This is a genomic window from Vibrio sp. R11-SG3-ISO3-SZ, assembly GCF_059834345.1.
The window spans coordinates 1-51,283 of sequence record NZ_JCBDGX010000010.1 but is presented as its reverse complement, the minus strand read 5'-3'; the positions used below and the strand labels follow the sequence as shown (position 1 = coordinate 51,283).

48 protein-coding genes are annotated in these 51,283 nt (G+C 49.2%); 29 read left to right on the top strand and 19 right to left on the bottom strand.

Going from position 1 to position 51,283, the window contains the following annotated elements:
- The 4 genes from AC6R1O_RS01520 to AC6R1O_RS01505 form a co-directional block, all read left to right on the top strand.
- On the top strand, positions 1–363 hold a 363-nt coding region (locus tag AC6R1O_RS01520; RefSeq protein ID WP_500656384.1), incomplete at its 5' end, for a YHS domain-containing (seleno)protein.
- Between the two features lie 49 nt (positions 364–412).
- Positions 413–2,170, top strand: coding sequence for a bifunctional lysophospholipid acyltransferase family protein/GNAT family N-acetyltransferase (locus tag AC6R1O_RS01515; RefSeq protein WP_500656383.1), 1,758 nt, complete (start codon positions 413–415; stop codon positions 2,168–2,170).
- A gap of 120 nt (positions 2,171–2,290) precedes the next feature.
- Complete coding sequence (locus AC6R1O_RS01510) at positions 2,291–3,145, top strand: DMT family transporter (protein WP_500633403.1); 855 nt, start codon at positions 2,291–2,293, stop codon at positions 3,143–3,145.
- Between the two features lie 165 nt (positions 3,146–3,310).
- Positions 3,311–3,649: a cytosolic protein gene (locus tag AC6R1O_RS01505; protein WP_500633404.1), complete on the top strand. Its 339-nt coding sequence runs from the start codon at positions 3,311–3,313 to the stop codon at positions 3,647–3,649.
- Positions 3,650–3,831: 182 nt separating this feature from the next.
- Here AC6R1O_RS01505 and AC6R1O_RS01500 read toward each other — a convergent pair whose 3' ends face one another.
- The 3 genes from AC6R1O_RS01500 to AC6R1O_RS01490 form a co-directional block, all read right to left on the bottom strand.
- A complete protein-coding gene (locus AC6R1O_RS01500) occupies positions 3,832–4,134 on the bottom strand; it encodes a type II toxin-antitoxin system RelE/ParE family toxin (protein WP_086495638.1) in 303 nt (100 codons plus the stop codon).
- Positions 4,122–4,379 carry a type II toxin-antitoxin system Phd/YefM family antitoxin gene (locus AC6R1O_RS01495; RefSeq protein ID WP_005448240.1) on the bottom strand — a complete coding sequence of 86 codons (258 nt, stop codon included), beginning with the start codon at positions 4,377–4,379 and terminating at the stop codon, positions 4,122–4,124. The genes AC6R1O_RS01500 and AC6R1O_RS01495 overlap by 13 nt, the downstream gene beginning before the upstream one ends.
- Positions 4,380–4,775: 396 nt before the next feature.
- Positions 4,776–5,114, bottom strand: coding sequence for a hypothetical protein (locus AC6R1O_RS01490; protein ID WP_500656382.1), 339 nt, complete (start codon positions 5,112–5,114; stop codon positions 4,776–4,778).
- A gap of 650 nt (positions 5,115–5,764) precedes the next feature.
- Between AC6R1O_RS01490 and AC6R1O_RS01485 the strand changes: the two genes are divergently transcribed.
- From AC6R1O_RS01485 to AC6R1O_RS01475, 3 genes are all read left to right on the top strand, one after another.
- On the top strand, positions 5,765–6,349 hold the full coding sequence (locus AC6R1O_RS01485; protein WP_500656381.1) for an NAD(P)H-dependent oxidoreductase: 585 nt from the start codon (positions 5,765–5,767) through the stop codon (positions 6,347–6,349).
- 41 nt (positions 6,350–6,390) lie between these two features.
- A complete protein-coding gene (locus AC6R1O_RS01480) occupies positions 6,391–7,047 on the top strand; it encodes a DsbA family oxidoreductase (protein ID WP_500633407.1) in 657 nt (218 codons plus the stop codon).
- A gap of 87 nt (positions 7,048–7,134) precedes the next feature.
- Complete coding sequence (locus AC6R1O_RS01475; protein ID WP_500637216.1) at positions 7,135–7,674, top strand: peroxiredoxin family protein; 540 nt, start codon at positions 7,135–7,137, stop codon at positions 7,672–7,674.
- Between the two features lie 102 nt (positions 7,675–7,776).
- Here the strand turns inward: AC6R1O_RS01475 and AC6R1O_RS01470 are convergent, their stop codons facing one another.
- Entirely contained in the window at positions 7,777–8,142 is a 366-nt protein-coding gene (locus tag AC6R1O_RS01470; protein ID WP_334553241.1) for a winged helix-turn-helix transcriptional regulator, read from the bottom strand.
- A gap of 214 nt (positions 8,143–8,356) precedes the next feature.
- Positions 8,357–9,283 carry a LysR family transcriptional regulator gene (locus tag AC6R1O_RS01465; RefSeq protein ID WP_500630904.1) on the bottom strand — a complete coding sequence of 309 codons (927 nt, stop codon included), beginning with the start codon at positions 9,281–9,283 and terminating at the stop codon, positions 8,357–8,359.
- Positions 9,284–9,384: 101 nt separating this feature from the next.
- Here AC6R1O_RS01465 and AC6R1O_RS01460 point away from each other — a divergent pair, with 101 nt between their 5' ends.
- The 4 genes from AC6R1O_RS01460 to AC6R1O_RS01445 all read left to right on the top strand — a co-directional run bounded on the left by AC6R1O_RS01460 (position 9,385) and on the right by AC6R1O_RS01445 (position 14,186).
- Positions 9,385–10,731, top strand: coding sequence for a purine-cytosine permease family protein (locus AC6R1O_RS01460; protein ID WP_500630903.1), 1,347 nt, complete (start codon positions 9,385–9,387; stop codon positions 10,729–10,731).
- A 29-nt stretch (positions 10,732–10,760) separates the two neighbouring features.
- Positions 10,761–11,888: an S-methyl thiohydantoin desulfurase family protein gene (locus AC6R1O_RS01455; RefSeq protein WP_500656380.1), complete on the top strand. Its 1,128-nt coding sequence runs from the start codon at positions 10,761–10,763 to the stop codon at positions 11,886–11,888.
- Between the two features lie 4 nt (positions 11,889–11,892).
- Entirely contained in the window at positions 11,893–13,473 is a 1,581-nt protein-coding gene (locus AC6R1O_RS01450; protein WP_500656379.1) for a hydantoinase/oxoprolinase N-terminal domain-containing protein, read from the top strand.
- Between the two features lie 221 nt (positions 13,474–13,694).
- Entirely contained in the window at positions 13,695–14,186 is a 492-nt protein-coding gene (locus tag AC6R1O_RS01445; protein ID WP_334553242.1) for a VOC family protein, read from the top strand.
- A 102-nt stretch (positions 14,187–14,288) separates the two neighbouring features.
- Here the strand turns inward: AC6R1O_RS01445 and AC6R1O_RS01440 are convergent, their stop codons facing one another.
- Both AC6R1O_RS01440 and AC6R1O_RS01435 read right to left on the bottom strand, forming a co-directional pair.
- Positions 14,289–14,540, bottom strand: coding sequence for a TIGR03643 family protein (locus AC6R1O_RS01440; protein ID WP_500630900.1), 252 nt, complete (start codon positions 14,538–14,540; stop codon positions 14,289–14,291).
- A gap of 75 nt (positions 14,541–14,615) precedes the next feature.
- A complete protein-coding gene (locus AC6R1O_RS01435; protein ID WP_487902768.1) occupies positions 14,616–15,335 on the bottom strand; it encodes a GntR family transcriptional regulator in 720 nt (239 codons plus the stop codon).
- Positions 15,336–15,598: 263 nt separating this feature from the next.
- Here AC6R1O_RS01435 and mngA point away from each other — a divergent pair, with 263 nt between their 5' ends.
- The 3 genes from mngA to manA all read left to right on the top strand — a co-directional run bounded on the left by mngA (position 15,599) and on the right by manA (position 21,551).
- A complete protein-coding gene (mngA, locus tag AC6R1O_RS01430; protein ID WP_500637213.1) occupies positions 15,599–17,527 on the top strand; it encodes a PTS 2-O-a-mannosyl-D-glycerate transporter subunit IIABC in 1,929 nt (642 codons plus the stop codon).
- 125 nt (positions 17,528–17,652) lie between these two features.
- Positions 17,653–20,298 carry a mannosylglycerate hydrolase gene (gene mngB, locus AC6R1O_RS01425; RefSeq protein ID WP_500656378.1) on the top strand — a complete coding sequence of 882 codons (2,646 nt, stop codon included), beginning with the start codon at positions 17,653–17,655 and terminating at the stop codon, positions 20,296–20,298.
- A gap of 65 nt (positions 20,299–20,363) precedes the next feature.
- Positions 20,364–21,551: a mannose-6-phosphate isomerase, class I gene (gene manA, locus AC6R1O_RS01420; protein WP_500656377.1), complete on the top strand. Its 1,188-nt coding sequence runs from the start codon at positions 20,364–20,366 to the stop codon at positions 21,549–21,551.
- A gap of 167 nt (positions 21,552–21,718) precedes the next feature.
- Here the strand turns inward: manA and AC6R1O_RS01415 are convergent, their stop codons facing one another.
- The gene (locus tag AC6R1O_RS01415; RefSeq protein WP_500633414.1) at positions 21,719–22,780 is read right to left on the bottom strand and encodes a LacI family DNA-binding transcriptional regulator; all 1,062 of its coding nucleotides are present in this window, start codon (positions 22,778–22,780) and stop codon (positions 21,719–21,721) included.
- Positions 22,781–22,980: 200 nt separating this feature from the next.
- On the opposite strand from AC6R1O_RS01415, the gene AC6R1O_RS01410 reads away from it, so the two are divergent.
- Both AC6R1O_RS01410 and AC6R1O_RS01405 read left to right on the top strand, forming a co-directional pair.
- Positions 22,981–25,086 (top strand): alpha-galactosidase, encoded by a 2,106-nt coding sequence (locus AC6R1O_RS01410; RefSeq protein ID WP_500656376.1) that lies wholly within the window; start codon positions 22,981–22,983, stop codon positions 25,084–25,086.
- Between the two features lie 141 nt (positions 25,087–25,227).
- Complete coding sequence (locus tag AC6R1O_RS01405; RefSeq protein ID WP_500656375.1) at positions 25,228–26,934, top strand: solute:sodium symporter family transporter; 1,707 nt, start codon at positions 25,228–25,230, stop codon at positions 26,932–26,934.
- A 98-nt stretch (positions 26,935–27,032) separates the two neighbouring features.
- Here the strand turns inward: AC6R1O_RS01405 and AC6R1O_RS01400 are convergent, their stop codons facing one another.
- Positions 27,033–27,329, bottom strand: coding sequence for a putative quinol monooxygenase (locus AC6R1O_RS01400; RefSeq protein WP_500656374.1), 297 nt, complete (start codon positions 27,327–27,329; stop codon positions 27,033–27,035).
- A 9-nt stretch (positions 27,330–27,338) separates the two neighbouring features.
- Entirely contained in the window at positions 27,339–27,995 is a 657-nt protein-coding gene (locus AC6R1O_RS01395) for a nitroreductase family protein (RefSeq protein WP_500628203.1), read from the bottom strand.
- Between the two features lie 233 nt (positions 27,996–28,228).
- On the opposite strand from AC6R1O_RS01395, the gene gloA2 reads away from it, so the two are divergent.
- On the top strand, positions 28,229–28,615 hold the full coding sequence (gene gloA2 / locus AC6R1O_RS01390; RefSeq protein ID WP_487902759.1) for an SMU1112c/YaeR family gloxylase I-like metalloprotein: 387 nt from the start codon (positions 28,229–28,231) through the stop codon (positions 28,613–28,615).
- Here the strand turns inward: gloA2 and AC6R1O_RS01385 are convergent.
- A complete protein-coding gene (locus AC6R1O_RS01385) occupies positions 28,612–29,433 on the bottom strand; it encodes a tetratricopeptide repeat protein (RefSeq protein WP_420378219.1) in 822 nt (273 codons plus the stop codon). The two genes, gloA2 and AC6R1O_RS01385, sit on opposite strands and share 4 nt — an antisense overlap.
- A 272-nt stretch (positions 29,434–29,705) precedes the next feature.
- Between AC6R1O_RS01385 and ectA the strand changes: the two genes are divergently transcribed.
- From ectA to AC6R1O_RS01340, 9 genes are all read left to right on the top strand, one after another.
- The gene (gene ectA / locus AC6R1O_RS01380; protein WP_487902758.1) at positions 29,706–30,263 is read left to right on the top strand and encodes a diaminobutyrate acetyltransferase; all 558 of its coding nucleotides are present in this window, start codon (positions 29,706–29,708) and stop codon (positions 30,261–30,263) included.
- Between the two features lie 28 nt (positions 30,264–30,291).
- Positions 30,292–31,557, top strand: a complete 1,266-nt coding sequence (ectB, locus tag AC6R1O_RS01375; RefSeq protein WP_487902757.1) for a diaminobutyrate--2-oxoglutarate transaminase — start codon at positions 30,292–30,294, stop codon at positions 31,555–31,557.
- Positions 31,558–31,622: 65 nt separating this feature from the next.
- Positions 31,623–32,009 carry an ectoine synthase gene (locus tag AC6R1O_RS01370; protein ID WP_334553271.1) on the top strand — a complete coding sequence of 129 codons (387 nt, stop codon included), beginning with the start codon at positions 31,623–31,625 and terminating at the stop codon, positions 32,007–32,009.
- Between the two features lie 61 nt (positions 32,010–32,070).
- Positions 32,071–33,507, top strand: a complete 1,437-nt coding sequence (locus AC6R1O_RS01365; RefSeq protein WP_334553273.1) for an aspartate kinase — start codon at positions 32,071–32,073, stop codon at positions 33,505–33,507.
- Between the two features lie 116 nt (positions 33,508–33,623).
- Complete coding sequence (locus AC6R1O_RS01360) at positions 33,624–34,997, top strand: TolC family protein (RefSeq protein WP_500656373.1); 1,374 nt, start codon at positions 33,624–33,626, stop codon at positions 34,995–34,997.
- Positions 34,997–36,193 carry an efflux RND transporter periplasmic adaptor subunit gene (locus tag AC6R1O_RS01355; protein WP_500656372.1) on the top strand — a complete coding sequence of 399 codons (1,197 nt, stop codon included), beginning with the start codon at positions 34,997–34,999 and terminating at the stop codon, positions 36,191–36,193. The genes AC6R1O_RS01360 and AC6R1O_RS01355 overlap by 1 nt, the downstream gene beginning before the upstream one ends.
- Positions 36,190–39,339, top strand: a complete 3,150-nt coding sequence (locus AC6R1O_RS01350) for an efflux RND transporter permease subunit (RefSeq protein ID WP_500656371.1) — start codon at positions 36,190–36,192, stop codon at positions 39,337–39,339. The genes AC6R1O_RS01355 and AC6R1O_RS01350 overlap by 4 nt, the downstream gene beginning before the upstream one ends.
- Before the next feature lie 64 nt (positions 39,340–39,403).
- Positions 39,404–40,099 carry a response regulator transcription factor gene (locus AC6R1O_RS01345; protein ID WP_500633418.1) on the top strand — a complete coding sequence of 232 codons (696 nt, stop codon included), beginning with the start codon at positions 39,404–39,406 and terminating at the stop codon, positions 40,097–40,099.
- The gene (locus AC6R1O_RS01340) at positions 40,090–41,349 is read left to right on the top strand and encodes a sensor histidine kinase (RefSeq protein WP_500633419.1); all 1,260 of its coding nucleotides are present in this window, start codon (positions 40,090–40,092) and stop codon (positions 41,347–41,349) included. Before AC6R1O_RS01345 ends, AC6R1O_RS01340 begins: the two co-directional genes overlap by 10 nt.
- Here AC6R1O_RS01340 and AC6R1O_RS01335 read toward each other — a convergent pair.
- From AC6R1O_RS01335 to AC6R1O_RS01305, 7 genes are all read right to left on the bottom strand, one after another.
- A complete protein-coding gene (locus tag AC6R1O_RS01335; RefSeq protein WP_500633420.1) occupies positions 41,346–42,164 on the bottom strand; it encodes a ferredoxin reductase family protein in 819 nt (272 codons plus the stop codon). The two genes, AC6R1O_RS01340 and AC6R1O_RS01335, sit on opposite strands and share 4 nt — an antisense overlap.
- 92 nt (positions 42,165–42,256) lie before the next feature.
- Complete coding sequence (locus AC6R1O_RS01330) at positions 42,257–42,679, bottom strand: ferric reductase-like transmembrane domain-containing protein (RefSeq protein WP_500656370.1); 423 nt, start codon at positions 42,677–42,679, stop codon at positions 42,257–42,259.
- 133 nt (positions 42,680–42,812) lie between these two features.
- The gene (locus tag AC6R1O_RS01325) at positions 42,813–43,613 is read right to left on the bottom strand and encodes a Cof-type HAD-IIB family hydrolase (RefSeq protein WP_500656369.1); all 801 of its coding nucleotides are present in this window, start codon (positions 43,611–43,613) and stop codon (positions 42,813–42,815) included.
- 65 nt (positions 43,614–43,678) lie between these two features.
- A complete protein-coding gene (locus tag AC6R1O_RS01320) occupies positions 43,679–44,776 on the bottom strand; it encodes a GGDEF domain-containing protein (RefSeq protein WP_500656368.1) in 1,098 nt (365 codons plus the stop codon).
- Positions 44,757–45,239: a putative pterin-binding protein gene (locus AC6R1O_RS01315; protein ID WP_500656367.1), complete on the bottom strand. Its 483-nt coding sequence runs from the start codon at positions 45,237–45,239 to the stop codon at positions 44,757–44,759. Before AC6R1O_RS01315 ends, AC6R1O_RS01320 begins: the two co-directional genes overlap by 20 nt.
- Before the next feature lie 194 nt (positions 45,240–45,433).
- On the bottom strand, positions 45,434–46,804 hold the full coding sequence (locus tag AC6R1O_RS01310) for a YjiH family protein (RefSeq protein ID WP_500628552.1): 1,371 nt from the start codon (positions 46,802–46,804) through the stop codon (positions 45,434–45,436).
- A gap of 235 nt (positions 46,805–47,039) precedes the next feature.
- Positions 47,040–47,699 (bottom strand): YoaK family protein, encoded by a 660-nt coding sequence (locus AC6R1O_RS01305; RefSeq protein WP_500625480.1) that lies wholly within the window; start codon positions 47,697–47,699, stop codon positions 47,040–47,042.
- 249 nt (positions 47,700–47,948) lie between these two features.
- On the opposite strand from AC6R1O_RS01305, the gene AC6R1O_RS01300 reads away from it, so the two are divergent.
- The 3 genes from AC6R1O_RS01300 to shyA all read left to right on the top strand — a co-directional run bounded on the left by AC6R1O_RS01300 (position 47,949) and on the right by shyA (position 50,408).
- On the top strand, positions 47,949–48,560 hold the full coding sequence (locus AC6R1O_RS01300; RefSeq protein ID WP_500656366.1) for a hypothetical protein: 612 nt from the start codon (positions 47,949–47,951) through the stop codon (positions 48,558–48,560).
- A 101-nt stretch (positions 48,561–48,661) separates the two neighbouring features.
- Positions 48,662–48,961, top strand: coding sequence for an isoamylase early set domain-containing protein (locus AC6R1O_RS01295; RefSeq protein ID WP_334553297.1), 300 nt, complete (start codon positions 48,662–48,664; stop codon positions 48,959–48,961).
- A gap of 142 nt (positions 48,962–49,103) precedes the next feature.
- Entirely contained in the window at positions 49,104–50,408 is a 1,305-nt protein-coding gene (gene shyA / locus AC6R1O_RS01290; RefSeq protein WP_487902743.1) for a peptidoglycan DD-endopeptidase ShyA, read from the top strand.
- A gap of 62 nt (positions 50,409–50,470) precedes the next feature.
- Here shyA and AC6R1O_RS01285 read toward each other — a convergent pair whose 3' ends face one another.
- Complete coding sequence (locus AC6R1O_RS01285; RefSeq protein WP_420378220.1) at positions 50,471–51,139, bottom strand: YiaD family glycine zipper/OmpA-like lipoprotein; 669 nt, start codon at positions 51,137–51,139, stop codon at positions 50,471–50,473.
- Between the last annotated feature and the right edge of the window lie 144 nt (positions 51,140–51,283).

Below are 51,283 nucleotides of genomic sequence, written 5' to 3'. Positions count from 1 at the left end.
TTTAGTAATAAGGCGGTCAGCGGTTACGATACCGTGGCGTATTTCACTCAAGGCCAAGCGGTCAAAGGTGACAGCCAATGGACAACCGAATACCAAGGCGCGCAATGGCTGTTCTCATCCGCTGAGCACTTAGCGATGTTTGAAGCAGAGCCGGAAAAGTACGCTCCGCAGTATGGTGGCTACTGTGCTTGGGCGGTGTCTGAGAAGAGCGACTTTGCCCCTTCCGATCCTGAGCAGTGGGCGATTGTCGACGGCAAGTTGTACCTCAATTACAACGCGGACATCAAAGGGCGATGGGACAGCGCGCGCACTCTGCACATTCAACAAGCCGACCAAAACTGGCCAGGTTTGATTGCTCAATAGACCAGCGGCGAGTTGACGCGCCACGTTTGTTCATCAAGAGGATGTGATTATGTACGCCAGTCCATTTCGTTTACCACGTAAAACCCCGTTCGGTGTTGGCGAAAGAGCGCTTGAATGGGCGACCGGTTTGTCGCAGTTGGATGCCTTGTATCAACAAGCGGCGCTGCCACAAGACAGTTTTGAGTTTATGCATGAAGCGCTGGCGAGAATCGGCACTCAGTATTCAGTTGATCACGGCAGTGTGTCGTCCATTCCACAGGAAGGCCCTGTGGTGATTGTCGCGAATCATCCATTTGGCGGTATTGAGGGCATTATTTTAGCCTCGCTGGTGGCGCAAGTACGCAAAGATGTCAAAGTGCTGGCCAATGAGTTGCTTAAGCGGATACCAGAGCTCGATTCACTGTTCATCGGCGTGGATGTGTTCGGCGGTGAGCGGGCAAGAACCACCAATCGGCGCGCGATTGCTGAGGCCAATCAGCACTTAAAAGAGGGCGGAGTGCTGATTCTCTTTCCTGCGGGAGAAGTGTCGGCATGGCAAGCCGATGCGAAGCAAATCACCGATAAAGCGTGGAGCCAGTCGGTGGCGAAGTTTGTCCGCCATGCCGAGGCGACAACCGTACCTATTTTTATTCAAGGCATGAACAGCAAATGGTTCTATCAAGCCGGTCGTGTGCATCCGCTATTGAGAACGGCCATGCTTGGGCGTGAGCTGCTCAATAAATCCGGGCAGACGATTTCTGTTTCAGTCGGAGCGCCGATCCCGTTTTCTGAACTGCAACATTTCGATGATGATCAGCAACTGACCCACTATCTGCGGCTGAACACCTATTTGATGGGCAGTCGAGAGGAGAATACAGCAACTCGGCGATCTCCTGAAAGTGCCCAGCAGCCGATCATCGCCCCCATTGCAGTAGCAGAACTCGAGCAAGAGATGGCGACGCTCAGCGACTTTCAACTGCTCGAACAGGGCGAGTTTGTGGTCTACTGCGTGCCCACCGCGAGGATGCCGCGCATGATGCAAGAGATCGGGCGAGTACGAGAGGAGAGTTTTCGCGCCGTCGGTGAAGGCTCAGGACGCGGCTGTGATGTCGATGATTTCGACCCCAAATACCATCAACTCTTTGTGTGGCATCGCGGCGATCGCGCGTTGGTGGGCGCTTATCGACTCGGTTTGGTGGATGAGCTCACCGCGCAAGGCGGCATTGAGGCGCTCTATTCTCGCAGCCTGTTCGAGTACGATCACGCGTTTGTTAGCCAGTTGGGGCAATCCATCGAACTTGGCCGCTCAGTGGTCGCCGAGCAATACCAAAAAAATCTGCACTCCTTGCTGCTCCTTTGGAAAGGGATTGCGGTGTTTGTGGCGCGCCACCCTCGCTATACTCATTTGTTTGGACCTGTCAGCATTAGCAACGATTACAGCCCGGTGGCGCGCCAGCTCATCGCATCGGTGATGACGGTGCATCATTACGATCAAGACAAGGCGAAACTGGTTCGACCCACCACGCCACTGAAAGAGAGCGGCAACACCTTCTGGCGACCCGACATGCTCAGTTCATTGGCCGAACTGCCATTATTGTCGAAAGTGTTGCAGCGCTTAGAGCGTGGGGTAGGGTTGCCGGTCCTGTTGCGGCAATATCTGGGGCTAAATGGCAAACTGGTCTGCTTCAATGTTGACCCTACTTTTCATTTTGCTTTAGATGGTTTGATTGTGGTTGAACTGACGTCATTACCCGCCAGAACTTTGGGCAAATATATGGGCAGAGAGTGCGCGCAGGCGTATTTAAGCCACCATAACCGAAAGGCATGAGTCATAAACGATTCGACTAAACCGCGCGGGCTTATTGGCTCGCGCACGCTAAGTGCTGGGGTATACTGGCGCTTCACGTAACGGACGCTCATACCCTCTTAGATTGGATTTTCTCGCATTATGCCCCACATGATGACCTTGTGCTTGGCGCTTATCGCCTTTGCCGCCAACTCCTTCTTTTGTCGTCTTGCATTGGCAAGCGGCGCGATTGACCCGGGCAGCTTCACCTTGCTGCGTCTCTTCTCCGGTGCGGTCACTTTAGCCCTTTTACTGTTTATGCGCGGTCACTTTCACGGTAAGGCGTCGCTCGGTTTTCTCCGTTCGCCGCTCAGTTGGTGGTCTGCTATCGCTCTGTTTGTGTATGCGGTGTGTTTCTCGTACGCCTATACCGAACTCAGCACAGGGACGGGCGCGCTACTGCTGTTTGGTATGGTGCAAATGACGTTAATTGCCTATCACGTAGTCTCAGGCAATGCGCTGACTAAGCTGGAGAAAGTCGGTATTTTGGCCTCGGTGACGGGTTTTGTGGTTCTGATGCTGCCCTCCGCGCAATCACCGAGCCTTGGCGCAGCGAGTTTGATGTTGGCCTCTGGCGTTGCATGGGCGATGTTTACCGTGCTTGGCAAAAAAAGCGGTGTCGCATCCGTTGCGATTACCCACGGATTTATTCTCGCCAGCCTCCTCGCACTGCTCGCCAGCCCCGCGCTGCTTATGGATGTCACCCTAACCTCTTCGGGCGTGATGTGGGCGCTTGCCTCGGGTATCGCCGCCTCAGGATTGGGTTATATCCTTTGGTATCAAGTGCTCAAGCAGATCACCGTGCTCAAGGCCTCCATCGCACAACTCGCCGTTCCGGTGATCGCCTTTCTCGCCGGTTCTATTGGGCTTGGTGAGACCATCACCTTTAGTGCTGTATTGGCTTCGGCTTTGGTGCTTGGCGGGATTGCGGTGATTTTTGTGGCGAAGGCGGAGTGAAAGCGGTGAAGACTATTTGCAGATGTCGATGTTCGACTCTTCTTGGTTCGAAAGCCATGTCATCCGAGTCAAGCGTACGCTCCACCTGAAACAAGAACACCTATGTATAGAGGTGCTGCCCCTGATAGTGATAAGATCCCCGCGTCAAAATCAACGAGAAACACTATGTTCATCCATCATGTAAACGGTATCGACTGGCTGGTGATTACCGCTTTTGAAGAGTTTAAAACGTTATTTATTGAAGACGCAGGTGCGATACCCCGTTGCTTTTCTACCGCAAGCGAATTGAGTTTGATTGATCAAGCTAAGCGCACGTACGGTTATTTGCCTAGGCTCAGTGGCGTTATCACCGACACGGGGACTTTTCAAAGCCAAGGCAACCAAGAAGATCTGAACCCACAGCTCGCTTGTCTCGTAGAGGGACGTGGCCGAGTGTTTATCTATCACGGCGGCTTTGTCGCGTTTGTGGAAGACGAGCAGACGTTTATTACTCGGATAGATTGAGCCTTGATCAGGGCACTGAAATCACTGACTTTCCATCACTGCGGTTATCTCAATGCCGGGTTGTATTGGGTTAACGCGTATTTGGACAACACCTTCTTAGCTCATCTGCCCAAAGCTATCAGGTCAGATGAGGAAAAGTATCTTGTAGCCTTAAACACTTGTATGGCGCTCACCCCCAAAGGTTATTGCTTACTCAACAGGAACTTACGCAAATCTCGCTCAGCACGCATAACAAACAGAATATAGACTTTGTCACTGTCCTGTTTATAGAAAACACGACATGGATTAACGACAACTTCACGATAACTTAAATGTTCTAATTCTGGCGGAATACGACCTGATTCAGGGAAAGTTTCTAGGCGTTCGACTTTAGAGAAAATCGTTTGTACTAACTGCTTTGCCGCTACGACATTTTCAAGTGCTATGTATTCAGCGATATCATTGAGGTCAGATAACGCTGGCTCAGTCCAGATTATTTCAGCCATTTTGACATTTTGTCCTTGGCTTCATCATGACTCACCACTTTGCCGTCAGCTAGTGCGCGCTCACCTCGCGCAATACCCTCCAGAATAGCCAAACGATTTTGCATAAACTCGTAATCATCAACATCAACTAAATACGCGGATGGCTTACCATGTTCAGTAATTAACACTGGTTCTTTTGTGTCGTGGAGATCTGCGAGGATCTTAGTTGCTTGACGCTTGAGTGATGTAACTAGTTCTACTTTCATGAGAGCTGCTCCAAAGGAATACAAAAGTGATACTATTCTATCACTTTGAGTATAGCAAGCTCCATGACGGCCACTTGAGTAACTTGTTAGCTGATTAACTTAAACGTTTGAGTCAATTTGCAACTGCGAACAGTCGACGATATGGAAACCAATTTCTTTGTCACGGAAATCATATCCAATCGACCGATAATATTGAGTGTCGTGGGTATTTCCTCTTTGCGACGACCTAGTAAGTTCTTATTTTTTCATGTAATCGAAGATCATTTACACCCGAACCAAAGTCGACATATTCTACATTTGAGCCATCTATAGATTTTATGACATTATCAACGGCAGATTTGGTCGTTTGCGCAGCTAGTAAAATCTTCGGGTCACCAATTAAGATCGAACCATCATTCAGGTTGCAACAGCATCCCTTAACGCAATAGCGTCTTTGTACAATGAAACAATTGTATTGGATAGTTGATAGCCACCGTCGTCGGCAAGAGGCGCAAAAAGCGCCTTGTTGTTCATAACGAAATCAACCAACAGCTCAATAGAACCTTCTTTAATTTCTACTTGATAGTCAATTTGTTCACGTATATGTCTATCCGCTTTAGACTTTCCTAAACTAACAGCTATGAGTTGATATAGAATGTTTCGATAATTTGAAATAAGTACATCGAGAGAGCGTAGGCTAAAACTACCTCCAGTAAATGCCAAGCCTTTGGCATATATTCTCAAATCCTCTTTCATAATACTCCTATCTCAATTATGTAGGTGTCAGCTAACGCTTTATAGACGGACTTTTTCAGCCTTTGAATTCCGTATATTTTTCTGCCATTTGTTATGAAACTCAACTGATATCAGCCTGTTGTGTGAATCGACGTGTAATTTTGGGGGCGAGCTACGGAAAATTTCGTAGTATAAGAGATCAAAATACGGATTAGATTGACTTGGCCTATTGGTGTGCTGATCAGATATTCTGTTCGCAGGTCCTGAGAAGGAGCGAGGCAACAATGAGCTACGAAAAATTTCACAGTTACAGCCCATGAATAATGTTCAGCAGGAGATGTCTAGTCGCAAGATAACAGACTACTCATTTCTTTCTATTCTCTGTTTTAGCAGTGATTGCATCTCCCGACGCTAAACCCGCGGCAACCTGACCAAGAATTCAACTAGTCTACTTTTGGTAACCTAGACTCGCCTTTCCCTTCATGTATCTGCTCCAATGCAAAAAATTAAAGTTATATTAAACATTGGGTTAATGTAATTTTTATCAACCTTCAGGGTGGTTACTAAAAGTTAACTAATTGCACTCGCAATGTAGGTAACCATAATAAACCGCAACACAGCGACATTATTGCTCGCTTTGTCATACAGCCAATTATTGAAGGGTTAATATCATGAGTCACGTTCTAATCATTAACGCACACGAGCCATCTCCATTTTCTGAAGGCAAACTCAATGCGGCTTTAGTAGAGAAAGCTCGCACCCAGTTAGAATCAAAGGGTCATGACGTTCGCGTTGTCACAATGCAAGATGACATCGTAGTGGATGAACAACTGGCGAACTTTGAGTGGGCAGACCGAGTAATACTCCAATCGCCTGTCAACTGGATGACGATTCCGTGGTCTTTCAAAAAATACATGGATGATGTCTTCACGGCGGGAATGGGCGGTGCGCTGTGTGCTTTTGATGGTAGAACGCCGGAAGAGCCAAAGAAAAATTATGGAACAGGCGGCACTCGTACCAATACAAAATACATGCTCTCTTTCACATTCAATGCACCAGAAGAGTCATTTAATGATGATACTGAGTACCTATTCCAAGGTCGTAGTGTCGATGATTTGATGTTCCACATGCACGCAAACTTCCGCTTCTTTGGTATGTCTGCACTGCCAACCTTTGCTTGCTACGACGTGATGAAAAACGCCGACATTGAGAACGATTTTGCTCGCTTTGAAGCGCACTTAGACGCACACTTTTGAGAAGATTGTTCTGAGCACAGTGCTTTAAGTAAGGGACCCATATGAATAATACAATTAAGCTCGACATTGTTAGTGATGTTGTCTGTCCGTGGTGCATCATCGGATACAACCATTTAACAGCGGCGATCAAACAACTCGGCATTGAAGATCGCATCGAGATCGAGTGGCAGCCTTTTGAGTTGAACCCGGATATGCCTGCTGACGGTGAAAACCTTCGAGATCACGTTGCTCGTAAATATGGCAGTACCGCAGAGGAAAGTCACAACGCGCGCCTTCGTATCGCCAGCATTGGCGCTGAACATGGCTTCAAGTTTAACTACTTTGATGACATGAAGATGGTAAATACGTTTGATGCACACCTTTTACTCGATTACGCCAAGAGCTTAGGCAAGCAGACTGAGCTAAAATTACGTTTATTTAGCGCATTTTTCAGTGAACAGAAAGATGTCTCTGACCGTGAGATTCTCAAGCAAGAGCTCATCACTGTAGGCCTAGATCCTGAAGAAGGGATGCGCTGGCTAGATGATGTTCAGCGACGTAACTCAATCCGCAGTACTGAGAAACAATGGCAAGAACTGGGCATATCGAGTGTGCCAACGGTGATTTTCAACAGAGAACATGCGGTGTCTGGTGCGCATCCAGTGGAAGGTTACAAACAGATCTTAACTGAGTTAATGGCTCAGACGAATCAAAGCTAGGTTACTAAAAGTATACTGGTTGCAACTGGTCTATTAGTATCTTATCGTTTTTTCTAGTTAGTAATGACTTCAATCCCAGGAGCCGAGATGACTTACTCACAAAAACTCAAAGCGGGTGACGCTTTTCCTACATTTGAGGCAACAAAGCTGGATGGAACCACAGTCAAGCTAGGCCAGCCTCAAGGTGATGCAACATGGCAAGCGGTGTTTGTCTATCGTGGTAAACATTGCCCACTTTGCACTAAGTATCTGAATGAAATTGAGACCTATAAACAAGCCTTTAGTGAGGCGGGCGTTGATATTCTGGCTGTCTCTGCTGACTCGAAGCAACAATTGGAGCAACACCTAGACAAGCTCGATATCAGTTTCCCAATCGCCTACGGTCTTACTGAGCAACAAATGAAGACATTAGGGCTTTACATATCGCTACCACGCTCCGAAGCTGAAACCGACCATAACTTTGCAGAGCCGGGGGTGTTTGTTGTCAATGAACACGGCAACCTACACGTGGTTGATCTATCCAATAACCCGTTTGTCAGGCCAGAACTTGGAGCACTGACTCGAGGTTTGGCATGGATTCGCAATCCAGACAACCACTACCCTATTCGTGGCACGCTAGACTACTGAGCCGCTAGGTTAGAGATACAACAAGGCAACCGTTTTGGTTGCCTTGTTACGTTATAGAGGGAAGCGATGAAGGTTACGCACGCTATTTCAGCGGAACATTCATTATTTGAGTTGCACATTGTTGCTTTCAGACCATTTTCTCAATTCATCAAGAATCGATAACGCACTGCGGCCAAACTCAGTAAGTTCGTAGCTGACTGCCAGGGGTTTTTCATTGAGCACACGACGTATTACCATGTTTTCACTTTCTAGCTCTTTTAGACGCTGATCGACCATCTTCTTGCTAGCGCCGCCCAACATTCTGGACAGATCATTAAACCTCACTGGGCCATCTTTGAGATGGTAGATGATGGAGCCTTTCCATTTGGAGCCCAAAATCCTCATACCTTTTTCGATCGCACAAGGTTCGGAACAGGCATCAACAACGCTCTTACGCCCTTTTGGGTCAACTTCAACTTTTGCTTTCATACAGCCCCGCGTCATTTATCAGCAATGATAATAAAAACGTCACTCATAGTGATAGAAGACCCACTTCGAATAGGTGTTCGAGTGGGCACCTAATTGCAAGTCTATTCCGGTATATATTAGTTACCTAGAGATTGAATGCAATCAGTATACTTTTAGTAACCTTGTGCATGACGAGCGGTAACCACTGACATGAAAGTTATTGGTATGAATGAAATCAACCCGAGAGATCATCGGTAAACTTGTACAGTTCCTCAAAGAAAGCTTGCGCCACGGGAGAAAGTGAATCAAGTGGCTGCTTCATCACGGCATAGAACTGGCTAGTTAGAAACCATTTTTCTGGTTGCAATGGAACTAAAGATTGGTCGTAATGGCCACGATCAATCAAGTGAGAAGGCAGAAAGCTCAAATGGGTGCCAGCCAGGGTGAGAAGCACGCTAGACTCTACATGCCAACCATCGTAGGGCTTAACTGAGGCATATTGCTCGACGTTGAGGAGTTCTAACATTTCGTCCTTGGCGTAGCCGCCCATATTGATACGACAGCCATCAAGGGAAAAATCTCGGTCCATGATTTTATCGGCTAGATCGCGGCGTGCGTAGAGGTAGCTTCGTTCATCAAACAATGGGTAACTATGCTTGAAGGCAGGCTTTTGATGTGTCCCCAGTACCACGACCATGATATCAATTTGGTTTTTGCCGAGTTTTTCGTTGAGTTGAGTGAAATCACCGACTTCAATGCTCACTTCGACGCTATCGCTGCGCTGATAAAATGACTCAACTGCTTTAGGTAGTGGGTTATTGGGGAGTGTAACAGTGTTGTCTAAGCAGCCAATACGGACGTGCCCCGAGAGTTCAGTTTTCACACCTCGTAATTTATAAGCAAAGTCAATAAGGGTAGATTTTATCTGATTTGCATATTTATAGACTTTCTCGCCCTCGTGAGTCAGTTCGAACCCCTTTCTTCCACGTTGGCATAGTGTTAAATCTAGACTCTTTTCTAATGCAATAAGCTGATTGCTTAGTACGGGTTGACTAAGTCCTGTACTTGCAACCGCTTGGTTGATGCCTCCTTGCTCAACAATTTCACAAAAAAGCTCTAATCTTCGTAGGTCACGCTTATCTAACTTATTGTTTGAACTCATTTTAATTAATACATTTGTTTTTTGTTATGTTTAAACTTTATTATATTCATTTAATAATAAAAAATACACCAGTATGATTTATTCAGGCTAATGGAATAACAATGCAAGGATGCAGCATGAGTAAAGAAACATACATAGAAGAAGAGACGACAGAGCCAGGCCAAAAAACTCAGACTCACAAGGCAATCGATGACTTCGAGTTAGAGCCAGTGCCAGAAAAAGCCAAGCGGTCTTGGTGGGTGATAAGCCTCATTTGGTTAGCGATTGGTATCGATATTTCTGGGCTTTTCTTGGGCTCTATCCTCAGTAGTGGTATTGGTTTTGAAGATGCCCTTATTGCAACCTTTGTCGGCTCTGGCCTGCTCGCGGTGATTGCGATGCTGTGCGCTAATATCGGCTTTCAATCTGGTGTGTCTACGCCTTTAGTGAGTAGCGCCGTTTTTGGTCGTAATGGTGGTAAGATTCTTGGGTTTATCAACGGTATCTCGCTGGTCGGTTGGTTTGCGTTCCAAGCAGACTTCTTTGCATTCATCCTCGTTGATGCTCTGGCAAACTATGAGATTGTGGTGTCTCATCTATCTGCGCTGATTGGTGGCAGTATTCTGATGATGGCGACGGCAATCTATGGTGTCCGTGCTCTGGGTAAGCTCAGTACTTACTCTGTGCCTCTCATGGTCACCCTCATTACTCTTGGCTTGTTCATGGCGGCGGATTACAAAGGTGGTAGCGCCCCTTCAATCACCGACCCCCTAACGATGGGGCAAGCAATCTCGTTTGTGATGTCCATCTGGATCCTAGCTGCCGTCGCCGCGCCAGATATTGCTCGTTACGCGAAGACCCGTAAAGATGCGATCTTAGGTGCAGGTATTGGTTTTCTCGTTGGCAACAGTGCCATCATCCTTATCGCTCTTATTTTGACTAAAATGACCGGTACTGATGACCTAGTTGAAGTCTTCTTTAGCCTAGGCTTGGGAATGGCTGCCATCATCGTGTTGGTATTCGCTCAATGGACGACCAACAGTAGCAACCTCACGTCTGGCGGCCTATGTATGTCGATGGTATTGCCAAATGTGCCACGTCCCATACTAGTGATTTTGATGACGGTCGCGGGTATCGCTATTGCCCAATTAGGCATGGTGGACAAGTTCACTGAGTTCTTGATGCTATTGAGTGTCACTATCGCACCCGCAGCGGGCGTTTATATCGCACAGTACTATGTGCTTGATTCGAACAAAATGAGCTTTGAGAACATTCAACAAGTGCCGGACTGGATGCTTAAAGGTTTGGCATCTTGGGTGTTTGGTACTGTATTTAGTGCTTGTACGGCCCCAGAGTTCTTTGACCTATTCTCGTTGACCAGCATTTCAGCACTGGATGGCATTGTTGCTTCAGGCGTGTTCTATCTTGCTCTGATGAAGTTATTCAAGCAGCAAAATCTTCCTAAGTGAATGGATATTAAGTAATAAGGAAAGTTGTAGTGATTATTACTGAACAGATGATTGACGATATCGCTCTGGGTGCCACCGTACTTGGCACCGGAGGTGGTGGTGACCCATACAGCGGCGCGTTGATGGCCAAGGTGGCGATTGCGAATGCAAAGCAACCTGTGCAATTAATCGCTTTGGATGACGTGCAGGACGATTGGATGACCGTTCCTTCGTCCATGATTGGAGCACCGACGGTGGCAGTTGAAAAGCTGAACTCTAAAGATCAAATGCTTATGGCGTATGAGGCGATGGAGAAGGCGCTTGAAACCGAAATAGCAGCGACATTCCCGATTGAAGTGGGCGGCTTCAACTCACTCATTCCTATCTTGGTGGCAGCACAAAAGAACATCCCTGTCATTGATTGTGATGCGATGGGACGCGCTTTCCCTGAAGCACAAATGGTCACGTTCTTTCTTGATGGCTTGCCATCGGCACCCAATACCTTAGCTGACGAGCGAGGCAACGTGGTCGCGCTCTATCCGGTTGATGGAATTTGGTCTGAAAAGTTTGCTCGCCCAATTACCGAGCAAATGGGCGGCTCTGCAGCCATGTGTGATTACCCAATGGAGGGGAAAACCCTCAAGCGCAGTGCTTTGCCAGCGACGCTGAGCAAAGCGATGAAAATTGGTGAATCAATACGCCAAGCCAATGAGCGCAACCAAAGCGGCACTCAAGCGGTGTTGGATATTGTCGGTGGTCATATCCTGATTAGCGGCAAGATCGTTGATATTCAGCGCCAAACCGATGGTGGCTTTGCCACGGGTGGGGTGGTGATCGAGAAACTTGCTCAGTTTGAAGACTCGGGGGTGGATTTAGTCTTTGTCCAGTTCCAGAATGAGCTTCTACTCGCCCATAAAGGACGCAGTAGGGCGGATATGTCACAAGAGAAATTGTTGGCATCAACTCCTGACCTTATCTCGATCCTTGACCATGAAACAGGCAAGCCCATCACTACGGAACAACTGCGATATGGTCAGCGCATCGACTTAATCGCTTACCCTTGTGATCCGAAGTGGCGCACAGCGAAAGGGATTGAAGTAGCAGGACCAAACTACTTTGGTTATACCGTGGATTATCAGCCTATCGAACAATTGAAATCGGCGCTTAGAGGGGAGTAATGGGATGATAAACAATAGATTAGATTACTGCCGTCTGGGTATTGATGTTGGCGGCACGAACACCGATGGTGTGCTGCTCGATGCCGATCTCAACGTGATTGCCAAGATCAAAACCGCCACCACTCATGATATTTCAACCGGGATTGATAATGCAATATCAAAGCTATTGGAGCAGGTGAACATTGATGGCTCGCATGTCAAGCATGCGATGCTTGGCACAACGCAATGCACCAATGCGATTGTTGAGAAAAAAGGACTCGACCGAGTGGGTATGATCCGCCTCTCTTTACCTAGTGGTGATAGCGTTCCGCCATTGTGTGGTTGGAGCCAATCATGGCAGAGATTACTTGGTGAACACTTCTATCAAACGCACGGTGGATATGAATACGATGGTCAACTCATCGCTGAGATACAAGAGCAGCAGATCCGCGATGTCTGCCGAAAGATGAAAGATCAGGTTGACTCGATTGCCATCTGTGGTGTGTTCTCTCCGGTGAATGGTGATCAAGAGTTGAGAGCTGCTGTGTGGGTGGCTGAAGAGCTTCCGGGTGTGAATATCTCACTGTCTCACAAGGTTGGAAGCTTAGGCTTACTCGAGCGTGAGAATGCAACAATCTTGAATGCAGCGCTTCAAGGCACAGCCAAGCGCTTTGTTGACGGATTTTGCAGTGCTCTAGTCAATCACGGTATTCAAACAACGCCTTACTTTGGTCAGAACGATGGCACACTAATGTCACAGCAGTTCGCATTGTTGTACCCAATCTTAACCGTCGCTTGTGGCCCAACCAACTCTATTCGTGGCGCGAGTCATCTTACTAAACTCAAAGATGCCATTGTGGTTGATGTGGGTGGTACAACATCCGATATTGGCGTGCTTACCCACGGATACCCTCGTGAGTCTAGTCTAGCCGTCGAAATCGGAGAAGTGCGTACCAACTTCCGAATGCCCGATATTCTGGCATTAGCGATTGGTGGCGGAACCAAGGTCGCCATTGATCAAGAACATATCGTTCTGGGACCTGAAAGTGTTGGCCACACCTTGACTTCCGCGGCGCGCAGCTTTGGCGGTGATAAGCTGACGTTAACGGATGTCGCGCTAAAGACAGGCAACATGCAGTGGCAAGCTGCTCATCCTTTGACAGATAACATCGGCATTACTCAGCAGCAAGCAAAGGCGGTTTACCAACAAATGGTGCTTGATGTGGAAGAGGGTATCGACAAGATGAAAACCTCTGCTGCCAGTGTGCCTGTGATTATGGTCGGGGGGGGCAGTGCGCTTTTCCCAGACCATCTCGAAGGGGTAAGCCAAGTGGTTCGTCCAGAACATTTTGAAGTTGCTAATGCGATTGGGGTTGCTCTTGGGGAGATTTCCGGGCAATTCGATAAAATAGTACCGATTGAACCCACTTTGCGTGAAGAAGTGTTGCTAACACTAGAAGAGCAGGCAAAGCAGTTAGCGATTGAAGCGGGTGCATGTGGGGAGAATGTCTCCATTATCGAGCGCAGTGAAATTCCACTGAGTTATCTGCAGGGCAATATGGTTCACGTAAAAATCAAAGCGGCTGGGCATATTAAGATGAACTAGTCAGGGCTCGATAGAACGGTCTCTAAATTATGATGCGACTTGCTCATACACGTAGCATCTCTCACTCATCGGGTTACTTTTTTAGGTTGCTGGCTACAAATAATAAATTTTCGTTATTATTTTTATAACTATCGATAATTTTTCATTTTGTTTGGTCGTCCTTATACTTCTCTCTATCGAAACAAAACACGCAACAAATAAATCAGTTTTTGGAGAAAGTTATGAAAATGAACCACGTTGGTATCATGGTGGGTGATATGGACAAAGCGGTCGAGTTCTACACGAAAGCACTCGGTCTTCGCATTGTGATGAACAACACCAAAGTGATCGAAGAGCGCGAATCTGCGATCGGTCGTATGTGTATTGCTGTCTTTGGTGAAGGCTTTAAAGGGTTTAACATTGCTCACTTAGTGACAACCGATGGGATCGGTGTTGAGCTGTTTGAAATGGTTGACCGTGAAGAGCGCCACAAGGTTGATTTCTCTCGCCTAGGTATCTTCCACTTCTGTCTTCAACTCCCTAAAGAGCAATTTGAACCAGCGATCAAGCGCGTAGAAGAGTTTGGCGGTAAAGTGCGCATGGATATTCACCGTTACCATCCTGAAGATGATTCTAAGCAAGCGCAAATGGTGTACCTAGAAGACCCGTTTGGTAACTTATTTGAGTTCTACTCGCACTCTTATGAAGACACTTACGCGTCTGATTACGAGTAATGCGTTGACTTGCTAAAGCGATGATGTTCGTACCCACTAGAGATTTGCTCTAGTGGGTATTTTTTTATCTATACGAGTTTGGTGCTGTCTGTATCGCTAGGGCTACCGCAGCTTGTATTGCGTGGGACAATAGGCCCGTAAAACGCGTGGATCTCGGCGTTGGAGGTGTTTGGTTGCCCGTCCGCTGACTCTTGCTCTCCAAAGCTTAAAACTGCGTGGTTTGAGGTGGAGACGCATCAACTGAATAACAGCGGATTCATTGAGACCAAATTGCCACTCAATGGCCTCAAACGGGGTTCGGTCTTCCCAAGCCATTTCGATGACTCGGGATTGCATTTCTTGAGATAGATTCATTAATCACTCGCAGAGGTTTTTTGACCTTTTACGCGTTGAGATGGACCTTGGTTCAAGTCTGGCGAGTGAAACGCTTTAACCTTTATGGCGTTTGGCGACTAAGGTAAATTTGTAGTCACTCGACTTAAAGTAGTTTCGGCTGTACTCAAACACGACATCACCAAGCAGGTAGCCTCGTGTGCGCTTTTCTATGATGGGGTCGGCTGGGTTTATGCCCAGTAGTTCGGCAATATCTTGCGGAGGTAAAACGGGAATGATCTCTTGTTCGCTGCGATCAATGACCAATCCTTTCTGCTTTTCAATATAGTCGTATTTTGACCCTTGCATCACTTGGTAGGTCAGATCAGGGAACATGGCGGTAGGCATCCAGGTCTCTTCGACGGTAATGGGGTTGTTGTCAAGAAAGCGAACGCGCTTGATATAAAAAATACGCTCTCCTTCTTTGATGTCGAGGTGTTCAGCCATCGTCAGCGATGCGGCTTGAATTTCAAAAGACAACACATCACTGTGAGTGACCCCATCTAAATGCGCCCACTTCTCTGCAAAGCTACTCTGTTGGTAGATGTCGTAGTTAACTTTGTTCTCTTTGACGTAGGTGCCACTGCCTTGAATGCTCTCCAGCTCTTCATTTTCGACCAGCAGTTTTAACGCTTGTCGAACCGTCACGCGGCTGACGGAAAAGGCTTCTCTCAGCTGTGCTTCAGTTGGAAGAGCTTGACCGACTTTGTACTCTCCCGAGCGGATCTTTTCTCGTATCGCATCTGCGATTTGTCGATACATTGGCAGTCTTGCCATGTGGACCTCGTTTGCTACTCACCCTTTGAGACAACACCTGCTGTACTGAGTCCCAAATACGCTATATTTTAGAGGTATCATACGAATTTAGTGCAATATGACAAGTGGTTGTTTGTAAGTTATTCCTTTGCTGATAATACAACATTAATACATATATTGACGCAAATGAGATCTCGATCATGGATCATTTGTATTTAAGATGTATTATTGGGCTCATTGTTGAACAGACAACAATACACGAATGAGACAATGGGACAAAAGTTATGAATTTGACATCTCTTACCAACCCATCGCTGATCAACCTACAAACGACGTTTAACAGTCGTGATGAAGCGATAAAAGCGCTTGCTGAACAACTAAACCAACAAGGCAAGCTGCATGATAAAGACGAGTTTCTCAAAGCGGTGTTTGTACGCGAGGAACAAGGCCCAACGGCGCTTGGCGAAGGCTTAGCTGTACCTCATGGCAAGACGGATGCGGTCAAAGAGGCGGCGTTTGCCGTCGCGACCTTAAAACAGGATCTCAAGTGGCAAGGATTAGATGAAGAAGAAGAGGTGAATCTGATCTTCCTTATCGCGATTCCTAATGCAGAAGCTGGGTCGACGCACATGCATTTGCTCACTGAGCTGACGACCACATTGGTCGATGATGACACACGTGAAGCGGTCCTTAATGCGACAACAGTAGAACAAATTCTCACGCTACTCAGTAACGAGCAAGAGACACCTAAAAAACAAGACAACTTAGATACAAATGCGCCGACAATTGTCTGCGTCACTGCCTGTCCTGCGGGCATCGCGCATACATACATGGCAGCAGAATACCTTGAGAAAACGGGTAAGAAGTTGGGCTATCACGTACATGTCGAGAAGCAAGGCGCAAATGGCATTGAAGATAGGCTCACCGCAGAGCAACTCAACAAAGCCACGGCTGTCGTGTTTGCTGCTGAAGTCGCCATTAAAGAAATCGAGCGTTTCAACGGTATTCCGCGTGTTGAAGTTCCCGTGGCAGAGCCTATCAAGCATTCTGAGCGTATTTTGCAACAGGCTGTCGAAGCAGGTAAAAAAGGTATCGGGGCTGAGCGCACTATCGCGACCGACGATAAACCAAAAAAACTACCACTGAAAACTGAGCTCAAACAAGCGCTGCTCTCTGGTATTTCTTACGCGGTACCTCTGATTGTGGCTGGCGGTACGGTCCTTGCTGTCGCTGTTCTTATCGCGCAAATTTTTGACTTGCAAGACTTATACGCCACCCAAGATTCTTGGCTTTGGATGTACCGCAAGTTGGGCGGTGGCCTACTAGGGACACTTATGGTGCCTGTTTTAGCGGCGTATACGGCTTACTCATTGGCGGATAAACCCGCTCTCGGTCCCGGTTTTGCAGCGGGTATTGCCGCGAACTTGATTGGCTCAGGCTTTCTGGGCGGCGTCGTTGGCGGTTTGATTGCAGGTTACGTGATGCGCTGGGTGAAAGAGAACATTCGTCTCAGCCCTTCATTTAAAGGCTTTTTGACCTTTTATCTCTACCCTGTCATCGGTACGCTCGTTGCGGGTTCTTTGATGTTGTTTGTGATTGGTAAGCCAGTCGCATGGTTAAACCAAGGGCTCACAGATTGGTTGAACGGTTTATCCGGTACTAATGCGTTGCTGCTTGGCGCGGTCATTGGTTGCTTTGTCTCCTTTGACTTGGGCGGGCCGGTCAACAAAGCCGCTTATGCATTCTGTCTAGGCGCGATGGCAAATGGTGTTTATGGCCCATACGCTATCTTTGGCTCGGTCAAAATGGTATCGGCGTTCACTGTTACAGCGTCTACGCTTCTTGCTCCTCGTCTATTTAAGGACTTTGAAATAGAAACGGGCAAATCCACTTGGCTGCTTGGCCTTGCTGGCATCACGGAAGGCGCCATTCCTATGGCGATCGAAGATCCTATCCGAGTGATTGGCTCCTTCTTACTGGGCTCAGTGGTGACAGGCGCGATGATTGGCGCGGCGGGGATCGGCCTCTCCACCCCAGGAGCGGGTATCTTCTCTCTCTTCTTACTTCATGATTCGGGATTAGGTGGCTTTACCGCCGCGGCTATCTGGTTGGGCGCAGCGCTCATTGGTACAGCCATCTCGACTATCACTCTACTTATGTGGCGAGCACATGCGGTAAAAAAGGGCAAATTTGAAGCCCAGGTCGCTCAGTAAGCCGCACTCTCTCTAAATAAAAATAATAACTCAGGGCACAGGATAACTGTGCCCTCATTTAGCACACCTATTCCCTTGGTATACAACGAATTCAACACTGCAATGCAGTTCGAAAGGTACACAAAATGACTACATCACGCGTTCATATTACTCCTCACATGCACTGGGATCGCGAGTGGTATTTCACCACCGAAGAGTCACGCATTCTTCTGATCAACAATATGGAAGAAATCATGCAACGTCTGGAGAGCGATCCCAAGTACAAGTATTACGTACTGGATGGCCAGACCGCCGTACTGGAAGACTACTTCGCGATCAAGCCGGAAAACAAACAGCGCGTTCAATCTCTTGTAGAAGCGGGCAAACTGATTATTGGTCCTTGGTATTCGCAAACCGACACGATGCAAGTATCGGGTGAATCGATCGTTCGTAACATGCTGTATGGCATGCGTGATTGTCTGGCGTTAGGGGAGCCAATGAAGATTGGCTACTTGCCCGATTCATTCTCCATGAGCTCACAACTGCCTATGATTTACAACGGCTTCGGAATTGACACCGCCATGTTCTGGCGTGGTTGTTCTGAGCGTCATGGGACCAACAAGACTGAGTTTGTATGGCAGTCTAACGACGGTTCTGAAGTTCTGGCACAAGTGCTGCCATTAGGTTACGCGATTGGTAAATACTTACCTCAAGATGAAGCAGGTTTGCGTGCGCGTCTTGATAAATACTTCCCGGTATTGGAAAAGCCATCAGTTACCAAAGATATTTTGTTACCCAATGGCCATGACCAGATGCCGATCCAAAAAGACATCTTTGAGGTGATGGACAAGCTGCGTGAGATCTACCCTGAGCGCGAATTTATGATGAGCCGCTTTGAGGAGGTGTTTGACCGCATTCGTGAGGAACGCGACAACCTAGATACCGTCAAGGGCGAGTTTAATGATGGAAAGTACATGCGTGTTCATCGCACCATTTCTTCGACGCGTATGGACATTAAACTGATCCACGCTCAGGTTGAGAACAAGATTGTGAACATTCTTGAGCCCTTAGCTTCTATCGCATGGACACTCGGTTTTGAGTATCACCACGGTCTGATTGAAAAGATGTGGAAAGAGAGCATGAAGAACCATGCACACGACTCGATCGGCTGCTGTTGTTCTGACAAGGTGCATGCGGAAATCCTCAACCGTTATATTCTCGCGGATGATATGGCGTCGAACCTCATCAACTTCTACAAGCGCAAAATCGTTGATCACATGCCTGAGCGCGAAGGGTGTGACAAGCTTGCGCTATTCAACTTGTCGCCCTATGAGCGCGATGAAGTGATCAACACCACGATTACGATTCGTGCCGATGCGTTTAACTTGTTTGATGACCAAGGCAAACCGGTTGAGTACTACATCCAAGATCAGCGTGTGATTGATCCTGGCAAGATTGACCGTCAAATCGTTCATTACGGCAACTACGATCCGTTCATCGAATATGACATTCAAATCAAACACGCCGTTCCTGCAATGGGTTACACGACATTGCATATTGAAGCCAACCAAACCGGCACACAAAAAGGTGTGGATACCCCAGATCAGGCGCAGGTGATGGAAAACGAGTTTTACCGCATCCAAGTCAACGCCAACGGAACACTGACTATTTTTGATAAAGAAACGCACATGACGTTTGATCAAGTGCTGCGCATTGAAGATGGTTCGGACGATGGTGATGAATACGATTATTCGCCGTCGCGCAAAGAGTGGTTGCTCTATTCTGATGAGTTTGATGCCAACACGTCGGTAAAACATGAAGGATTCCAGTCCGTTGCAACCATCGAAACTCGCATGGAGGTACCCGCAGATTTGACAGAACGAGAGGCTCGTAGCGGTCAAAATGGCTATGTGCATGTCCAGTGCCAAGTGGTGCTTGCGCAGGGCTCTCGCCGTATTGATGTGCGCATGCTGGTGGACAATCAAGCCGACGACCATCGAGTTCGCGTGTTGATTCCAACGCCATTTGTTTCAGAGCACGTTGTGGCTGACAACCAGTTTGGTTTGATTACTCGTCCAACGAATGACCCAGCGATGGCGGTGTGGGAGCAAGAAGGTTGGAAGGAAGCGCCTGTTCCTGTCTATCAATTGATGAACTTCGCTGCCGTGGAAAATCAGGCGGGCGGTATGGCCATCATGACTAACGGTTTGCGCGAGTTTGAAGTGATCGCAAGCCAAGGTGACGATCAGCGTGACACTTTCGCGCTCACCTTGCTTCGTGGTGTGGGTGTATTGGGTAAAGAAGAACTGTTGCTGCGTCCTGGTCGTCCATCAGGCATTAAAATTCCTACGCCAGACTCCCAAACCCGTGGACCGTTGGAGTGCCATTTCGCGCTGTATGGATTTGCGGGCAATCACATTGACGCCAACATCATGGCGCATGCACGCGATAACGTCACACCGATTGAGTGCTACAACAAGATTCCTTACAACGCAATGAAGTTGAATGTGGGTGAGCAAGACAAGCCGTTAACTTACTCACTACTGAGCAAGTCTCAACAAGGTGCGGTGCTCAGTGTGTTGAAAAAAGCGGAAGACGAGGATGCCTTAATTCTGCGTGTCTATAACCCAGCAGAGAGCGGTGAGATAGAAGACTGCGTGTCATTCACGCGTCCAGTCCGCTCATGGCGTGAAACAGGCTTGGATGAGCAAGTGAAAGAGAGCGAAGTCGAAATGCAATCATTCGCAACGCTTAAAGCCTGCCAAGCCAAATCGTTCCAAGTGAAATTTTAACTCCGTCGTGAACCCAATGAGCCTGCGTTCTCGCAGGCTCTTGTTAAGCTGTTGTGAGAAGCATCATGTCGATTTTTAAACTAGAAAACGTCATTCAAAACTACGCTTGGGGAAGTAAACATGCCATCTCCAAGTTGTTTGGTATTCAGAACCCTAACGATGAGCCGCAAGCGGAAATTTGGATGGGTGCGCACCCAAATGGCTGTTCTAAAATTGCCGCTACGGGAGAGTTGCTGTCAGAGGTGATCGCGAAAGACAGCAAAGGCATGTTTGGAGATTATACGGCTGCTCGTTTTGGTGAGTTGCCCTATCTGTTTAAGGTACTGGCGGCAGAAACGCCGTTGTCGATACAGGTCCACCCGAGCAAAGAGAGAGCACAACAGGGCTTTGAGAGAGAAAACGCCTTGGGTATTGCCCTAGATGCGCCAAACCGTAACTACAAAGATCCGAATCACAAGCCGGAGTTGGTGTATGCGTTAACCTTCTACAAAGCCATGAATGGTTTTCGTCCTATCGCAGAGATCATCGCGCTGTTTAATGAAGCCAACATAGCGTCACTAAGCCAAGAATTGGCGCAGCTTAAGCAGCAACCCAATAGCGATTCGCTCAAGTGCTTTTTTAGCGCGATTATGTCACTCGAGGGCGCTGCGAAGCAGTTTGCTCTTGAAGAGCTGTATGCCGCGATTGAGCGCCCTGCAAAAACCGCTATGTCACGTGAAGCATTTCAGTACGTTGCGGATTTTAAACAACACTATAAAGATGACATTGGCTTGTTCTCACCCTTGTTGTTGAACACGGTTGAGTTGGCGCCTGGAGAGGCGATGTTCTTACATGCGGAAACACCTCACGCCTATGTACAAGGGACAGGGCTGGAGATCATGGCAAACTCTGATAACGTTCTACGCGCGGGGCTGACGCCGAAATACATTGATGTTCCAGAGCTGATAGATAACACGCGTTTTGAGCCTATTGAACCTCGCCACATTAAGCTGGAGCCCGTGCTTAAAGAGGGTAAGTTGAGTTATCCGATTCCTGTCGATGATTTCGGTTTTGATGTTCTGTCTGCGACGGATGAAGTGAAATCCATCTACCTGCGCAGCGCAGAAATTTTGTTTTGCGTTGAGGGTGAAGCGGTCATCAGTGCCAATGATGAACACGTCACTCTGCGTCCAGGAGAGTCGGTGTTTGTCAGCCATAATTCTAACGTTTACCAATATCAAGGGAACGGTATCTTGGCTCGTGCTTACAACTAGTGCCCCCCGGACGGTTGTCAGTAATAAAGGTACCAGAGCCTAAACGGGTAGGTTCTATTTAGGCTCAGTATTGGTTTGATGGTCGCTCACAACTCTGTCGAACGCAGTTTGACCATGCCGCCGCAAGGCGGTTTTTTTACGTGTTGGATTCCGGTCATTCTCCGCGTTCAAAGCAGCGCTTTTATCTCTTCCAACTTGGCAACAATCGCATTCTTGTCCAAGGGCTGGGCGACTTTCATCGCGCTACTCTCTCGTTGGAGGAGGGTAACAGGTACGGTGATCTGGGCACGCTGGTGAGGGCCTCTGTTGTCACTCTCAATCGCGATCTTGACCGCTTGTTGACCAATGGTGAAAAAGTCTTGCTCGACAGTGGTGAGGGCAGGGGTGAAATAGGCGCTGTCCTGTTGACCATCAAAGCCCACCACCGAAACGTTATCGGGTACACGAATACCATGTTCATTGAGGGCGCAGAGAACGCCCAGCGCCATTTGGTCACTGGCCACTAAGACCGCATCGAATGAGAGACGCCTTGCAAGGGCGGTTTTGATGGCCAAATAGCCGCTCTCAGCCTGCCAGTTCCCAGTTTCACACAGCACTACTTGCGCTTGATGGTTTGAGAGGGTCTCTTGCCAGCCTTGTAAGCGTAGGGATGACGCCGTGGACTCTTGTGGACCTGAGATCAGCACAAAACGCTCGCGACCACAGTGAATCAAATGCTGGGCCGCAAGACTTGCACCCTCATAGTGAGCGGCGCACACCGAGTGGGCTGGCGTATCGGGCGGAACGTCGATAAAGACTAAGCGAAGCTGCGAGAACTTCTCGACCAAGTGCACCGCTTGGCCACTATCTAATGGGGCATTGATAATGATGGCGTCCACTTGCTGCGCCATCAGCTCACGAATGGCGCTTTTCATCGCGTCCATGTCTGTCTGGCTGACCACAGAGAGTGCGGTGCCATAACCCAACTGTTGCGCTTGTTGGCGAATGCCACTGTCAATCAGCGCCACGCCATGCAACGAGAGATCCAATGACACCACGCCCACCATATGACTTTTCGCTCGGCTGAGCATTTGAGCGCCCTTGTTGGGCACGTAGCCCAACGCCTTGATCGCTGCGTTGACTTTATCGCGTGTGGCAGGGGAGACACTGTCAGCACCATTGGTGACACGTGAGACAGTCTGCGTTGATACACCGGCCAATTTTGCGACATCTTTAAAGGTGACGGACATAAAAACACCACTCCAATATCACGAACTTAATGTGATCATAACACGACACTTTTGTTTTCGGAAACAAATTGAAGTGGTGCACAGTCTTGTCAGTATGATGTTAATATTGATCACATTTACAGGCTGGTTTTGTCGTGTCGCGAGTGAAAGTTAGCACAATGAACCTATTCATTATGTTTGCGAAAACATCAAGAGGGTGTATGAGCCAATTTATTCATTTATCAAGTCAACAACACAGTGTGATCATTAAAGTGGATCGCGTTCCTGAGATTCTTCATTGGGGAGCGAAGATTGCTCAAATCGATGAGGATTTACTGCTCTCTACCGAGCGACCAATATCTCAAGCTCGACTGGATGTCGATGTGCCTTTGTCCTTGTGTCCTGAACTCGGTAGTGGGCATTTTAATGCACCGGGTATAGAAGGGCATCGTGATGGAGAAGACTGGGCACCGGTTTTCCAGGTGACGGGAGTCTCTCACAACGATCACAGCGCAACATTTGAGCTCAGTGATGATGTCGCAGGGCTCGCGCTCACGATTGAGTTACGACTAGATCCTGTCAGCGATGTGCTGCAAAAACGTGTTGCGGTGAAAAATGTGGGTGCATCAACCTATTACCTTGGCAAGCTCTCGTCGACCCTACCCTTGCCGAATCACGCGAATGAACTGATGACCTTCCACGGCCGTTGGTGTCATGAGTTCCAAACTCAGCGTCAGCGCTTTGAACATGGTGGCTTTATGCAAGAGAATCGCCGTGGACGTACCTCTCACGAGAATTTCCCAGGCTTGTTTGTCGGAACCAATGGCTTTAGTGAGCAGCAAGGTCAGGTGTGGGGTGTTCACCTTGGTTGGAGTGGCAACCATCAAATGCGCGCTGATGTGCGAAGTGACGGACGCCGTTTTGTTCAAGCGGGTGAGTTGCTGCTCTCTGGTGAAATGCGCTTATCGCCCGGCGACGTTTACCAATCACCTTGGCTCTATGGCGTGTACAGCCAAACCGGTCTCAACGGTATTTCTGAGCGCTTCCATCAGTTCGTGCGCTCTCATATTGTGCGTTTCCCTCAAACCAAGCCTCGTCCAGTGCATCTGAATACGTGGGAGGGCATCTATTTTGACCACAAGCCGGAGTACATCATGCAGATGGCCAGCGAAGCGGCAGAAATGGGCGTGGAGCGATTCATTATTGATGATGGTTGGTTTGTGGGCCGCGACGGTGAGCGAAGCGCCCTCGGAGACTGGTATCTGGATGAAAACAAATACCCCGATGGGCTCGAGCCAGTGATTGCACACGTTAATGATAAGGGCATGGAGTTTGGTTTGTGGGTGGAGCCTGAAATGGTGAGCCAAGATTCCAATCTCTACCGCGCACACCCTGATTGGGTGCTGGGCTTACAAGGCTATCATCAGCCGTCAGGTCGCTGGCAGTATGTGCTAGATCTGCAAAATCCGCTCTGCTTTGAGTACCTCTATGACAGGCTTAACGATCTGTTAAGCCGCTACAACATCACCTATCTTAAGTGGGATATGAACCGTGAATTGGTTCAACCTGGCCATCAAGGCAAACCGGCGGTGCATGGTCAAACCAAGGCGCTTTATCGCTTGGTGTATAAGTTACTTGAGTCACATCCAACAGTGGAGATTGAGTCTTGTTCATCGGGCGGTGGACGTATTGATTTTGAGGTCTTAAAACGAACCCATCGTTTCTGGGCGTCAGACTGCAACGATGCGTTGGAGCGTCAAACCATTCAGCGTGGCATGAGCTACTTTTTCCCACCGGAGGTGATGGGGGCGCACATTGGCCCCGCTGAGTGTCACTCAACCAACCGTCGTCACAGCATCAACATGCGTGGTGTGACTGCTTTGGGTGGACATATGGGGGTTGAACTTGATCCCGTGTCGGTCAGCAAAGAAGAAAAAGCCGCCTTTGCGCACTATATCGCCTTGCATAAACGCTATCGCCATTTGTTGCATCACGGCCGCTCATTTCGCATCGACCCTGCTGATGATCGCCAGCACATCTATGGCGTGGAAAACGGCGAAGAAATGCTGCTGACGGTGTGTCAATTGGCGATGCCGAATCACGCGCTACCTTCGCCGCTGCGTGTCAGCTGTGTGGATGAACACGCGCGTTATGAAGTGACGATCGTCGAAATGCCGCAAACCAGCTTCCAACTGATGAAACAAAGACCGAAATGGTTGGATAAGACGCTGAAATTAAGCGGCGACAACCTCAAAGAAATTGGTGTGACTTTACCCATTTTAGACCCGGAATCGGCGTTGATTGTCCATCTGAAAAAGACCCATTAACGTCACAAGTTTACCATCACGCTAGGCTTTGCCTGCTGAGCTTCTAAGCAGACCCCCGGCACGGTTTAGCGTGATCCCCTACATAACGAAAAAGCGATCCCCAAGCGCTAATTAGAATATTTCAATAATGAAGGAAACAAGATGTCTATAACCGTACTGCTGTCGTTTTTGCTGTTTACGGGCTTTGTGGTGGTATTTACCTACAACAAAGTGCGTAACGATAAGAACAATTCTGAAGAAGGTTTCTTCCTCGGTGGACGAAGCCTGACCGGTGGGTTGATTGCTAGCTCACTGATTTTGACTAACCTCAGCGCCACCAGTTTTGTCGGCATGAGTGCCCAATCCTATACCCACAATATGAGTGTGATGGGGTGGGAAGTCGCGTCCGGTGTCACCTTGGTGATCATCGCGCTACTGCTGGTCCCGCGATACCTTAAACAAGGTATTACCACCATTCCGGACTTTCTCGAAAGCCGCTATGACATGTCGGTGAAAAAGTTCGTTACCTTACTCTTCCTCTGCCAATATGTGATTAACATTCTCCCGACCACCTTGTACGCTGGCGCAGTGGTATTGGGTGAGATCTTTGATGTGCAAGGTTTGCTTGGTATTTCTGAGTTTGGCTCGATTGCGTTGATCTCCGCGACCATAGGTGTACTCGGATTTTTCTATGCTATTTATGGTGGCCTGAAAGCGGTGGTGATCGCTGATACTATCAATGGTGTTGGGCTGATTATTGGGGGATTGATGATCCCAGTGTTTGGCTTAATGGTGCTTGGTGGTGGCAGCTTTGCCGAAGGGTTGGATATTCTACTAACGGCGGCGCCAGAGAAGCTGCAATCGGTCGGTACCGAAAGCGATCCACTGCCGTTCTCAACCCTATTTACGGGTTTGTTGCTGGTGAACCTTTACTACTGGGGAACGGATCAATCGATCATTCAACGTGCATTGGGCGCAAAAAACCTCAAAGAAGGTCAAAAAGGTGTGATTTTGGCCGGTGCGATTAAGGTCATTTCGCCGCTGTTTTTGATCATTCCCGGTATCATTGCGTTTCACATGTTTGGCGCCGATGCAGGCAATCCAGACTCAATGTACACGCGCCTTGTCAATGAAGTGTTGCCTAAGCCATTGGTGGGGTTCTTTGTTGCGGTCATGTTTGGTGCGATATTGAGTACCTTCAACGGGGTACTCAACAGCTCAACCACGCTTTTTGCACTTAACGTTTATAAACCTTTGTTTGGCAGAGATAAAAGCGACGAGGAGCTGGTGGGCAAAGGACGTGTGTTTGGTGTGTTGATTGCTATCGTCTCGGTTTGCATCGCGCCATTTATCATGTACGCACCGGAAGGTTTGTTCCAATACTTGCAGATGGTTGCGGGCTTCTTTAGTGTGCCGATCTTTACTATCGTATTTGTCGGTTACATCTCTAAACGTGTGCCTGCACTGGCGGCGAAAGTGGCATTGGTGGTGTTTGTGTCATCCTACGCGGCCATGCAGTTGGTGTTCGATACGCCGATTCACTTCCTGCACCAACTGGCCATTCTATTTGTTGTTTGTACGGCGTTGATGTTCATCATTGGCCGTATTGCTCCTCGTGACACCGAGTACGAGATGCCTATCAACGAGTCAATGGACGTGACACCGTGGGCATTTCGCTTTGAAGCGTCAGCGATCATCTTATACATGGTGTTGGGTGCGTATGTGATGTTCTCGAATGTAGGTTTTGTCTCCAATGACCCGACGGTAATGCAGGTGTACGGTGTCTGTGGTTTGGTGATGTTGGTCGGTATCGCTTTGAGAGTCGCCAAGCGCCGTAAATCGACGTTGCTAACCACTCAAACAGAGTAACCGCCTCGTGACTGTTAACAAATAATAAAATCCCCCGCTTATCAATGGATAGGCGGGGGATGTTTATCATCTGAATTTGCCTGCTTGTTGGGCGAGACTTAAGCGATTTTCGTCATCTTATCGACGGAGAAACGCTCCACCATGCCCTCAACTTCGGCGCCGTAGGCTTGAAAGTGCGCGCTGGCGGCGTGCGCTTGCAGTGCTTGCTCGGATTGCCAGATTTCATACACAACGAAATGGGCAGGATTGTCGTTGTTTTTGTGCAAATCGTAGCAAATACACCCTACTTCTTTGCGAGTTTGCGTCACTAACTTGGTCAGAGCGCCTTCTACCTGTTCAATATCGTTCGTTTTGGCGATCACATTGGCGACGAGAGTAACGGGTTGTTCAGTCATTTTGATGCCTTACAACGTGGTGATTACATCGTCTAGCGCCAAGCGCGCTTTAGGCAAGCCGTGGTTATAGTCTTCACCGTCTAGGTGGTAACCCATCGCAAGTGCGACTTCTACCACGTGACCGTCGAGCTCTTGTTTAAACTCTTCACCAATCAATGCCGGGTCCACTCCTTCCATTGGCGTAGAATCAATGCCAAGGCGAGCTAAGGTGTGAAGAATATTGCCCAGGGCTAGGTAGACTTGGGCTTTGGTCCAGTGACCATTGAAGCCGGTCTCATCGGTGTTCATGTCAGCAAACGCATAGGCACCCATAAACGCATCGTACATGTCAGCAGGTAGGTGGCCCGAGGTAACTTCAGCGTCAACACGTTTGGCGAACTTCTCCTTGGTGAACTTAGGATCGTAAGCAAACAAGATGGTGTGTGAGGCCGCGGTCGCATGCGGTTGGTTGAATTGGTGCATGTTCGCGAACGTATTATGAAAACGCTGCTTCGCTTCGTCAGACTCAACAATGATGAACTTCCAAGGTTGAGAGTTGATTGACGAGGCCGATAAACGCAATGCTTCTTTGATCACCGCCATATCTTCTGCCGAGATACGTTTGCTCGGGTCGTATTTTTTCGCGGTGTAACGAGAGTTCAAATCTTGAATGATTGGGTGAGTCATGTTGGCTCCTAAATTGTCTATGTTGTACTGATGACTAGGGCTGATGTTCACAATGGTCAACCACCACTTGGCCCGCTTATCAAAAGGTTTTCTGCGCTGCGTTGAGGCAGCGAAGCGATGGCGTTACTATAAGCGCGGTCTATGAATGGAAAAAGTGTCATCCTGTCCAATCACTTTGGACGCAATCGTCCATAATCTTTCTAGGACACTGAAAAAATAAGGAAAAATGACTGATGTCTATCAAAGGGTTCCACCATGTCGCCATTATCTGCTCTGACTATTCGACGTCGAAAGCGTTCTACACTCAGGTGTTAGGATTTGAAGTGATCGCGGAAAACTATCGAGCGGAAAGAGCCTCCTACAAACTGGATTTGGCTTTGCCTGGTGGTGGTCAAATTGAGCTCTTTTCCTTTCCATCACCGCCTGAAAGACCAACCCGACCTGAAGCGCGAGGATTGCGTCATTTAGCCTTTGTGGTGGATGACGTTGAGGCGTACGGGCAATATTTAACAGAGCAAGGGGTAGAGGTGGAACCCATCCGAGTGGATGAGTTCACAGGTAGAGCCTTCACATTCTTTCAAGATCCCGATGGTTTACCGCTGGAAATCTATCAAGCTTAGTGGTGCTCATCGAGGAGCAGGGCATCAAAGCGTGGGTTGCCATGTAGCCCCTCCAAATCCGGCTCCGTATTGATCAATTCTCGAATCGAAGGACTTGATTCAATCGCTAATTCCAAATCCAGAATTGCCTGCTCTTCAATCCCCAAACGAGAGTAGGCACAAGCACGCTGATAGAGTGCAGGGCCATTATTGTTGTCGAGGTTAAGGACACGATTACACAGACTCAACGCCCAGTGGTACTCGCGAATTTCCATCGCTGCATCCGCCTTGTAGGTCAGCGCTTCAAGATCGCCCGGTCGCATGGTCAAGATCTCATCATACACATCAATTCGCTGCTCGGCGGTCGGCATACTTTGCGCTCTTAGCCATAAGTTGTGGATTTCATTGATCTTCTCAATCTCTTTGTTGTTTTCACTGATCACGCGCGTCTTACGTTTTAGATCGCGTTCCAGTGCACTGAATTTCTTCTCGTACTCTTTGGCAATCGCATCGAGTCGCTTGTCGGCCATGTCTTTGGTGTTGTGCTTGAACTCTCGCAGAGATTGCCAACCAACAAAGGCAATCAACGACGCGACACCGGCGATGATGTAGAAAAAGTAGGTCACGGTGACGTTGGCGTAGTTGAGGGATTTGTCGGCCACTTCGAGCTCTCGGTCGGTAATTTGAACCACCAAGCGGCGCTCTAAATCTTGTTGGTCTTGGCGCAGAGCTTTGAGCTCATCGAGGATATAGCGCTCCATTAGCGGGCGATCGAGCATCTCGGAGTCGGAGTATTTTTCTTGCTCCGCGAGGGTAGGGAAACTCAGTGAGAGGAGCATGAGAAAACTAATTAGGGTTCGAATCATCGGGGGTTCCAATCGAGTCACTTAAGATAAATATAAGCTTAGTTAATCATAGACGCGCGCGACATGATACTCCGAATGAAATAATTTAGTGCACTAACCATTGTTAAACTTTATGTGCAATTTGGATTTATGTGATTTTAATCACAAAAATGCGGTTGATTCGGCGCCAGATTTGATTTTTGGTGCCCGATTTTGCTCATAATAATGGCGAATTTAATTAGAGTTCAAAGGAAATGTATCTGCACATGATTACGTCAGCGCCCTGGGTTATGTATCCGGAAATTACACAACCCCAACGCCCAACGTGGCGGTTTAGAGAGCCGAGTGATACCGATGGCGACCAGATTTTCCAACTCATCAAAGATTGTCCGCCACTGGATGTTAACTCTTCGTACTGTAACTTTCTTCAGTCTACCCACTTTGCGGACACCTGCATTTTGGTTGAGATTGATGATGAGGTGGCTGGATTTATCTCTGCCTACCGCAAGCCACAACAGCCAGATGTGCTGTTTGTTTGGCAAGTGGCGGTATCGAGCGATCACCGAGGTAAAGGCATCGCTTCGAAAATGTTAGACCGCCTGCTCGCTCGCGACACCTTGTCCGACATCAACGCGATAGAAACGACGATAACAAAGAACAATACGGCGTCGTGGATGTTGTTCGAAAAGCTGGACAAACGTCATGGCAAGCGCGGTGAGATTTCGGTTTTCTTGGACCAAAACACCCATTTTAAAGGGGAGCACGATACTGAGTATTTGTATCGCATCCCACTTTCTCGTGCTCACGCACACTCGTCCCAATAAATAATTGAGGAACCCAAACGGTCTTATTATGGATATTTTTAATAAGCAAGAATCAAAAGTACGTTCATATTCAAACAACTTTCCGGTGGTATTCACCAAAGCCAAAGGTTGCTGGCTAGAAACTGAAGGGGGCGAGCGCTATCTCGATTTCTTAGCCGGTGCGGGCTCATTGAACTATGGCCACAACAACCCGGTACTAAAAATGGCCTTGTTGGAGTACATCGAATCTGATGGCATCACGCATGGTTTAGACATGCACTCCACCGCCAAAGCGGCGTTTCTTGACGCGTTTAATCGCATCATCCTTGCGCCGCGTGAACTCAACTACAAACTGCAGTTTACTGGCCCAACGGGCACAAACGCGGTAGAAGCCGCGCTCAAATTGGCGCGTAAAGTGACAGGACGTAGCTCGATTGTCGCCTTTACCAACGGTTTCCACGGCTGTACTGCTGGCGCACTGGCTGCAACGGGTAACCAGCATCATCGCCAAGAAATGGGCCAAATGCAGAGCCAAGTGACGCGTATTCCGTTTGATGGTTATGCCGATATTGATGGCTTAAAACTGTTTGAAACCATGCTGCAAGATAACTCAAGCGGTATGGACAAACCTGCTGCTGTACTGCTTGAAACCGTACAGGGTGAAGGGGGGTTGAATGTGGCCTCTAACGCTTGGCTGCAAAAGCTCGACGCACTGTGTAAAGCCAACGGCATTCTCTTGATTGTTGATGATATTCAAGCGGGCTGTGGCCGCACGGGCACCTTCTTTAGTTTCGAACCTGCAGGGATCACCCCAGATATCGTGACGCTCTCGAAGTCGATTGGTGGTTACGGCTTACCGATGGCCGTCGTGTTGCTGCGTCCGGAACTGGATATTTGGAAGCCTGGTGAGCACAACGGTACGTTTAGAGGTAACAACCATGCCTTCGTCACCGCAGCGAAAGCGCTTGAGACCTACTGGGCCGATCCACAGTTTGAAGCCCACGTGAAAAACTGCGCCGACAAAGTGACGCAAGTGACTACTCGCAGCTTGAAGCGTCACCCTAACTTGTTTGAGCAAGTGAAAGGTCGCGGCATGATGCAGGGTATTGAGTGTGTCAACGGCGACATTGCCAGCGAGATTGCTAAGCACTGTTTTGAGCTCGGCATGGTGATCGAGACAGCAGGACCTGACGATGAAGTGGTGAAGTTTTTCTGCCCACTGACCATCACAGAAGAAGAATTAGAACAAGGTCTGCGCATCTTTGAAGAGGCGGTTCAACGGGTCGCGGTTAAGCAGTTTAAGCAAGCGTCTTAAGCTCAAAACAACGTCGTACCGACCCCATTCGGTTGGCAGAAAAAGAAAATGAAAAGGAACAGAGAATGATAGTCAGAACCTTAGATGAATGTCGTGATAGTGAACGTCGTATCGCGACGGATAATTGGGAAAGCGTGCGTATGTTGCTCAAAGACGACAACATGGGTTTTTCTTTCCACATCACGACGATTTACGAAGACAGCGAAACGCACATTCACTACAAAAACCACTTGGAGTCTGTCTACTGCATGAGCGGTAAAGGTGAAATTGAAGTCGTCGGTGGTAAGACATACCACATTGAGCCGGGCACATTGTACATCCTCGATAAGCACGATGAGCATTATCTGCGCGCCTACAAAGGGGCCGACATGGTGATGGCCTGTGTCTTCAACCCGCCACTGACAGGCGCAGAAGTGCATGATGAAAAAGGGGTCTATCCCATCGCAGATTAGGGGCAATGAGCAGGAACAACGCACCTAATCCTAACCATTAAATCGAACGAAAGGCGATATTATGACTTATACCGTAGAGAAAATCGGCGGTACCTCAATGACGGCATTTGATGCCGTGCTAGAAAACATAATCCTGCGTCCCAACCGGGACAACCTCTATAATCGAGTGTTTGTGGTGTCCGCGTATGGCGGCATCACGGATGCGCTGCTGGAGTGTAAAAAGACCAGCAAACCTGGGGTGTATCAGCTGATCGCGAAACGCGATGACAGCTGGAGCGATGCATTGGCAGAGGTTGAGCAGCGCATGCTGCTGACCAACGAGCACATGTTTGCCGACCCCATGAACCGGATGCGCGCGGACAAGTTCATTCGCTCGCGTATTTCTGAGGCGCGCAACTGCATCTCAAATATTCTGGAAACGTGCCAATACGGCCAGTTCACTTTGCGCCACTACTTGCCTCAAGTACGTGAATTTTTGGCGTCAATAGGTGAAGCGCACAGTGCATTTAACACGGCGTTAAAACTGAAAAATATGGGCATTGAAGCGCGTTTTGTTGACCTCTCAGGCTGGAGCTCTGACAAAGTCGAGAGCTTAGATGAGAATATCCTCAACGCCTTTAAAGAGATTGATGTCAGCCAAGAGCTCCCCATCGTCACGGGTTATGCGTCATGTAAAGACGGCCTGATGTCGACTTTTGATCGTGGCTACAGCGAGATGACGTTTAGCCGCATCGCCACACTGACCAATGCGGATCTCGCCATTATCCACAAAGAGTATCACCTTAGCTCGGCGGACCCTCGCGTCGTTGGCCCTGAGAAAGTATTGCCAATTGGCCACACTAACTATGACGTGGCGGATCAGTTGGCAAGTCTCGGGATGGAAGCCATTCACCCGAATGCTGCGGCAGGGCTGCGTGAAAGCGGCATTGAGCTGCAAATCAAGAACACGTTTGAGCCTGAGCATCGTGGTACTCTGATTTCCAACCAGTTCCAGCCGACGGCGGACAAAGTGGAAATTATCGCCGGTAAGCAGAAGGTCTTTGCGCTGCATCTCTTTGACCAATCCATGGTCGGCGAAGCGGACAACTTCAGCTACGAGCTGATGGAGATCATCTCGGATGCCCATGTCAGCTTGATTGGTAAAGAGATGAACGCCAACTCTATTACCTATTATTTGGGCGGTAACAGCGATAGCCTGAACAAGGTGTTGTACAAAGCGGAAAAACGCTATCCGAATTCAGAAATCAAAGGCCGAATGGTGGCGCTGATTTCGGTGATTGGTTCGCAAATCGATACCAACAAAGCGTTAGCGAAAGGAGTGAGCGCCCTCATGAACGCTGACATTACGCCTTACGCTTTGCACTCGTCGATGCGTAACGTCAACGTGCAGTTTGTCGTCAGTGATAAGGAGTACAAAGCGGCGATTTGTGCCTTGCACGAAGAGTTTTTCGACAACCAGCTACAAGGTATGGCTCCCCGCGACACGAAAGTGGCGTAATCTAAGTCTCACCTTCCCCTATCGAGCAGGCATCGCCTGCTCTTTTTTTGTATCTTAACCCTCTCTTAACCCCGCCTTGTTTACTCTTACCGTTATCAGATGGGAGAGATGTAAGCATGACCTTTCGAACAACCTTAATCAGCCTTGTCGTGGCGAGCCTTCTGGGCTGCAGCTCAGGCAATCGCACCGATTACGTAGACCAAGCGCAAATCAGCAATGAGCTGGCCATTGAACAGCTAGTCAGCAAGTTGGTGGATGAACAGTCACCAAGTGATGAGCCTTTGCAGGCGATCACCGATTTGGTGAACATTCCAGCGCTAGCGCCCTATTTAGCGGCGGCCATGGAGAATAATCCCAGCCTTCAACAAAGTATTGTTGCCCTGAAAATGGCGTATGCGCAGCACGGTATCACCGCGGCGGACCAATGGCCGACACTGAGTGCTGGGTTGTCTGGTGAGCAAACAGAAGGCAGCGATGAGAGCTACACGGGTGAGCTTAATGTCAGTTGGGAGCTGGATATCTGGCGTCAATTGGCGGATAGCAGCGCCGCCGCGCAGAGAGACATCGCCGCCACACAGGCGAGCTTGCAGGCGGCAAAAGATCTGCTTGCGGCCAACGTGATGCGGGGCTGGCTTGAAATCAGCGTCAATAAACAACTGTTGGATATAGAGCAGCGACGCTTGGACATTCTCGAAAACAACGAAGTGCTGGTGCTAGAGCGCTACAAAGTTGGGCTAGGCAGTCTAGAAGAGATCGACAGTGCAAAAACCAACTCCTCTTCCACGCGCGCGACCGTGGCGGAATATCGAGAGAACCTGGCCCAAAGTCAGCGCAACTTAGCACTGCTCACTGGGCTGCGTGCCCCTCAATTGAGCGGAGACGAAGTGCCTGGGGTATTTGCGACGGTGCTCAATCCGCTCGACAGTCTGGGTGTACAAAACATGGCTGGTCGACCTGATTTACAGCAAGCCTTTTACAACATTGAAGCGGAAGCACTGCGCACCGATGCCGCTTATAAAGCGATGTTGCCCTCATTTAGTCTTTCAGCCAGTTTGACCGACCTAGCGCAAACCCCGAGTGAGGCGCTACTCACCAACCCTGTGTGGAGCGTGTTGGGTCAGATTTCAGCGCCGATTTTTCAAGGTGGTAAGTTGAAATCTCAAGCGGAGTTGGCCGAGCTGACCACCGAGCAAACCTACTGGGTTTACCAACAGACACTCCTTGATGCCGTAAGTGAAGTAGAAACCGCTGTCGGCCAAGAACATGCTTTGGAGAAGCAGCAGCAACATCTCGAGAGCGCGTTACAGAGCGCGCGCCGCAGCGTCGAAAGTTATGAACAAAAGTATCGAGAGGGGCTGGTGGATATTTTTGACCTTCTCACTGTTCAGCAGCAAGCCTACGACATCGAAGCGCAACTCACGAGCGCCACGTACCAGCGATTGTTAAACCGAATTGATTTGGGCCTCGCGCTAGGCCTAGGAGTATCTTGATGAAAAAAAATGCACTGACCCTAGCCGTGACGCTGGTTGCCGCGGGTTCGATTTTTGCCGCTGTTGCCTACAATGGAAGCCAACTGGCGCCGCCCAAGGGCCCTGGAGAGACCCCCGCGCAGGAAGCGCAAAGGGTACAACCAGAGCAAAGCGCATCGGCCAGTCGCGTGCTGTCACAAGTTGCGGTACAGACCACTCAAGCTAACCGCTATCAGGCGCAAATCACCAGCTACGCTGAGGCGCAGCCGAGATACAACCTCAGTTTCACCAGTGAGGTCAATGGCCGCGTGGTGAGCTTGGCTGATGATTTTGAAACGGGGAAAATGGTGAAAAAAGGTCAGATCCTTGCCACGCTGGATACTACGCAATACCAGCAAGCGGTCGCGAGCGCAGAAGCGGACGTCGCGGCGGCAAAGCTTGCCTACCTAGAAGAGCAGCGTGAAGGTGAACAAGCCAAATCAGAGTGGCAACGCTCTGGATTATCCGGTGAACCAAGTTCCACCTTGGTGCTACGTGAACCCCAGCTCGAGAGCGCTAAAGCGGCATTGGATAACGCAGAAAAAGCCCTCACGGCTGCGAAGAAAGATCTCGAGGACACCCGCATTCGTGCCCCATTTGATGCGCTGATTGTGGCCCGCTCTATTCAGCCGGGCAGCTACGTCTCGACCGGCGATAGCATTGCGACGCTCTACAGCGTGGATCGTGTTGAAGTCGAGTTAGCCTTGTCGGAGCAGCAGTGGTTGACCTTACAAGCAGACGGCCAGAGTGATGTCACGCAGTGGCAAGTTACGTTGACGGACAGTCAAAGCCAACACCAATGGCAAGCGCGCGTCGATCGCGCTAACCAACATATCACAGAGACCACTCGCCAGCGTTCAGTGATTGCGGTGGTGGAAACTCCTCTTGAGCAGGCGTCTCCGCTGTACCCGGGTACATTTGTCAAAGCTACTTTAACTGGGCCTGAGGTCGATAACCTTTGGCAAATTCCTGCATCTGCGTATTCGCAGCAAGGGGAAGTCTGGATGGTCAACCAACAAGGCAGCTTGGTCAAAGCCGCCGCAACTAAGCGATTTGAGCGCAACAATTTCGTCTATATTGATCCGCTGAGCGAAGAAGCGGCTCAAGTGGTGATGCGTCCGTTGAGCAGTTTTCAAGTCGGCATGAAAGTGTTGGCCAATGAGGAGGGCAAATCATGAGTCAGTCGAATCACTCTACGGGTGTGATTGCGTGGTTTGCTCGCAACCCAGTGGCGGCAAACTTATTGATGATGGGTGTGATCATCGTGGGGTTGTTTTCCGTCAGTTCGTTGCGTAAAGAGGCATTCCCTACTCTTGAACCTGATGTGGTCAGTGTTGCTGTCAGCTATGACAGTGGCGATCCGGTTCAGGCGGAAGAAGGGATTGCGATAAAAATTGAAGAAGCGCTGGAAACCGTACCGGGCATCAAACGCATTACCTCTACGTCGGATTCGACTGGCAGCTATGTGTCGATTGAAAAAGAGAGCAGTTACGATCTGGATACCTTGCTGACGGATGTCAAAAACGAAGTGGATGCCATCAACAACTGGCCAGCGGAAGCGGACAATCCGGTCATCGAAAAAGCACGTCGTCAGGATCATGCGATTTGGGTGCAACTGTATGGCGATGCGGACCGTTCGACATTGCAGATCTTGGCTCAAGATCTGAAATCCGATTTGTTGAGTGAGAGTGCGATCAGCGATCTCTCTATCAATGCAGAGCTAGAGCGGATGATTTCGGTGGAGGTGAATGAGCAGGCTTTGCAGGCCTATGGCTTATCACTCACGGATGTCTCGGATGCCATCAACGCAGAAAGCGCGACGGCCATTTCGACCAGCCTGCGCAACAGCGAAAAAACCGTGCGCCTCAAAGCGTCAGAGCAAGCGTATCAAGTGGAAGATTTTCGCCAAATTCCCATCATTACAACTCAGTCAGGCGCACAGATTCTACTTGGCGATATTGCCACGGTCAGCGACACGTTCGAAGAAGATAGCTACTCGTTGTCCCGTTATAACCAGCAAAATGCCATCGGCATCCAGATTTTGATGGATGACAGCAGTGATGTGGTCAACATTGTTGAGCAGGCCAAACAGGTGGTTGAGCAGTGGCGAGCAAGTAACGTATTGCCTGACAATGTCGACATGGAAACTTGGTATGACAAAAGTACCATGATCAAAGAGCGTCTATCACTGCTTGCCACCAACGCGCTCACCGGTATTGCGATGGTGTTTATTGTGTTGGCGCTGTTTCTTAACCTGCGCGTGGCATTTTGGGTCGCAGCTTGTTTGCCCTTTGTCTTCTTTGGCACCTTGTTTTTTATGACCGACTCCTTCGTTGGGCTGACCATCAACGAGATGACCACCTTTGGTTTCATCATGGCGCTCGGCATCGTTGTGGATGATGCGGTGGTCGTGGGCGAGAGCATTTACGCGACCCGCCGAGCTGAGGGGGACACCATAGAGAGCACCATTAAAGGCACGCTCAAAGTGGCGGCGCCGACCGTCTTTGGGGTTCTGACCACCGTGGCTGCCTTTTTGTCGATTGCCGCCATTGATGGCAACATGGGCAAAATTTATGCGCAATTTGCCACCGTGGTGACCATCTGTTTATTGCTCTCATTGGTGGAGTCTAAGTTCATTCTACCGGCGCACCTGGCGCATATTGACACTCACCGGAAAGACAACAAAGGGATTTGGAACCGCATTCAGAGCGGCGCGGAGCGAGGGTTAAACGGCTTCAACCAACGTGTGTATAAGCCGCTGATTAAAATCGCACTGCAATTTCGCTATGCCGTCGTACTCAGCTTTTTGGCGTTATTCATTTTAGTGATTGGTATGCCGCTCACCGGCGCCGTGCGCGTTGCGTTTTTTCCAGACATCGCCGGCGACACCGTCTCGGCTCAAATGTCGATGTACAACGATGTCAGTTTTGGTCAAACCGAAACCAATTTACTGACCCTCGAGCGCCATGCGCTTACGGTGGATGCCCAATTGCGGGGCGAGAGCGACACGTCGGCGATTGCCAGTCTACAGGTGTCGGCCACGGCCGACCGCTCAGGCTCTATCCAAGTGGAGCTAGCGCCAGAGGCGCCGTATAACATTGATGAGTTTGCTGATGCATGGCTGGCGATGTCGGGTAACATGGAAGGGGTTAAAAAGCTCAGCATTCGCTCTCACCAGGAGATGGTGGACAACTTTAAAGTCGAACTCAAAGCGAGTAGCGACGAGATTGTGACTGATGCCGGGAACCGAATGAAAGCGGCACTGCAATCGATTGACGGGGTAAGTGGTATTGATGACAACCTAGATTTAGGTGAGCCGCAGTATCGATTCGAACTGACAGAGCAAGGCCGTGCAATGGGCATGGATACCGCAAGCCTGTCTCAGCAAGTATTACAATCGTTTGGTGGCGACATTGTACAGCGTTTTCAACGGGGTAAAGACGAAGTCAAAGTCCGGGTCCGTTACCCCGAGGGTGAGCGTCAAACGTTAGCGGACATCGCGCAATCAAGCGTGCGAACCAGCGATGGTACTGTGGTGCCCTTGTCGGCGGTGGCGAAGGTGTACTCGGATTATCAGCCGTCAGAGATCACCCGTATCGACAACTTACGTGCGGTGTATGTCAGTGCCGCGGTGGACAAAGATATCCTCGCCTCGAATGAGTTAGTCGCACAACTTGAAAACACCTTGGTGAAGACACTGAAAGCGGATTATCCGACGCTCAAAATCGACTTTACCGGTGAAGCTGAGCAGCAAAAGGAGTCCACCGACTCAATGGAGTCGACGTTCGTGCTGGCTCTGATCGTCATTTTTGCGCTGCTTGCGATTCCACTCAAGTCGTACGTTCAGCCCTTGATCATCATGGTCGCCATTCCGTTTGGGATTGTTGGCGCTATCTTGGGTCACTGGTGGAACGATTTGACCATCAGCATCTTGTCACTGAATGGGGTGTTGGCACTGAGTGGCGTCGTGGTTAACGACAGCTTGCTCCTCGTTTCTCGTTACAATGAGCTAGTCAAAGAGGCCAAACTGTCGGTATCAGAAGCGATTGAACAAGCATGTTCAGGTCGACTGAGAGCGGTGCTGCTCACATCCGTGACCACGTTTGCCGGCCTTGCGCCGCTGTTGAGTGAGACATCGATGCAAGCGCAATTTTTGATCCCTGCCGCTGCGGCGCTGGGTTACGGCATCTTGTTTGCTACTTTGATCACTTTGATCTTAACGCCATCGCTGTTGATGATTGATCAGGATGTCAGAGCGCTCTTGTTGGCACTCAAGCAGCGCATCAGTGGAGCGGGACGTCGAGTTACTCAACAAGTGAACTAGGCTATGATTGTCTAAGCCCTTATTATGCAAAGAATGAACATCGATGGTGGGTGTGGAGGAGAGCATGCAAAGCGACCATTTACAGTGTTTGCTGGTGGAAGACGATCTCGATTTGGCCACTGCGGTTATCGACTACCTCGCGCTAGAGGGCATTGAGTGTGACCACGCGGCGAATGGTGTGGCGGGGCTCAGCCTGATACAAAATCAGCGCTACGATGTGGTGATCCTAGATTTAAATTTGCCCAAAATGGATGGCCTAGAAGTGTGCGCGAAACTGCGCGCCAGTGGCCTTGATGTGCCGGTTCTCATGCTGACGGCACGAGACACCTTGGACGACAAACTGGGGGGCTTTTCCGCAGGGGCGGACGACTACCTCATTAAACCGTTTGCGATGGAGGAGTTGATCGTTCGCGCGCAAGTGCTTTCGCGTCGGCGCAGTGGGCAAGTGACGCTACTGAGTGCGGAAGGAGTCGAGCTCGATCTCACCACACAAACCGCGACCTGCGATGGGCAGGAGATGAAACTGACACCGATAGGCTACAAACTGCTGGAAACGTTACTGCGCGCCAGTCCAAACAGTGTCTCGAGAGACAAACTGGTGCAGAGCGTCTGGGGGGATGAACAGCCCGACAGCAACAGCTTGAAAGTGCACATGTACCACCTTCGCAAGGCGGTGGATGGCCAAAGTGGAATCAAACGGATACAGACTCTTGTGGGGCGAGGCTTTGCGCTTAAACGTGAGGAGCGAGTATGCGATTAAGGCGTAGTCTACGGCTCTATTTTGTGTTGGCGATGGTGGCGATGGGCAGTAGCGCGATTGTCGGAATGTCAGGCGTTGCGGTGAGCTATTTTTTCTCAGGGATGGATGAGGCCATGCGCGGCTTTGTCCATTCTCAAGCGTTTCATCTCGACGTTGCGCCGGGTCAGGTCACACAGCAAGATGACCTCTTGGTTGCGAAGCGATGGCAAGACTTACCCACCCGTATCACGCAGCATTTTGATCAAGAGGATTTGGCCGATGGCCGTCTACTCAAACACATCGAAGGCATTCCCTTGCTCAGTCCACCTAAGAAAGGCTATTTTGTCATGCAGCTTGAGCAAGATGGTGAGCGCCGTTTTGCCGCTATAGAGATAGGCGATCGTGATCGCACCACGCCGATGAGCCGTGATGAGCTGCCGCCATTTTTCTATATCGTTTTTACCGCGATCGGTGCGATAGCGCTTTTTTCCGTGGTGTTGCTGATGATTATTCGTAATGTGTCGGCACCTGTTGAACAGTTGGGCGCATGGGCGAAATCGTTGGATGAAGATAAGCTGGATGCGGCGATACCCAATTTTCACTACCGAGAGCTTAATGCGCTCGCCGAGATGATTCAGTCGAGCTTGCGCTCGGTACAAGCCAGTGTCGAGCGTGAAAAGCGTTTTCTTGGCTATGCCAGCCATGAGCTACGCACGCCGATTGCGGTCACGCGAACCAATACCGAGCTGCTGGGCAAAATGATCGAGCGTCAGGTTGAGCCCCCTAAGCAGCGTGAAGTATTGGCGCGCATTGAGCGTGCTTCGCTGACCATGACCGATCTCACCGAAACCCTACTGTGGCTCAATCGTCGTGAGGAGAAAGCCTTACCGAGCACCTCGTTCGCCATCGGCCAGTTAGTGATGCAGATCCGTCAGGAGCTCAACTATTTACTGCATGGCAAAGCGGTCACCGTTGCTGAGTCGACCGACGATACTCAGGTGACACTGCCCAGTGGCCTTACGCGTATCGTCATCACGAACTTAGTGCGTAATGCCTTCCAACACACGCAGAAAGGCAAAGTGGTCATCTCGCAAACGGGTGACACATTGGTGATTGAAAACCACAATGACACTGACCAGGAGAAAGACAGCGATCTAGGCTTTGGGCTAGGGCTGGAACTCACCGATAGGCTGGTTAAGCAGCAAGGTTGGTCTTATTGCAATACCGTCACCGCGAACGGGCGGGTGGTGACGGTACGATTTGGTGGCTAACGCATCGCATACATCTCTTCGTGATAGTGATGCGCGGTATCGAAACGATGGCGTTTAAGATCATTTTTAAGCTGAGCAGACATCGACTCTGACCCGCAGAAATAGACATCGTAGTGGTCTAAATGCACAAAGCGCTGCGCCAAGCCTTCGATGGTGAGGCGCGGTTGGTATCGCGTATCGACAATCTCCAACGTCACCCCACTGCGTGTCGCAAGTTGATGCAATTCTTGGAGCATGGCCGTATCCACTCCGCGACAACTGAAGAAAAAGAAGACCGGATAGCGTGGTGGCTGCTCGGCATAACCGTGTAAAGCCGCCACAAAGGGTGCCACGCCGACACCGCCAGCGATCCAAATTTGTGGGCTAGATTGATGGAGTGAAAAATGCCCATATGGCCCTTCGACTCGAACCGAATCTCCTAGGTTGATACGCTGATTTAGCCCAGTAGTAAAATCGCCTAACTCTTTGATAAGAAATCGTACTTTACCCCCTTTGCAGCCAGACACTAGCGTAAACGGATGGGGATCTTCATGGCCAAATTGAAGATAAGCGTACTGTCCACAGCGATGGCTGGGCCAAGAGGTGGGCATATGCAGTTCAAGATCTAAAATGCGGCTCAGTGGGTGATATTGAACGCGGCTAATCCGCGCATCATATTGATGGTAACGTCCGATCAACCCCAGCAAACTATATATCGCAGCCAAGACGCCAATCACGATGAATGCCATGGTGAGAAAGTAAATTGGCGTGCCCCAATAGCTGTGTTTGAGCAGCAGGGCAGAGTGTGCGGCAACCATCAAATAGGCCACAGCCATCAATTTATGTGAGACGCGAAACGGGCGATAGCGAAGGGCGGTCCAGAGCGAGAGCGCAATCAAGGCAATTAACAGATAAAATCCCCACTCACCTAAAGCGAGACCGGTTGAGCGAAGTTCAAGAACCCAGCTTGGAGTAGGTCGCTACCAAGGTGCGCAGGCCCACGGCCAGAAAAGCGTTGCGGCGCAGTGAGAATCCCTGCACTGACCAATTGAATAGGAAGGTGATAGAAGAGCCAATGGATGATAGCCAGTACGCCACCCGCGATCCCCGTCCACTTGTGAAGTCGGTAGGATTTGTCTAACCCTTGCGTGACCTGTTCAACCCAATCTAGGCGCAATGCCAATACCATGGTAAGAGACATCAACATGATAGCCACAATGCCGGAGTACTGAATCAGTGCCGAGCGCCATTGAAATATAAGCGACGAACTCAATAGTGACGGCTCAGCGAATAGCCATAGCCCCGTCACGAGAGCAGTCATCATTGCGATGCCGACGAGAACCCGTTTCATGACACATCCTCCCTCTATCTGGCTAATTAAAGCGTAGCAAATCGGGTGTCAAGTAAGGTCAAGTCGTGTAAATGTGGGTAAAGGAGAAGAGTAAACGTCATACTGCGCGACGCTTACTCTATCAACGCCGAGGTTAGCTGAGAAGGGTGGCCTTGATCACCTTAAACACCCCTGCCTCTTTATTGCTCGGTGCAAGAAAACGGGCGACCTCTTTCACTTTCGGATGCGCGTTATCCATGGCGTAGGAGTGGTAGCTCACTTTGAGCATTTCTAGGTCATTGAGGTAGTCGCCAAAACTCATCGTCTGTTCGAAAGAGAAACCGAGTGTGGATTGTAGATGCTCGATCGCCGCGCCTTTGGAGGCGTGTTTGTTCATAATGTCGAGCCAGATTTTTGCGCTCACCACCACTTGGTGAGAATCGCCAAACTGCGAAGACACACTTGGGTAAACCAGCGCTTCGCTGCCACCGAAATGCAAAATGGCGACTTTGATAAAGTCATCGTCAACGTCGAGAAGATCCTCGACATACTGACAGCGATGATAATACTTTTTGAACTCGTTGAGCGCTTCTTCTGCTTGGGTTTCGATGTATGCCGATTGAGTACCACACAGCACGATGTAGGCGCCGTCTATGCGTCTCGCCTCTCGAATAATATCGGCAATATCTTGCTTGTCGATTTCACAGCGGTAGAGCTCTTGACCTTGATGCATCACCAGCGTGCCGTTTTCGGCAATGAACATCATACGATCTTTTATTGGGGCGAAGGTTTCCATCAGGCTGTAGTACTGTCTGCCTGAGGCCGCCGCGAAAATGATCTCTTTCGCTTCGAGTTGTGGATAGAGTTCGAAAAATTCCGGATTCAGCTGGCTGTTTTCATCGAGCAGCGTACCGTCCATGTCGGCAGCGATGAATTTGATCGGGTGTTGGGGCATAAGGTTAATCATTGACGAAGTGGATTTTCGGCCATGATACCATTGATTAATCGTCAAAACAGGCGTTAGCCAATGGATTTCTGTTCAAGCTTGGCAAACTTCATTTCGTACATATTGGCATCGGCAATAGAGATGAGTCGGCTCAGTGATGCACCATCATGCGGGTAGTGCGCAGTACCAATACTGGTCGATAGGGAGACTTGGGTACCCGCTCGGATAGCAATAGTCTTTCTAAAGCAGCTTTCAATCTGCTTCCAGTGGTGCTGTGGATGCGTATCCCCAAGGTAGACCAAAGCAAACTCGTCGCCGCCGATTCGATAGCAGTAAGCCTCCAGTTTATTGAGGCGATGGGCAATCGTGGCGAGCACTTCATCACCGGCTTGGTGACCATGACGATCATTCACTTCTTTAAAGCCGTTTAAGTCTAAAAGGTAGAGGTTGAACGACTGGCCTTGTTCGACCCATTCGGCCATATCGTTGAACATGGCCAAACGATTGGACACCCCGGTGAGAGAATCGGTGAGCGCCAATTGCTTGTGGTAAATGGCGTCTTTGTGAATGATGTAGCCAACTATACACGCGCAGACGAACAACAGTACCATCAAGACAAATTGCGCCTGAGTTAAACTTTGCGCTTGGCTCATTTGTGACAGGTAGAGCGGACTTTTAATTCTAAAATTGGTGTTGACGTACTGAATCATCGACATGTAGATCGCGTCAATATCATCGCACAGCGCTTTGGCCTGATCCGGTGAGTTGAGCGCTATTAGCTCGGGTTCTAGCTGCTTAAACTGACGGAACAAGTCACTAAAGAATGAGGCGGCACCGGGAAGGCTAATCAGGTTGTCCGCCTCTTTGCTACTGAGAAGTATGTCGAAACGGCTCCAGGTCAACTCATATTTGAGTAAGGTGCGATCGTAGTACTCTTCACTGTCCGCTGCGAACGGTGTAATCGCTCTGAGTTCAGAAAACTCTTTGTTTAACTGAAACAAAAACCATGTGGCTTGGTTTTGCTGTTCATTGTATGAGGCCGCTAACTGGCGTGTTGAGGTAAGAAAATAGAGGTTAATGATGAACAGGGTTGCCGAAAGTACGATTAACAGTACTTTCGCTTTGGCAAGAATGGTGTGTAAGTGGTCGTCTTTACTCTTTGGACTCATCATCGGCGGTATGCACTAATATCTCATCGATCTGCCACACCATTTGTGAACGAAATGCAGCATTATCTATTTCAGGGAACTGACTTAAGTTAAAGACCAGCCAATAGGGGCCTTTATTTCGCACTTTCATTTTTTCTCCATCTATTTCGTACGCCACGATAGGCTCGTACTTAAGAATATCTTCGATTCTTGAGCTCGCCGCGTAATCATTTAGGGCGACAAAAGAGACGGAGAAGGTATTGTTCGCGCGGTAGTAATCAACTAACGATGAGACTTTGAAGCCGGTGAAGGTTTTTTTGCCGTCGAACCAAGGTAGGGTCGTAGAGAAGGTAGTGGGTTCGAAATTCGCTACGATGTCTTCATGAGAGAGGGTGATAGGATCGCGATCGGTGATGCGAATCACTAAGCTAGAGGCTGAAGCACTAAAAACAGACAACGCAGCGAACAGCGCAAGCACTCTTCTCATGATCTCTCCCCAAAGGTCCGGACAATAACGTCTTTTTAATATAATTATTGATTATATGATTGTTTTGCAGGTGAGCAAAACCTTTTATCAATATTGATTCTTATTTATTGAGTATAGACAACGCACAGAAACCGCAAAGCCCCGCTATGAAATCCATAGCGGGGCTTTGCGTCAATCGTCACCAGAGGCGCACATTAGAAGATCAGATGCGCGACACCCGCAATCACAGGTAAGGTGATGAGCGTACGCAAGATAAAGATGGCGAACAGCTCAAAAATATTGACAGGAATGCGGCTCCCAAGCAGCAGTGCACCAACTTCAGACATGTAGATTAGCTGGGTCACAGACATCGCAGCGATGACAAAGCGCGTCATTTCGTTGTCGATAGAAGCTGCAAGTATGGCAGGAATAAACATGTCCGCAAAACCGACCACCATGGTTTGCGAAGCCGCTGCGGCTTCTGGGATTTGTAGCAGCTCTAGGAATGGGATAAACGGCTGGCCTAAGAAGGCAAACACCGAGGTGTATTCAGCAATCACAAGTGCAATCGTACCTAGACCCATCACCACTGGCAGTACGCCAAACACCATGTCGACAGCGTTACGCACCCCTTCACCAAACACACCTTTTAATGACGTCACTTGTGAGGCTTTCTTCAGGGCCAACTCTAGACCCCAAGTGAAGCTGTTATGTCCAGCTGGCAGAGCGTCCGCTTCGGCATCCGGTTTAGTACCGTCGATGAAGGTGTCTTTCTTGTAGCTTAGGGGTGGCAGTCTTGGAATGATGATCGCGGCAACCACACCGGCTAAACAGATAGCGCCGTAAAAAGGTAGGAATAGGTGCTCAAGTTCGACTTGGGCCAATACCACCAAACTAAACGTAATGGAGACGGCAGAGAAGGTCGTACCAACGACCGCCGCTTCGCGTTGCGTGTAGAACTTGTTTTCGTACTGCTTACTGGTCAGCAGGATACCGACGGAGCCATCGCCTAGCCAAGAAGCCATGCAGTCAATCGCACTGCGTCCAGGTAGATTGAATACTGGGCGCATGACTTTGCTGAGCAAGGTGCCAAACAATTCTAGCAAGCCAAAGTTGAGCAGCAAAGGAAGCAGCAAGCCAGCAAAAATGAACACAGAGAAAAGAGTTGGCAACAAACCTTCCAGCACTAGGCCGCCGGTGTTTTCTTCCCAAATCGCCTCTGGGCCCAGTTGGAAATAGGTCATCGCAACGGCAAGACCACCGATCACACGCACAGCAAGCCAAAGTGGTGATGGGTTAAACAGGCCGTTTAAAAAGTCGCTGTTGGCAATAAAAGCTGGCGTTTTAATACGGCAAAGCAGCGAGGCAACCGCCATGAAGCTAATGATGGACGTCACCATGCCGACCAGAGCGTCACCGAACAGTGCCTGAATCGATTTCGCCAATACTGCCACAGGGATAGTGATGTCACCGTCAAACGTGATCGGCGCCATAAAGACAAACAGACCCAACAAAGACGGAATAAAGAACATCCAGAAGTTCTTCTTCCCTTTTGGCTGATTGATAGATTGAGCGTTTTCTTGCATTACAAATCTCGTGTTACATCTGGTCAATAGTATTGCCGTATCCCTTGGCATACATATTCACTAAACATCCCTATTTAGTCATGGGGCGCAAGATTACTGCCTTTTGTCATGCCGTGCAATACTATTCAATAATTACCCTTAAATATTCAGACATAAACTCGATATTAGCTTGGTAATGCAGTAATTTGTTTTGTGAATGTTAAATTGTTTGGGATTGTGTTGCAACTAAGCGGGTTTATTTGGGTGAAATATAGAGGTAGAGCCAATAGCTGAGCGCGAGACACAGGGCAAGGGTAACGGGCGCAAGCAGCGCTGCAATGCTGAGCTGTGCATATAAACCCGCTCCGGCCGTACCGCCGAGCAAGAATCCGGCGAAGATAAAGGAGAAGAGTTTGGCTTTACGATAATCGAACTTTTCCCCGCGCAAGCGTGCACCGATCATAATGCCCAAATCAGTGACGATACCCGTCATGTGGGTGGTGCGCACAACCGCGCCGCTGAAGGTGGTTAACATGGCGTTTTGCAGCCCGCAAGCAGCAGACGCGAGATATTGACCACTGGTGTGCCCCTCCTTAAGCAGCAGGTAGGCGAGCAAAAGTAGCCCACTTTCAAAGCAGAGTGCCACCCCGTAGCGGCGGCCCAATTTCAGCGCGGTGCTTTCGATAAAGACGCCACTGAGTATCGCGCCGAGCAGAAAGCTGAGTACCACCCATAAGAGGTGCAGCGTCTGTTGATCGAAGAGGTAGAGGCTGGTGCCCAGTAGTGTCACGGTACCCGAGATATGAGACACGGACTGGTGCTGGAAACCCAACAAGCCAATCGCATTGACGGTTCCGGCCAGTAGTGCCAATAAAAATGCGCCGTGCTCCACCCAGCGTGGTAGTTTTGAAATCACCGTGATCCCCCTTTTGTTAAGCAGGACATTATACGCGTCAGCCCAAAAGTTGCAGCTGACTTATGTGGCCTCCTTATCTGGCTTCTTAGCAGAACGCGCATGGTGATTTCGTGGTGGCACAGAGCCGCAGGCGAAATTAATCGTGGATAGGCGTTTTGCCTCACTGACCCGCCTGTTACTATATGTTTGAAAATACGATGTGTTTGAAAATAATCCCTCTTTGAAAACCTCTGTTGTGAAGTGATCACTATGAAAAAGCGCCGACTTCCCATTCCCCTTATTTTATTGATTCCGATTGTCCTGCTGGTGGTCGTTGCCGCCGCCGGTCTTTACCGCTTCAGTTTGTCTGATGAGGAGATTCGAGCGAAGTTTCCTCAGCCTACACCGACGCAAGATGCTCTCATGCAACAGGTCTTTGGCATTGCGACGCCCAATCCCTGGACGATTAAAGTTCCAGAAACCACCGCCTACAGCTTGCTTACCCGACGTCAAGATGCAAGAGCGATAGGACAATATCAAGACGGTGAAGTACGCGGTGATATTTGGGTCGACACGCATCAATTGATCGAACTGGGAGAGGGCCGCTACGCCGCGCCGCTCATCGTATCCAATCAAGGCAGTGGTCTTTTTTACTATCTAGCCCTGTTTGAATATGATTCCACCCGCCAGAGAATGATCTCGCGTGATGCGTTACTGCTGGGTGATCGAATCGTGGTGGAAGCGGTAGAGCGCAATCAGGATGTGATCGCCGTTACACTGCGAACTCGTGAGGAAGATCAACCTATGAGTGAGGAACCCAAAGTAACGCGCACTATAATGATGACTGTGACCGAACAAAATAGTTGGGCAATTCGACCATAATATTAATAGGGTTTTACATTGTTTTTGATGCAAACTGTTGCGCATATTTGTAAGCTAACAAGGATGAGATGGACATTTTAACGTCGTTAACGGAGTAAACTATGATCAACAAACGTTTTTTCAAAACCAAAGATGAAGTCGAAGTCACCTTCGAGTTGGATGCAGCAAACGCTGACCAATCGGTGGCACTCGTCGCAGATTTTCTTGATTGGCAACCGGTCGAAATGAAGAAAGTGGCGAAGTCGAAAAGCTTCAAATTCAAAACCCGACTACCCAAAGACCAACACTTCGAATTTCGTTATTTGGTCGACAACAACAAGTGGGTCAATGATGCCAATGCAGACCAATACAAGCCGAATGGCTTTGGTGATGACAACGGCTTGCTATCGACCTATCAATAGAACGTTTAGGGTTTTAGCGACATCAACTGCAAAAAGGCGCGTAAGCGCCTTTTTCGATCCAATCTTTACATTAGAAAAGATGACTTTTAGTGGATAAATTCGTAATCTTACGGCTTCGTTATTTCTCTCTATAGGTAGCATTGTGCAAGCGAAAAGTCTGACATTACGCTTTAAAGAGCTCTCTAAGCGTAAAAAGATGGCCGTATTAAGTTTACCGATTTTTATCGCTGTGGCTTTGTCGTCTGCGCCGAATTCAGGTCGCTATCATCGCACTATTGAGCTTTCTCTCCCAGAATCCACACTGATGAATGACTGGCTCGCGGAACACGACGAGACGGTGGATATCCCAGATTACGAATACGTGATCCAATCAGGCGATAACCTAAGCACCATTTTTAATCAATTGGGCTTTGGTTATAGCGAGCTGATGCAGATCATGGAGACGGATTTAAACTATCTCGCTCTAGATACGCTGCGCCCCGGCAATACCTTGCGTTTTTGGCGTGATGAAAATCGTAAACTGGCGAAGATGGAGCTTGAGTTTAGCTTGGTCGAGCGTGCAGTTTACACGCGGTTGGATGATGGCAACTATGAATACAGCGACGTCAAAATTCCAGGAGAATGGAAAGCCTTTCCAATGGTGGGCGAAATCAACGGCACCTTCTCGCAATCTGGCTACGCGCTTGGCCTTGGCAGCAGCGAAGTCGACCAGATTGTCAGCTTACTGAAAGATAAAATCAATTTTGCTCGTGACTTGCGAGCGGGCGATCGTTTCGAAGTGGTACAGTCTCGTCAATACGTCGGTGAAACGTTGACGGGTAATCGCGAGATACAAGCGGTTAAGATCCACAATCGTGGTCAAACCCTCTCGGCGTATTTGCACAGTGACGGCCAATACTATGATGCGAAAGGGGACAGCCTACAGCGTGCGTTCCAACGTAAGCCAGTCGGTGGCAACTATCGCTTAAGTTCGCACTTTAACCCTACTCGCCTGCATCCTGTTACCGGACGTGTTGCACCGCACAACGGCACGGACTGGGCAACCCCAACCGGTACTCCGATTGTCTCAACGGGCGATGGCGTTGTCGTCATGACACGTGACCACCCTTACGCAGGTAAATACGTGGTGATTGAACACGGCAGCCGCTACAAAACGCGTTATTTGCATCTAAGTAAAATCTTAGTTCGCAAAGGCCAAACGGTAAGTCGTGGGCAGCGAATTGGTTTATCTGGAGCGACGGGGCGGGTAACCGGCCCCCATATCCACTACGAACTCCTTGACCGCGGCCGCGCGGTGAATGCGATGAAAGCCAATATCCCGATGGCCAACTCGGTTCCAAAAGCAGAAATGGCGAGCTTCAAGGCGCGCAAAGCAGAGCTTGATGAGATGCTGCGTCAGCAAGAGATGGAGTGGGCCAGAGAAGGGGAATCTGCGCCAGCGAGTTGATGCGCTGGCGCTGGTTGTTTGTGGCTGGTTGTTTGTGATCAAGGAGCAGACGCGAGCAGTAATTACTTGGCGGGATAGATGCTAATTTCTACCCGTCGGTTACAGGTTCGCCCTTGTGCGGTGTCATTACTACAAATTGGCGTACTTTCGCCCATTCCAAGGGTTGATAAGCGGTTGGTCGCCACTTTCTGATACATCAAATAGGTTCTCACTGACTCCGCGCGTTTGAGTGAGAGACTTTGGTTGTAGGCTTCACTTCCTGTGCTGTCCGTGTGTCCTGCAATCATCAATACGGTATCTGGATATTCGACCAATATACGCGCGACGCCGTTGAGCGTGTTGTAGATCGATGCGTCCAACTGGTAGGAATCACTGGCGAAACCAATTCCGTTTTCCATCACAAGTTGGATTTGATCTTCTCCCACCCGTTTCACCTGAACCCCTGAATTGAGTAACTCTTCACGCAGCGCCGCTTCTTGCTGGTCAAAGTAATAACCCACTCCAGCACCCACCGCGCCGCCAGCTGCGGCCCCTGCCAGTGCACGTTGTCTGCGTTCTGTTGCGTTATCGCCTGTCGCTAGGCCGACGAGTGCGCCTGATACCGCGCCAATTAGGGCACCTTGAGTGGTTGCATTGGTTTCGGTTTCACCTGTGGTAGCGTTCTGACGCTGTGTGGCTTGGCACCCAGCGAGTAGAGTGCAGAGAGAGAGTAAAGTGAGGGATTTGTTCATCATAATAGCTCGATTCATCCTGTTTCAAGTGTGTGCTTACCTTAAAGGAACAGCGTCATTTTGTAAGTCTGACAAAACGATAACTTACTAAAAATTAACACTTAAGTGACGTATGGCGCTCGGTATCATAACAAAAAGCACCGC

Bases quoted from the DNA above. Each gene is read 5' to 3' on its own strand.
- AC6R1O_RS01515 (WP_500656383.1), top strand. From the start codon at position 413: ATGTACGCCAGTCCATTTCGTTTACCACGTAAAACCCCGTTCGGTGTT.
- AC6R1O_RS01510 (WP_500633403.1), top strand. From the start codon at position 2,291: ATGCCCCACATGATGACCTTGTGCTTGGCGCTTATCGCCTTTGCCGCC.
- AC6R1O_RS01505 (WP_500633404.1), top strand. From the start codon at position 3,311: ATGTTCATCCATCATGTAAACGGTATCGACTGGCTGGTGATTACCGCT.
- AC6R1O_RS01500 (WP_086495638.1), bottom strand. From the start codon at position 4,134: ATGGCTGAAATAATCTGGACTGAGCCAGCGTTATCTGACCTCAATGAT.
- AC6R1O_RS01495 (WP_005448240.1), bottom strand. From the start codon at position 4,379: ATGAAAGTAGAACTAGTTACATCACTCAAGCGTCAAGCAACTAAGATC.
- AC6R1O_RS01490 (WP_500656382.1), bottom strand. From the start codon at position 5,114: ATGAAAGAGGATTTGAGAATATATGCCAAAGGCTTGGCATTTACTGGA.
- AC6R1O_RS01485 (WP_500656381.1), top strand. From the start codon at position 5,765: ATGAGTCACGTTCTAATCATTAACGCACACGAGCCATCTCCATTTTCT.
- AC6R1O_RS01480 (WP_500633407.1), top strand. From the start codon at position 6,391: ATGAATAATACAATTAAGCTCGACATTGTTAGTGATGTTGTCTGTCCG.
- AC6R1O_RS01475 (WP_500637216.1), top strand. From the start codon at position 7,135: ATGACTTACTCACAAAAACTCAAAGCGGGTGACGCTTTTCCTACATTT.
- AC6R1O_RS01470 (WP_334553241.1), bottom strand. From the start codon at position 8,142: ATGAAAGCAAAAGTTGAAGTTGACCCAAAAGGGCGTAAGAGCGTTGTT.
- AC6R1O_RS01465 (WP_500630904.1), bottom strand. From the start codon at position 9,283: ATGAGTTCAAACAATAAGTTAGATAAGCGTGACCTACGAAGATTAGAG.
- AC6R1O_RS01460 (WP_500630903.1), top strand. From the start codon at position 9,385: ATGCAAGGATGCAGCATGAGTAAAGAAACATACATAGAAGAAGAGACG.
- AC6R1O_RS01450 (WP_500656379.1), top strand. From the start codon at position 11,893: ATGATAAACAATAGATTAGATTACTGCCGTCTGGGTATTGATGTTGGC.
- AC6R1O_RS01445 (WP_334553242.1), top strand. From the start codon at position 13,695: ATGAAAATGAACCACGTTGGTATCATGGTGGGTGATATGGACAAAGCG.
- AC6R1O_RS01440 (WP_500630900.1), bottom strand. From the start codon at position 14,540: ATGAATCTATCTCAAGAAATGCAATCCCGAGTCATCGAAATGGCTTGG.
- AC6R1O_RS01435 (WP_487902768.1), bottom strand. From the start codon at position 15,335: ATGGCAAGACTGCCAATGTATCGACAAATCGCAGATGCGATACGAGAA.
- mngA (WP_500637213.1), top strand. From the start codon at position 15,599: ATGAATTTGACATCTCTTACCAACCCATCGCTGATCAACCTACAAACG.
- mngB (WP_500656378.1), top strand. From the start codon at position 17,653: ATGACTACATCACGCGTTCATATTACTCCTCACATGCACTGGGATCGC.
- manA (WP_500656377.1), top strand. From the start codon at position 20,364: ATGTCGATTTTTAAACTAGAAAACGTCATTCAAAACTACGCTTGGGGA.
- AC6R1O_RS01415 (WP_500633414.1), bottom strand. From the start codon at position 22,780: ATGTCCGTCACCTTTAAAGATGTCGCAAAATTGGCCGGTGTATCAACG.
- AC6R1O_RS01410 (WP_500656376.1), top strand. From the start codon at position 22,981: ATGAGCCAATTTATTCATTTATCAAGTCAACAACACAGTGTGATCATT.
- AC6R1O_RS01405 (WP_500656375.1), top strand. From the start codon at position 25,228: ATGTCTATAACCGTACTGCTGTCGTTTTTGCTGTTTACGGGCTTTGTG.
- AC6R1O_RS01400 (WP_500656374.1), bottom strand. From the start codon at position 27,329: ATGACTGAACAACCCGTTACTCTCGTCGCCAATGTGATCGCCAAAACG.
- AC6R1O_RS01395 (WP_500628203.1), bottom strand. From the start codon at position 27,995: ATGACTCACCCAATCATTCAAGATTTGAACTCTCGTTACACCGCGAAA.
- gloA2 (WP_487902759.1), top strand. From the start codon at position 28,229: ATGTCTATCAAAGGGTTCCACCATGTCGCCATTATCTGCTCTGACTAT.
- AC6R1O_RS01385 (WP_420378219.1), bottom strand. From the start codon at position 29,433: ATGCTCCTCTCACTGAGTTTCCCTACCCTCGCGGAGCAAGAAAAATAC.
- ectA (WP_487902758.1), top strand. From the start codon at position 29,706: ATGATTACGTCAGCGCCCTGGGTTATGTATCCGGAAATTACACAACCC.
- ectB (WP_487902757.1), top strand. From the start codon at position 30,292: ATGGATATTTTTAATAAGCAAGAATCAAAAGTACGTTCATATTCAAAC.
- AC6R1O_RS01370 (WP_334553271.1), top strand. From the start codon at position 31,623: ATGATAGTCAGAACCTTAGATGAATGTCGTGATAGTGAACGTCGTATC.
- AC6R1O_RS01365 (WP_334553273.1), top strand. From the start codon at position 32,071: ATGACTTATACCGTAGAGAAAATCGGCGGTACCTCAATGACGGCATTT.
- AC6R1O_RS01360 (WP_500656373.1), top strand. From the start codon at position 33,624: ATGACCTTTCGAACAACCTTAATCAGCCTTGTCGTGGCGAGCCTTCTG.
- AC6R1O_RS01355 (WP_500656372.1), top strand. From the start codon at position 34,997: ATGAAAAAAAATGCACTGACCCTAGCCGTGACGCTGGTTGCCGCGGGT.
- AC6R1O_RS01350 (WP_500656371.1), top strand. From the start codon at position 36,190: ATGAGTCAGTCGAATCACTCTACGGGTGTGATTGCGTGGTTTGCTCGC.
- AC6R1O_RS01345 (WP_500633418.1), top strand. From the start codon at position 39,404: ATGCAAAGCGACCATTTACAGTGTTTGCTGGTGGAAGACGATCTCGAT.
- AC6R1O_RS01340 (WP_500633419.1), top strand. From the start codon at position 40,090: ATGCGATTAAGGCGTAGTCTACGGCTCTATTTTGTGTTGGCGATGGTG.
- AC6R1O_RS01335 (WP_500633420.1), bottom strand. From the start codon at position 42,164: ATGGCTGTGGCCTATTTGATGGTTGCCGCACACTCTGCCCTGCTGCTC.
- AC6R1O_RS01330 (WP_500656370.1), bottom strand. From the start codon at position 42,679: ATGAAACGGGTTCTCGTCGGCATCGCAATGATGACTGCTCTCGTGACG.
- AC6R1O_RS01325 (WP_500656369.1), bottom strand. From the start codon at position 43,613: ATGCCCCAACACCCGATCAAATTCATCGCTGCCGACATGGACGGTACG.
- AC6R1O_RS01320 (WP_500656368.1), bottom strand. From the start codon at position 44,776: ATGATGAGTCCAAAGAGTAAAGACGACCACTTACACACCATTCTTGCC.
- AC6R1O_RS01315 (WP_500656367.1), bottom strand. From the start codon at position 45,239: ATGAGAAGAGTGCTTGCGCTGTTCGCTGCGTTGTCTGTTTTTAGTGCT.
- AC6R1O_RS01310 (WP_500628552.1), bottom strand. From the start codon at position 46,804: ATGCAAGAAAACGCTCAATCTATCAATCAGCCAAAAGGGAAGAAGAAC.
- AC6R1O_RS01300 (WP_500656366.1), top strand. From the start codon at position 47,949: ATGAAAAAGCGCCGACTTCCCATTCCCCTTATTTTATTGATTCCGATT.
- AC6R1O_RS01295 (WP_334553297.1), top strand. From the start codon at position 48,662: ATGATCAACAAACGTTTTTTCAAAACCAAAGATGAAGTCGAAGTCACC.
- AC6R1O_RS01285 (WP_420378220.1), bottom strand. From the start codon at position 51,139: ATGAACAAATCCCTCACTTTACTCTCTCTCTGCACTCTACTCGCTGGG.